Raw genomic sequence first — 48930 nt, 5'->3', positions numbered from 1 at the left:
CAGTTCCGAGCCGCTCAGCGCTCCGTAGCCACCTGGAGCAAACACGGTTGTGGTCTCGAAAACGGGACGGCCCAACGGCGTAGTGTCGTGCCGGCCAATCAGCCACCAGCCGCCCTGGCCATCGCTGCGCAGATGCCACCAGTCGCCGGCACCCATCAGTACCGTGAAGGGATAGCCCTCGCTGGCCAAGTGGGTATGGAATTTGATTTTGTCGGTACCGGACGCCTGAATCTTCAGACGGTTGCCCGAGTTGTCAATGCGGCGGACGATGATGTCGCGGACACCCAGCAGCGCGTCGCTGGCAGGTAGCGTGGCCGTAAGCGGAGCGCCGCTGGCATCGGCCAGTAGCAGGCCCATCTGAGCGGAGGTCAGCACTGTGCTGGCTGCAATGCTCGTAACTGCCCCGCGCAACGCGTATTGCGCGTGGGGGTTCGCCAAGGCGTTATGCGCCGCAATCAGCCCGTCGCAATAAGCCCGCGTCGCCAGCACCACGCTGGGGTCGATCTTTAGCTGGATGTTGGCCGTGCCGCTGGTGATGACGTGCATGCGCACCACCTGGTTGCGACCGCTGCCCTGGGCCAGCACGGGCTTGTAACTCGGCGGGCACTTGGCGACGGCGGAGAACACACCGTCTTCATCTTCCAGGGCCAGTTCGCGGATCCACCAGCCGCCTACGTTTGGCGGCAACACCAGTTCGGCGATCAGCACGTTGTCATCGGTGGGCGAAACGTACAGCTGATTGAGCTGGGCGCGGTAGACCTGATTAACCAGCGCTGTTTGCCCAGGGCTTGGCGCCGGGTCGGTGCCGTTGGCATCGCCGATGAGCATGTGGGTCAGTTTCCACGGCTCGCCCAGGGCGTTTGCGTTGGCATTCTTGGCGGCGCCGAGGTTGGTCAGGAAGCCGCCGAACTGGGTGTTTACGTCAACCATGTGGGTACACGTCCATTTCGTCGAGGATGTAGTCGCTCACGCCGATGTATCGCTGCACCAGGACATCGATATCGGCGTTTTCCCAGGGGTACACGTCGAGCTCGTCGCCATCGGTGACGGCAACGCCGACGTGGCGTGTGAGGTGGGTTTCGAGGCTGATGTCCAGCCCGATCAAGTGGCGGCTGAGGGGCTTGGCGTCATCGATCAGCAGGGTCAGGGATTCGTAGGTTTCTTCACTGATGCCGGTTTGCAGCACGCCGATTTCCAGCGAGAAGGTGCCGGGCACGCCCTCGGGCACCTGCTGCCACCATTCGGTTACGCGGAGCAGATAGCCCAGCGGCTCGACCACGCGGCGCAGCGCGCCGATGGTGCCCTTGCGCGAATGCACGAAGTACGAGGCCTTGATGACTTCGCGCTTGATGGCCTCGGACCAGGTGGCATCCCAGCGGTCTACGGAGAAGGCCCAGGCCAGGTACGGCAGCAGCTCGACCGGGCAGCGGTCGGGGTTGATCAAATCGCGGATGGGTACCGGTACCCGCTCGATCTGCGCGAGCGCTTCGGCGGCCAGCTGCTCGAGCTGGCTGGCGTTGGGCGGCAGCAGGTGCCGGGCGGTCATGCCTGGGCCCCAACGACGACGCTGAATCCGGTGCAATACGGGGCCTGGTATGCCGTGGCGATGATATCGACCCAGCCGGGGAGCTCGACGCGGCGCACGCCCTCGATGTGCAAGGCGGCGTCCAGGGCGGAGCGGTTCACTTCCAGCCCCAGCCGCCGGCGCTGGCTGACCAGAGCGGCGAGGCGCTGCTCGGCGGCGGCGCGGATCGGTTCGACCTCGGGGCCTACGGTGTTGAGATAAAGCACGGCCTCGACGCTGTATTCCAGCACTTCGGCGGACTGCACGGTAAGGCGGTCACCCACCGGGCGGCGGTCTTCGTCGCTGAGGTAGGCCGCCACGGTGTTGAGCAACTCCTGATCGGCTGCGCCGTTGCCCAGCAGGGACTGGACGGTGACGACTACCACGGCGGGCGATGGGCTTTCCGCTGTGGCATCGGCCACGCGGCCATCGGCGCTGCGGGCATGAAGGATGTAGCTGTTGCGCGGGCCGGCGGTGCTGAGCCCTTCCCAGGACATTTGCGCGCGCTCGCGCAGGCTCTCGAACGATTCCATCACAGCTGGGGTTGGCGGCACGGTGCTGTTGTCCGCCGGGGTGACTTCCAAGCGCTTGACGTTGTAGTTGGCAGCGAGCTGCACCAGGTCGTTGCCCTTGGCCTTGGCCAACATGGTGCCGAGTGCGGCCTCGTTGACGCGCTGGCGCAGCAGGGTTTCGCGGTAGGCGTTTTCCTGAATGAGCTTTGTCAGCGGCTCGGATTCCAGCGCGAGCGTGGCGGCGACCTCGGCCTGCTGTTCGGCGGGCCATAGGCTGATGGCGTAGGCCTTGCGCGCGGCGAGGATCTGCTCGTAGTCGATCTGCTCGACCACGTCGGGGTCAGGCAGCTGGGCCAGGTCGATGGGCGTGAAGGTATTCATGCGCTGGCCCCCAGGCGCAGGGGCACGCTGAGCGAGAGCGCTTCGTTGGTATCCACGCGGGTGCCTTCAAGCTCGAGCACCACCTGCCCGGGGCGCTCGCCCAGAAACAGTTGCACACGGCTCAGGCGGATGCGGGTTTCCCAGCGCATCAGCGCCATGGCGGTGGCTGCATAGGCCTGCAGGCGAGTGGTGTCGTTGGTGGGTGCGTCGATCAGATCCGGCAGCTGGCTGCCGTATTCGCGGCGCATCACGCGCGAGCCGATGGGCGTGGTGAGAATGTCGGCGATGGACTGGGCCAGGTGCGCCGAGTCGCTGACCGTGCGGCCGGTACGGGCGGACATGCCGATCATGGCGTGGGCTCCTGGGAAACACCGGTGCCGGGCGTGACGCCCTTGGTGCGGTGATTGACCAGGCTGATGTCGCCGGCGATCACGTCTTCAGTGACGTTCACGGTGCCGGTGACGTTCTGGTTGCCGATCTGGGTGTAGTCACCCTCGTGGGTGATGGGACCAACGACATGCAGCCCACCGGTGGCGGTGAGCTTGGCCTTGCCGCCTTCGGGCAGCGTGGCGGTGAGCGTGCTGGTGACGTGGTCGTAATCGATCACAGCCCCGTCCGGGTAGGTCCGTCGGCGCAGGTTTGCGCTGTTCGACGGCGCCGGGCGTTGCTGTGAGTAGAGCCCGACCAGGACGATGCCCTGAGCCGGTTCGCCGCTAGGGCTGAATAAGATGCACTGCTCGCCGACCGTGGGCGGGTCCCAGTCGCTGCTGCTGCCGGCGCGCTGGGCGAGCCAGGGCAGATTGGGGATGCTGAGCCCGCCACTTTTGACCGTGCAGCGCGCAGCCTGATGGTCCACTGCGGCGATAGTGCCGAGGCGGATCAGGTTTTCGAGGCGGCGCAGGAGGTCGGTGATGTTCATGCCGCCATGCTCGCCTTCGCGGGCGCGTGGCGCATTGGTTGGGCTGTGTAGCGGAGGCCGTTACAGGGTCAGGGCACGAGGTGCGCGACGAGCTGGTCGCGGATCATCTCCAGCTCGGCATCGCTGAAGCCCAGCAGCTGCCGGCGTTGGTACTGGATATCGGGCGAGTTGCGGCCGGGTTTGTCGCGCAGGCCGTACTGGTGGATGCGGGCCAGGCGCGACACGCGACCGGCAAAACCAATGGCGATTGAGCTGGCGTCGCTCTGCAGGCGCAGGTACCGGGCGGTGCGCAGCTTAGCGAACATCTTGCGCTGTTTGATGCGCCCGGCTTTGGCGCGCAGCTGCTGGCGAGGCTTGCGCGGGGCGTAGGGGGTGCCGTCCGGGTTGCGCTGCGCGCCGATGCGTTGCTGCTGGCTGCGGCGCAGTTCGCGGGCAATGGCCTGTGTGACCTTGCGCCGCTCGGCGGGCTGCACCTGGTTGAGCAGTGCGCCGGCCCAATCTTCCAGGGCGCGCAGGTCGTCAGCCATGGTCAGCCCAGTCCGGAACCGGCTCGGCCGGGTGAGTGATCTGGAGGCTGCCATCGTCCTGGCGATGGACGATAACGCGCTCGGTGAGCGGCAGGGTAATGGACAGGTCGACCTTGCTGTTGTCGAGGATGTCGGCCTCGAACTTGATGGCGTCGCGGCCCTTCTCCTGGTTCTCCATCAGCTCGCGCTGGTTGACCAGCACCCAGGCGAACAGCGGGATGGCGACGGCATCCGGGCTGCCGGAGAAGTCGGTGAGGATCAGGTTGAGGGTGTAGCTGTATTCAAACGAAAGCCCCGGCGCGGCGGTGCTGCGCATGCTGCCGGCGTCAACGAAGACCAGCAGGCGGTCGGGGTTGCGCTTGAGCTCGGGGATGGCGGCCTGCAGGTGGGCGCGCAGGGATTCGGGCTTTTTCATTGGGTGCCCCGCTCGTTGTGCTCGACCACTAGGTCGACCGTGGCGGCGCATTCGGCCCAGGCGGTTTCGAGCGCCTCGGCATCAGCCAGCAGGTCGCCGTTACTGCTCGGCGCCGCCGGCGGCAGTTGGCAGGGCGTCACGACGGGACAGCCAATGCTGATAATCAGCGGCTCCGGTGATTGCGGGGCGCTGGCGCAGCCGGCGAGCAGCAGCAGGCAGCAGCTGGTCAGCCCAATCGCGTAGTTCGGCATTTTCACGGCGTAGCTCCTGGATGGTCAGTTGGCGGGCGGCGAGCGCTTGGCGCAGTTGGCCGTGCTGTTCGTGCAGGCTGGCCTGGGCAGCGCGCTCGGTGCCGAGCGCATGCTCCTGCGAGACGATGACGGCAGCCTGCCGGGTGTTGCGTTGTTCGGCCTGCTGCTGGCGTTCGGTGGCGAGATCCGCGCGGGCGGTTTGCGCGTCGATGCGTTGATCCTGGAAATTCAGGACCACCAGCAGCGCGATGAATACGCCTGCGACAACGAGCCAGAGGCGTGGCGTGCTCATGCGGCCTGCTCCTGCTCACCAGCGAACTGCGCATAGGCGCGGGCGAGCTTTACGTCGTAGAGGTTACGGGCGTAGTTCGGGCCGTTGTAGATCCGGGCGAACTGCTTCCAGCTGCGAGTCTTGAGCGACTTGTGCAGCGCCGGGTCGGCTTCGATAAAGCTGACGAAGGCGTCGAGCTGGGCGGCCTCGCTGAGCGACATCGTGTCGGCGAAGTGCTGGGCGTCCATGTAGCCAAGGCGCTGCCAGTGGTGGCCCATGATCTGGAACAGACCCCAGCTGGCGGACTCAACCGCCGCTTCGTCATGGATCTGCTTGGCCTGGGCCAGGCGCTGATGCTCGGCGGTGCCGCCGATGTAGCCGCCGGGTTTGCGGTTGACCAGCGCCGGGTACTGCTGGGCGAGGTTGTCTGCGGTGCGTTCGGTGATGCCGTGGGCCTGCAGGCGATCATGCATCACGTGCCGCTCGAAGAGGATCACCGGGCGGCAATTGGACAGGAACCCTTCTCCCCTGCTCTCCACCTGGTTGACCGCTTTGACGCTGGCCAGTGGCACGCCGAGGCGGTCAGCGGCCTGCTGCAGGTCGATTTCCTTGAGCAGGCGACGGCAGTCCTTGCCGGCCAGTGATGCAAGCGTTTTCGGACCGGCTACGCCATCTACAACGAGGCCGACCTTGCGCTGGTAGGCGAGCACGGCGCGTTCGGTGTTATCGCCGAAATCGCCATCGACGGTGACGGCGTGGCCTGCCAGCACCAGCGCGGCTTGCAGTTGACGCACGGCCAAGCCGCGCGAGCCGTTGGTCAGGAGGTCACTCATAGTTGCTCCGCCTTGCGATCAAAGAGGCGCTTGGCAGCGGCGCGAACGCCTTCAGCTCCCACCAGGCCGATGATGCCGCCGAAGAACGGCGCGGCTTCTACCGCGATGCCGAACAGCGGCAGCCCGTTGCTGAATGCCAGAGTGATGAGGCCGCAGACGAACGCCTCGACAGCTATGCGGCGCAGCTCGCCACCGCCAAGCATGAGACGGGAGCCGGCGATGGCAGCCGACAATGCGGCGGCGTATAGGACGGGGTAGTTTTCCTGCGCCCACGTGGCGAGCCACGCCCAGGTTTCGGCTCTGTCAGGCATGTGCTTCATCCTGTTGCCCTGCGGTTGTGATGGCATGAACGCGCTGCACGACTTCACCCAGCAGCGCGGGGCTGTAGCGCTGCGCCATGGGGAAGCCCAGGGCGGCGGCACAGAACTCGCTGCAGAACATGCGGCGGCGGTTGTCGATGGTCAGGGGTAGCAGCTGGCTACCGAACAGGCCGAGCCAGTCGTAGCCTTCCCCCTGGTGCTGCTCGTATAGCTGCTGGATCAGGCGAGCATCAGCCCAGGGCACCGGGATCAGGTACCAGTGTTCAAGATCGAGCACGATGCGTTTGGCACGCACGCCGCCGTCCATCGCCGAGGCGGACAGCCAGCGACCATCAGCCAGGATCAGCTCGCAGTGGCTGTATTTGGAGCGCGTCCAGAGGCGCACCAGGCGGTTGAACAGCGTGCCGCGACCCTTGTAGAGGGCGAGGTAGATCAGTCCCATAGGTTCACCATTTGGCGTTGTTCGGCGCGCACGGCCTGGTCGGGCAGTTGGATCAGGGTGCCGTGGGGGATGATCGGGCCGAGGTCGGCCAGGCCGGGGTTGGCGTCGAGCACCTGCTCAACCACGCCGGCGGTGCGCCCGTAGTGGCGCCAGCAGAGGGCGTCGAGGGTGTCGCCCTGTTGGGCGCGCAGGCTGGCCATCAGATCAGCTCCACGGTGGTATGCACGCGGCCGAGAATGCTGCGGATGGCCCAGCGGACATCGCGGCGGTACTCGTCGGCGGTTGGGGTGAGTGCATCGGCGCGCTCGGCACCGTCGCCGGTGGCGCTGTAGTCGCGGTAGCGTTCGGCCAGCTCGGCGCCGGCGCTGCAGTAGATGGCGCGGCGGTAAAGGTGCTGCAGCTCGGACTCGCCCTGGATCTGATCAGCTGGCACATCGGCCAGGCTTTCGTACCCGGCGGCGTGCTGCCGGAATTTCCAGGCTTTAAGCTCGCGGTTGATCTCGATCACGGCGTTGACGGCTGCGACTTCGAGGCGCGCATCGCTGATGCTGCCGTCGAGGCGCAGCGACTCGCGCATGTGCACGCCGTCCAGGTCAGGAAACCAGCCGTCGTTGGTGATCGGGTAAGGCTCGGCGCTGCCGCCAGTTGCGATGAATGCGCTCATGTTCTTGCCCTAGTTCGGCGGTGGTCGGGGCGTCACAACTGGGCAGGAGAAACCCCGTTGATCAGCCCCGAGCCGCCGAGTGCGTGGGGGACGCTCAGTTAGCGGGTGGCGCGCCGGTACCGGAGTCGGTGCCCTGCTCGCCTGGGTCGGTTTGATCGCCTGCGCCCTGGTCGGGGTTGGCGGTCTCGTCGACCGGTGGCTTGCCGGTACCGGTTTCGGTTGGCTTGCTTTCCGCGTGTTTCTTCAGGAGTCGATCAACGCGCTCCAGATCTTTTTTGCCGCCGCAGTTGCTGTGCAGGTCGATGGCGCGGGCCAGATTGGCGCGGGCTTCTTCCAGGCCCTCGGCATTCGGTGCGGCCTCGTCCAGTTCGGCCAGGTAGGCCTTGCCCAGGGCAAGGTGCAACTTGGCTCGGGCCTGGTCGGGCATGTCGTGCTCGGCAGTGATGTCCGCTGCCAGCGTCAAAACGAAGCGGTCGAACAGCTCGCCGGCCTTTTGCTGCTTGAGTGCGGCGTTGGCCACTTCCTCGGCCAGCAGGCAGCCAGTGGTGCGTGCGAAACGGTCGGGCATTTTCAGGTTGTGCTGGAGCACGTAACGGCCAATGTTCAGCGCGCTGACGAAGTCGCCGGCATCGATGCTCCAGACCATGAGGGTGGTGAGCACGTCATCCTGGGCGCCGTTGCCGGCGGACAGCACGCCTTCGATGTAGGGCGCGTAGGCCGGAATCAGCAGGCGCTTGAGCTCGGCCTTGCCCTGCTCCGACTGCACCTGCTTGAGGCGCAGCCGGTCCTGGTTGAGTTGCAGCAGCTGCTGTTCATAGGCAGTGGCGCCAGCCATGGACCGCTCTGGCGCTGCCTCAGCGGCCTGCAGGGCTGCGCGTTTGCGCAGCTGGGTGCGTTGGGCGAGAGTCAGGGCCATGGCTTATGCCTCAGTCGGTGACGGGTAGGTCATGGCCTCGATGTTTTCCACCAGGGCAACCAGCTGGAAATCCTCGATGACATAGGCATCGTTGCTGGACTGGTAGTCGGCGATGCGGTCGAGCTTGGGCTCGTCCATCAGGTGACGACGCCGGGCGCCGTTCTGGTAATAAATCGACAGGTTGCTGAGGGTTGTGACCAGCACGGTGCCATCGGGGAAGAACGGAGCATCCACCACGGGCAGGCCGCCCAGGCGGGCACGGCTGACGATCTCTTGGGCCGCGTTTTCCTCGACGTTCGAGGCGGCACCTTTTTCTACCGCCTTGAGCAGTTTTTCGTGCATCAGGTTGCGTGCCACGATGACAACCAGGTCCGGACGGCTGCGGTGGTGCGGGGCCAGCATTTGAATGGCATCGAAGACCAGACCATCCAGGGTCTGATAGTCGCCGCCGATTTCGGTGTCTACACCGGCCACTTTGATGACCTTGGTGCCGCCTACGGTGACCTTTCCGGAGTCCTCGACGCCTTCGTCGATGACCTGAGCTGCGGCCTTGGTGCGGATCTTGGCCAGCCAACCGACGTTGACATCCTGCAGCAGCGGACTGGTGGCGAGGTTGGTGGCGGCGGCGGCACTGGTACCGTTCCAGCCGATCATGATGCGGTCCAGCGCCTGGCGGTGGGCGATGGCATTGCTCAGACGGACCTGGAAATCAGGGAATTTCGCCCAGGCGTCAATCAGCGCATAGGGGAATGCGGAATCGAAGTTGGTCTGCTTGCACGCGTAGTCATCTTTGGTGAGGTTGGCGTGGTTTTTCGGGTTGCGCTCGTTGCCGGCAGCAGTGTTGGTGCGGCTGGCGATAGGGCCGTTGACACCCAGCAGCAGCGATTCGCCGGTCTGCTCGTCGACGCCAATGATGTTGATGGCTTTCAGGAACGCGCTGGATTCCTGAACGGCGGTTTCCAGGGTTTGTTGCACGGACGGTGCAACGGTGAATTTCTCGGCAGCGCTGGCGACGCCGTTGAGCAGTGCGATTTGCACAGCCAGGGCGGTGAAGACAAGACGAGTTTCGTTACGCATGGTGGATCTCCGGGGCTAATTGGGTGTGAGGCGCGGCTCAGAACGAGGTCTTTATCTGGCCGTTGCTGCCCGACACCGCCGGGCGCTGCTGTTGGCTGTGGTCTTGGGTGCTGCCGAGCTTTGCGGTCAGCTCGGTGACGGTTGCTTCGAGCTGGGTGACCTTTTCGCTCAGGGCAGTGGCGTCGGCGCTGTGCTTCTCCAGGCTGGTCTGCTGCTTTTCGGCAAACTCCACCAGGGCGGTGACGGCTTCGCCGATCTCGGCGAACTGGCCGTCGACCTCCTTGCCCTTGGTGAAGAGGGCCTTGACGCGGTTGGCCAGATCCCCGAAGGCGCCGGGCTTCTCGGTGACCTCCTCGAATTCGAGCTCGGCCTCTTCGGCTGCGGTGAACAGGTTGTCCGGGTGCTGTTTGCGGTGGGCCAGGGTGCCGTGCTTGGCGCTGAATTCCAGCGCATCGGTGCCCAGGCTGGCGGGGCTGTCGGTGATGGCCAGGCCGATCAGGTAGGCCTTGCCGGTGTCGGCGAACTTGGGCTGGACCTCGATCGAGGTGTAGACCTTCTGGCCTTTTTTGTTCAGGGCCAGCAGCGCCTCGTTGGGCTCGATCTGGGCGTAGAGGGCAAGCTTCTTCTCGCCGGCGATCTCGACTTCCTCTGCCTTGAGCGCCAGCACGTCGCCGTAGGCACCGAACTCGCCGCCCGGCCAGTAGCCTTTGATGTGCTCGCAGTTGAGGCGTGCACCGTAGGTGTTGGGGCTGTACTGGGCGGCCATGTCCTCAATCCAGCTGCGTTCGATGGTGCGGCCATCGGTGGTCGCGCCTTCGACTGCGATGCGGAACATCTTGGAGCGGAATTTCTTCTCGGGCTTGGTGGCGTTGGCGGCCATGCGGTTTGTCCTCGGTAGCTGCTGGGTGCAGGTGCTTTGAGGGGCATGGTCGGCACGCCGCGCGATGCGGGCAATGTGCCTGCTGTGGATGGGAGGCAGGTACAGGGTGAGGCGCTAACAGGCTACGCGCGCGGGCGACACCATCTGCGCCATGAATGCACCTGCCGAACTCCCCGCCCAACGTGATAACCGCCGCCAGGCCAAGTTTTTGTACTGGACGGGCTGGCGCATCACGGATATCGCCGACTACCTGGACGAGAAGGAAAAAACCGTCCACAGCTGGAAAACCCGCGACGAGTGGGACCGGGCCGACAACGTCGAGCGGATTGGCGGTGCGCTGGAGGCGCGGCTGGTTCAGCTGATCCTGAAAGACGGCAAGAGCGGCGGCGACTTCAAGGAAATCGACCTGCTGCACCGGCAACTGGAGCGGCAGGCGCGCATCGAGCGGTTCAAGGGTGGCGGTACCGAAACGGACCTTAACCCGAACCTGGCCAAGCGCAACGAGGGGCCGAAGAAGGCGCCGAAGCGAAACGAGTTCAGCGAAGAGGACATCGAAAAGCTTGAGGAAGCGTTCCGTGATGGGTGCTTTGGCTATCAGCTGGACTGGTACCGGGCGGGCAATCAGCGCACGCGGGCGATTCTCAAGAGCCGGCAGATCGGCGCGACCTACTACTTCGCACGCGAGGCGTTGCTCGATGCACTGATCACCGGGCGCAATCAGATCTTCCTCTCCGCCTCGAAGAATCAGGCACACATTTTCAAAGCGTATATCCAGGCGTTCGCCCGTGAGGTGTGCCAGATCGAGCTGACCGGCGATCCGATCATTCTGGCCAACGGCGCCGAGCTGCACTTCCTGGGTACCAACGCGCGCACGGCGCAGGGCTACCACGGCAACTTTTACTTCGATGAATTCTTCTGGACGTTCAAGTTCCGCGAGCTGAACAAGGTGGCCAGCGGCATGGCGATGCAGAAGCAGTACCGCCGCACCTACTTCTCGACGCCCTCTTCCATGGCCCATGAGGCCTATTCGTTCTGGACCGGCGAGCGGTTCAACAAGGGCAAGCCGGCGGCGCAGCGGATCAATATCGACGTGTCGCACGACGCGCTGCAGCAGGGCCGGCTGTGTGAAGACAAGGTCTGGCGACAGATCGTGACCATCCTTGATGCAGAGGCGCGCGGCTGTGACCTGTTCGACCTGGAAGAGCTGCGCCAGGAGTACGACGCGGAGGCCTTCCAGAACCTGTTGATGTGTCAGTTCGTGGATGACGGCGCTTCGATCTTCCCGCTGGCCGTGCTGCAGCCATGCATGGTGGATAGCTGGATTGAGTGGGATGAGGACTACAAGCCGTTTGCAGACCGGCCCTTTGGCGATCGCCAGGTGTGGGTGGGTTATGACCCTGCCGAAACCGGCGACAGCGCCGGCCTGGTGGTTGTCGCGCCGCCGCTGGTACCGGGTGGCAAGTTCCGAGTGCTGGAGCGCCATCAGTTCCGCGGGATGGATTTCGCCGCCCAGGCCGAGGCGATCCACCGGGTGACGCTGCGCTATTGGGTGACCTACATCGGTATCGACATGACGGGCTTGGGCTCGGGCGTGGCGCAGCTAGTGAAATCGTTCTTCCCTGGACTGACGACCTTCTCATATAGCCCCGAGGTGAAGACCCGCCTGGTGCTGAAAGCCTACGACGTGATCCACAAGGGCCGGCTGGAGTTCGATGCCGGCTGGACGGACCTCGCCAGCTCGCTGATGGCCATCCGCAAAACCACCACTGCCAGCGGCCGGCAGATGACGTACACCGCCGGGCGCACCGACGAAACCGGCCACGCCGATCTGGCCTGGGCGCTGTTCCATGCCCTGCACAACGAACCGCTCGAGGGCATGACCGCCCAGAACACCAGCTTTATGGAGAGATTCTGATGACTACTGACATTGCCGCCGCACCTGCCCAGGGCATCGAGGCTTTCACCTTCGGCGATCCGATGCCGGTGTTGGATGGCCGCGAGCTGCTCGACTATCTGGAGTGCTGGCTGAATGGCCGCTGGTACGAGCCGCCGCTGTCGCTGGATGGGCTGGCGAAGTCGACCCGGGCGAGCGTGTTTCTCCAGAGCGGGCTGAACTTCAAGCGCAACATGCTCGAGCGGACCTTTATTCCGCACCGATTGCTGAGCCGGCAGGCGTTCGGCCAGTTCGCCCTGGATTGGTTGTGGTGCGGCAATGCCTACTTGGAGCGCCGACGCAACATGCTCGGGCAAACCCTGAGTCTTCAGCCAACGCTGGCCAAGTACATGCGCCGCGGCGCGGATCTGGAAACTTACTACCAGGTGCGCGGCTGGCGGGACGAACATGAATTTGCCCCGGGCACGATCTGCCATCTGCGCGAAGCGGATATCAACCAGGAGGTGTACGGCATGCCGGAATGGCTGTCTGCACTGCAAAGCGCGTTGCTCAACGAGTCGGCCACCCTCTTCCGCCGGCGCTACTACCAGAACGGCAGTCACGCGGGCTTCATCATGTACATGACCGACGCGGCACAGAAAGAGGAAGACATCGATGAGCTGCGCACCGCGCTGAAATCGGCCAAGGGCCCGGGCAACTTTCGCAACCTGTTCGTCTACGCGCCTGGCGGTAAGAAGGAAGGCATTCAGCTGATACCCGTGAGCGAGGTCGCGGCGAAGGATGAATTTGGTTCGATCAAGAACATCAGCCGCGACGACCTGCTGGCCGCACTGCGCATCCCGCCCCAGCTGATGGGCATCGTGCCGCAGAACGCCGGCGGCTTCGGCTCACTGCGCGAGGCCGCCGAGGTGTGGGCCGTCAACGAGCTGGAGCCGATTCAGGCAAGGCTGCAGCAGGTGAACGAGTGGGTTGGGGATGAGGTGATTAGGTTCCGGCCTTTCGAGTTGCCCGCCAAGAATTGACCAAGTTCGGCCTCAGGGCAGCGATATCAAGTTCGATTGTGGTGATCAGAACAGCCAACTCCTCACGCGACAGCGTTATGCCGCACGGGATGCCTGTCAGGACCAGCGAGTCGCCGGTCTGAAGGTTCAGCAGCATGGCATGTATGGTTCCTGGGGAATCCATTTCGGCAATGAACCGCAGTGGCCGGAAGTGTTCTTGTACGAGGGCCATCGCCTCGGGCTGCCGTATCCGTTTCATCATGACAAATCCTTTGTCCAAGATGTGAAGCATAGGAGCGTTCGTCGATTTGGCTAATGCAACCGTAGCCGCTCCTGCTGCCGCTCGACCGGAGCGGTAGTAGCCAGCACAAAACTCTAGCTACAAACAAAGCCGCTCCCGTGCGGTTTTTTTGTGCCTGTGCGCGAGACGTTTTCGCCGGCCTCTAAGCAAGCAAGGCCCCAGCAAACCATACCAAAAAGAGCCTTTCGAGTCCATCTTTAAAGGGCCGAAACCCAGCATTCATGCGGCCTGCAGCCATACCAGCACCAACGTGATAGGTCGGCGCCCGCTGACCGGCCGCCGAGCACCACCCATGTCACCAGCAGCCAACCGCGACCGGTCGGCCAGCGCACCCAGACCCAGCCACCACCCGGCGCGCGCCGTTGTCCCCCCACCTCACCTGCGGGCTAAAGAGGTCCCTTTCACTGCAGCCCTGCACCCTGCCCCAGGCGGCCCAGCGCCTGCGATGGCGGGATGATCGGCATGGAGGAAATACCTGCGGAACCCTGCGAGGGTACGCCTCACACGCAAGCGCCCACGGCCTCAGAATTCAGAACCGATTCCGTAAATGGGTAATTTTGGTAAGCGCCGGGATTTTCACGGCTGTAAGCCACGTATTTGCTGGGCTTGAGCGATTACCTGGAAAGGTAATTTGAGGTAAGGCAAAAGGTAATTTTTCTGTAAGTGCCTGATTTCAAAGGGCTCTGCTTTTCAAGCTGCTGACCGGTGATTTAGGTAATTCGATTACTAATTTATTACCCTATTCTTACCTTTAACAAATCTCTTCAAGGCATTGATTTTAAAGGACTTACAGCCGTTTCAGAATGGCGATTACCTAAATTACCCGTTTTCGATGGGTCAACCAAAATCGCGACCATCACCTCGGGGCGGGCTTTTTGCACCCGCCGCACACTCTCTCTTGGGAACAGTATGGGAACACTCTCTCGCTAATTTCCCATGCCCTGAAACGCCGAAGGCCCCGGAATACGGGGCCTTCAGTTCGCGATATGGCGGAGGAGGTGAGATTCGAACTCACGGAAGAGTTTCCCCTTCGACGGTTTTCAAGACCGTTGCATTCAACCGCTCTGCCACTCCTCCGCAGAGAGCGGGCGCAATAGTACCGGAACGAAACACACTGTCAAACTCTGTTGTCAGCTGGTAACAAAAGCTCTGCTATGATCCGGGACAATTCACCTCGGGCTGAATACATTTACAGGAGTGTCGCAATGCTCAAGCAACAGTACGCATCTACGCACACGCAGGTCGAACAACGGGAAGTCAGCCGTGTCTTGCGCAATACCTATGGCCTGCTGGCCCTTACGCTGGGCTTCAGCGCACTGGTCGCCTACATGGCCATGCAGGCCAATGCCGCTTATCCGAACATCTTCGTTGTGCTGATCGGTTTCTACGGTCTGTTTTTCCTCACCGCGAAGCTGCGCAATTCGGTCTGGGGCCTGGTTTCAACGTTCGCCCTGACCGGCTTCATGGGCTACACGCTCGGTCCCATCCTGAACATGTACCTGGGCATGGCCAGCGGCGGCGAGCTTATCGCCTCGGCCCTGTCAATGACGGCGCTGGTGTTCTTCGGTCTGTCTGCATTCGTACTGATCACCCGCAAGGACATGAGTTTTCTCAGCGGCTTCATCACCGCCGGCTTCTTCGTCCTGCTGGGCGCCATGATCGCCAGCTTTTTCTTCCAGATCAGCGGTCTGCAACTGGCGATCAGCGCCGGCTTCGTGCTGTTCTCCTCGGTCTGCATCCTCTACCAGACCAGCGCCATCATTCACGGCGGCGAGCGCAACTACATCATGGCCACCATCGGCCTGTACGTTTCGCTGTACAACCTGTTCATCAGCCTGCTGCAGTTGATGGGCATCATGGGTGGCGACGACTGATAGTTGCCTGGCAGGGAAGAGCCCGCTTCGGCGGGCTTTTCCGTTTCTGTAGCTGGCGTATCATGTCGGCCAGCTTTCAAGGTGCCCCATGAAATTCGTAATCGCCCTTTATGCCCCAGCCCACTCTCCCGCTTCGCGGCGCGCCTTGCGCTTTGCCGAAGCGGTGCTTGCCGGTGGGCATGAGATCGTCCGGCTGTTCTTGTACCAGGATGGCGTCCACAGCGCGTCGGGCAATATCGTGGCCGCGCAGGATGAATTCGATGTCGCCGGGCAATGGAGTCAGTTCGTCCAGACTCACAGCCTCGATGGCGTTGTCTGTATCGCAGCCGGCCTGCGCCGCGGCGTGCTGAATGAGCAGGAGGCCAGACGCCACGGGAAGCCTGCCGCCAATCTCGCTCCGGGCTGGGAGCTTTCCGGACTGGGTCAGCTGCACGAAGCGGCCCAGCAAGCCGACCGCCTTGTCTGCTTCGGAGGTCAATGATGGCCCGTTCGATGTTGATCATCAGCCGCCAGTCGCCCTGGGCCGGCCCCTCGGCCCGTGAGGCTTTGGATATCGCGCTGGCCGGTGGCGCCTTCGAGCTGCCGCTGGGCCTGCTGTTTCTCGATGATGGTGTGTTGCAGTTGGCCCCGATGCAGCAGGCAGCCGCCGTGCAACAGAAAGATCTGACCGCCAACCTGCAAGCCCTGCCGCTGTTCGGAATCGAAGCGCTGTACGCAGCCAGACGCAGCCTCGACGAACGCGGCCTGGCCGAAGCCAGCCTGAGCCTTCCCGTTGAGGTGCTGGGCGACGACGCCCTCAGCGCCCTGATCAATCGCTATGACCATGTGATCACACTCTGATGGCCACCCTGCACCTGCTTTCGCATTCCCCCTTTGCCGACAGTCGCCTCTCCAGCTGTCTGCGCCTGCTGTCAGCCGGTGATGGACTGCTGCTCAGCGGCGACGCTGTCTACGCGCTACAGCGCGGCACCGCCCAGCGCCAAGCGCTAGAGCTGCTGCCGGAGGGCATCGCCCTCTTCGCGCTGGACGAGGACATCGTCGTGCGTGGGCTGGAGGATTTACCTGAGCATTTACACCAGGTCGATTACCCCGCCTTCGTCGAACTCTGCTGCCGCTACGCGCGGACCAATACCTGGCTATGAGTGCACTCGTCGTGGGTGACGCAGAGATTGCCGTCGATCAGGAAGGCTACCTGGTGGACTTGGCCGATTGGAGCGAGCCTGTTGCGCTGGTAATGGCGCAAGCAGAAGGTCTGGAACTGCAAAATGAGCACTGGGAAATCCTGCTGCTGTTGCGCGAGTTCTACCAGGAATTCCAGCTCTCGCCGGCGACACGCCCACTGATCCGGTATGTCGCACTCAAGCTCGGCCCCGACAAGGGCAACAGCATGCACCTGAACCGACTATTTCTAGGCACGCCCGCCAAGCTTGCAGCCAAACTGGCAGGCCTGCCCAAACCGAGCAATTGCATATGAATATCGTCACGCCTGCCGAACATCCCTTTGCCGTTTTCGTGCGCATTCTCGGCAAGGGCAAGCGCGGCGCCCGCGACCTGACCCGCGAAGAGGCACGTGAAGCCATGGGCATGCTGCTCGACGGCAAGGCCGAGGACACCCAGCTCGGTGCCTTCCTGATGCTGCTGCGACACAAGGAAGAAAGCGCCGCAGAGCTTGCCGGCTTCACCGAGGCCGTACGCGAGCGACTGCACGCGCCAGTAATCGCGGCGGACATTGACTGGCCGACCTATGCCGGCAAGAAGCGCCATCTGCCCTGGTATCTGCTGGCAGCCAAATGCCTGGCGCAGAATGGTGTTCGGATTCTGATGCACGGCGGCGGCGCGCATACCGCCGGGCGCCTGTATACCGAGCAGCTTCTCGGCCTACTGGATATCGCCCGCTGCGACAACTGGGCTGCTGTTAATGCGGCTCTGGACAGCAGCAACCTGGCATTCATGCCACTGGGTGCCTGGATGCCCCGTCTGCAGCATATGATCGACCAGCGCAACATCCTCGGTCTGCGTTCGCCGATTCACTCGCTGGCACGCATCCTCAATCCACTGGGTGCGCGCTGCGGCCTGCAAAGCATTTTCCACCCCGGTTATCAGGCCAACCATCGCGAAGCCAGTCGTCTGCTCGGCGATACCAGCATCGTCATCAAGGGCGAAGGTGGTGAAATCGAAGTCAACCCGGACGGCATCGCCCACCTCTACGGCACTGAAGCCGGCACCAACTGGGACGAAGACTGGCCTGCTCTCTCTGCGCAACGCCATGTAAAACCCGCACAACTCGATCCTCAACACCTGCTTGCTGTATGGCGCGGCGCCGAAGATGCCTATGGCGAACTGGCCGTCGTAGCGACCATGGCGTTGGCCCTTCGCGGTCTCGGGCAGCCCCGCGAGGCAGCTTTCGAGCAGGCCCGGCACTACTGGGAAAAGCGAAACCCATCGGCTTGATCGATGGGTTTGATCCGCCATTAAGCCCCTTTGCTCGAACCTTGCCCCCTAAACTGTCTCCAAGATTCGAATTGAGGAGGCAATCATGGGACTTCTGGTTGAAGGGCAATGGCACGACCGCTGGTATGAAAGCAGCGATGGTGGAGAATTCCAGCGAGAACAGGCCCAGCGCCGCGACTGGGTAAGCGCTGACGGCTCGCCCGGACCGAACGGTCAACGGGCGGTCAAGGCAGAAGCCGGGCGCTATCACCTTTATGTATCGCTCGCCTGCCCTTGGGCGCACCGCACCCTGATCTACCGAAAACTCAAAAAGCTCGACTCACTGATCGAGGTCTCGGTGGTCAGCTGGCTGATGGCTGAGCACGGCTGGACGTTCGACAAAAGCACCGGCTCCAGCGGTGATGCCCTCGACGGTCTGGAGTTGCTGCACCAGCGCTACACCGCCGATGATGAGAACTACACGGGTCGGGTAACCGTCCCTGTGCTTTGGGACCGACAAGAGCGACGCATCATCAACAATGAGTCTTCCGAGCTGATCCGCATCTTCAACGGTGCCTTCGACGAGCTGACCGGCTCGAAGCTGGATCTGTATCCCGAGCCGCTGCGTGCCGAGATCGACAGCCTCAACGAGCGGATTTATCCAGCGGTCAACAACGGCGTCTACCGCGCAGGCTTTGCCACTACTCAAAAGGCCTATGAAACCGCCTTCGATGAGCTGTTCAGCGAGCTGGACTGGCTGGAGCAGCGCCTCGGGCAACAACGCTATCTGGCCGGCGAATTCCTGACCGAGGCGGACTGGCGGCTATTTACCACGATCGTGCGCTTCGACGCGGTCTACCACGGCCATTTCAAGTGCAACCTGCGGCGTATCGAGGACTACCCGAACCTGTCTAACTGGCTACGCGAGCTGTATCAGTGGCCAGGCATCGCACAAACCGTCGACTTCACCCACATCAAGAGCCATTACTACGCAAGCCATCGGCAGATCAACGCCAACGGCATCGTCCCCAGGGGCCCGCAGCTTGAGCTGGAACGCGCTCATGATCGTGATCGGCTGCCGGGCAAGGGTATCTGGACGCGCTGAATAGCTTAGAGCCTGCTTCCGTTTCACAACGATCCGGAAACAGGCGCTGGCAGCGCCACGTTATTCGGCGTCTTTCCTGCCCTCAAACCAGGCAAGCTTGTCACGCAACTGCACCACCTCGCCCACGATGATCAGCGTCGGCGCCTGAACCTGCTGGCTCGCAACACGCTCGGGAAGATCACCTAACGTGCCGGTAAACACCCGCTGGTTACTGGTGGTGCCCTGTTGAATCAGGGCGACAGGCGTGTCGGCGGCGCGGCCATGAGCAATCAGCTGCTGGCAGATCAACGGTAAACCCACCAAGCCCATGTAGAACACCAGCGTCTGGCTTGAGGCAACCAGCTCCGGCCAGGGCAGATCACAACTGCCATCCTTGAGGTGTCCGGTGACGAAGCGCACCGATTGCGCATGGTCACGATGGGTCAGGGGAATGCCTGCATAGGCGGCACAGCCACTGGCAGCGGTAATGCCAGGCACTACCTGGAAGGGAATACCGTGGGCGGCCAGCTCTTCGATTTCCTCACCGCCACGACCAAAGATGAACGGATCACCACCCTTGAGGCGCAGCACCCGCTTGCCCTCTTTGGCCAACGACACCAGTCGCTGGTTGATCTGGTCCTGGGGCACGGCATGCTCGGCGCGCTGTTTGCCAACATAGATGCGGTCAGCATCGCGGCGGCACAGGTCGAGAATAGCCGGTGCCACCAGGCGGTCGTAGAGCACCACATCGGCCTGCTGCATCAGACGCAGTGCACGAAAGGTCAGCAGATCGGGATCACCCGGCCCGGCACCCACCAGATAGACCTCGCCCAGAGCCTTTGGCGCCGCGCCGGAGAGTTTTTCCGCCAGCAGCCGCTCAGCCTCGGCAGCACGTCCAGCCAGCGCCTGTTCGGCGATGGTGCCCTGGAAGACTTCCTCCCAGAACACCCGCCGTTGCTGGACATTGGAAAATTTCGTTTTGACCTGGGCGCGAAACGTCTTGGCCAGTCCGGCCAGTTGACCGTAAGCGGAAGGAATCCAGGTTTCGATTCGAGCACGAATCAGCCGTGCCAGCACCGGCGCATCACCACCACTGGACACCGCAATCATGAGTGGCGAACGATCAACGATGGCCGGGAAGATCACCGTACACAGCTCTGGCGAATCCACCACGTTGACCGGAATGCCGAGCGCTCGGGCGTCATCCGAGACGCGGGCATTCAAGGGCTCATCATCGGTGGCGGCAATGGCCAGCACGCAGCCGGCAAGGTCACCGCCGGCATAACCGCGCAGCAGCGTCTGCCCACCGCCCTGCTCCACCAGTTCGGTCAGTTGCGGCTCGATCTCTGGAGCGACCACACGCAGCACCGCACCGGCCTCGGACAGCAGCCGGGCCTTGCGCAGGGCAATATCGCCACCGCCCACGACCAGCACCAGGCGGCCCTTGAGGTTGTGAAACAGGGGAAGGTATTCCATGCGGCTTGATCCTGACTTCAACAAGAAATGACAGGGGCATCACAGCCGATCAGCGTCGGCCTGCCCCTGTCGAAAATCAAGGATGGGCCTTTTGCCGCAACGTCGAGTATGACATCCGCTTCCCATCACTCTTGCAGCTGGCCTTAACCGATGACTTCGATACCGCCCATATAGGGCTTGAGGACTTCAGGCACTCGAACGCTTCCATCGGCTTGCTGGTAGTTCTCCAGCACCGCCACCAGGGTACGCCCCACCGCCAGGCCGGAGCCGTTGAGAGTATGCACCAGTTCCGGCTTGCCGGTTTCGGGGTTGCGGTAACGCGCCTGCATGCGACGCGCCTGGAAGTCACCGCAGTTGGAGCAGGAAGAAATCTCGCGGTATTTCTCCTGACTCGGCACCCAGACTTCCAGGTCGTAGGTCTTGGTTGCACTGAAGCCCATGTCGCCGGTACACAGCGCCAGTAGTCGATACGGCAGCTCCAGCAGTTGCAGCACTTTCTCGGCATTGGCCGTCAGGCTTTCCAGCGCCTCGAACGACTGGTTTGGCTCAACGATCTGCACCATTTCGACCTTGTCGAATTGATGCTGACGAATCATGCCGCGGGTATCGCGACCGGATGCACCGGCCTCGCTGCGAAAACACGGTGTGTGTGCCACGAATTTCAGCGGCAGTTGTTTGGCATCGAGAATTTCACCGGCGACGATATTGGTCAGGGAAACTTCGGCAGTGGGGATCAGGTAGAAATCGGCCTCACCTTCGCGGCTGATCTTGAACAGGTCTTCCTCGAACTTGGGCAACTGGCCGGTGCCCTGCAGGGCCGGCGCCTGGACCAGATACGGCGTGTAAGCCTCTTCGTAGCCGTGTTCGCGGGTGTGCAGGTCAATCATGAACTGCGCCAGCGCACGATGCAGGCGGGCAATCGGCCCGCGCATCAGGGCGAAACGCGCCCCGGAGAGCTTGGCAGCCGTCTCGAAATCCAGCCAGCCATGCTGTTCACCCAGTGCCACATGATCCTGCACCGGGAAATCAAAGGTCTTCGGCGTGCCCCAGCGACGCACTTCGACGTTCTCGTCCTCATCCTTGCCCACCGGCACCGATTCATGCGGCAGGTTCGGCAAATTCAGCATCAGTTGATCCAGCTCTGCCTGAATGCCCTCAAGTTCCTGCTTGCCGGCGTCCAGCTCGGAAGCCATGCGATCGACATCGGCCAGCAGCGGCGCGATGTCCTCACCGCGCTGCTTGGCTTGGCCAATGGATTTGGAGCGTGCGTTGCGCTCGGCCTGCAATTGCTCGGTGCGGGTCTGCACGGTCTTGCGCTGGGCTTCCAGCGCCTCGATACGCGCCACGTCCAGCTGGTAGCCGCGGGTAGCCAGGCGATCTGCCACATCCTGCAGCTGTGTGCGTACCAGTTTTGAATCAAGCATGGTGGGTCTCGTCTGTGAAAGCCTGGATAAAGGGCAAAGAAGTGAAGTTTACTGTGAACGGGCGGCGGTTCATAACCTGGCAAGCGTCAATCCCACCCAGGTTGCCAGCAGCCCGCCCAGTACGCTGCTGCCGATATAACCGAAAGCCGTTGCGGCCTGGCCGCTCTCCAGCAGCCGCAGGGCGTCCAGGGAAAAGCTGGAAAAGGTCGTCAGAGCACCGAGAAAACCGATAATCAGAGCTCCGCGCAGTTCTGGAGAGATATCGGGACGTGTGAGGAATGTCGCATATAGATAGCCGATCAGCAGACAACCGAGCAGGTTCACCGTCAGCGTGGCCAGATAGAAATGCCGAGGCCATTGCGTACCGACCCAGGTGGCGACAGCGAAGCGCAGCAGGGTTCCGATCACACCGCCACAGGTGACGGCAAGCATCATACGGATCATTCCTTTCTCCGTTGAATGGGGCTTTCACGATCGAGTCGGGCAAGATGGTCGAGCTTGTCGCGAATCTTGCTTTCCAGGCCGCGCGGTACGGGGCGATAGTACTGGCGCGGCGTCATGGCTTCTGGAAAATAGTCCTCGCCGGCGGCATAAGCATCAGGCTCATCGTGGGCATAACGGTACTGGTTACCGTAACCCAGCTCCTTCATCAGCTTCGTCGGCGCGTTGCGCAGATGCAGCGGCACTTCCTGCGAGCCATTCTCCGCCACATCACGCCTGGCTGCATTGAAGGCGCTGTAGACGGCATTACTTTTCGGCGCACAGGCCAGATAGACGATGGCCTGGGCAACGGCCAGCTCACCCTCGGGGCTACCCAGCCGTTCCTGCACATCCCACGCATTGAGGCATAGCGTCAGCGCACGTGGATCGGCGTTGCCCACCTCCTCGCTCGCCATGCGCACCACACGCCGGGCGATATACAGCGGATCGCAGCCACCATCGAGCATCCGCGCGAACCAGTAAAGCGAAGCATCCGGATTGGAACCACGAACGGATTTGTGCAGTGCCGATATCTGGTCGTAGAAGGCTTCACCGCCCTTGTCGAAACGACGCCGACCATCGCCTAGCAGGTCCTGCAGCAACTCGACAGCGAGTTCGCCACCCTCTTCAGCCAGGTCCGCAGCGTTCTCCAGCAAATTGAGCAGGCGTCGGCCATCACCATCGGCTGCGGCCAGCAGCATCTGAAAACTCTCTTCGGGCAGTGTGAGATGCAGATCACCCAGCCCACGAGGTTCGTTCAGCGCGCGGGTGACCAGCTTACGCAGCGCTGCCTCATCCAGGCTTTTCAGCACATAGACGCGCGCCCGCGAGAGCAGTGCATTGTTGAGTTCGAACGAAGGATTTTCAGTGGTCGCGCCGATAAAGATCAGCGTGCCGTCCTCGACATAAGGCAGGAAGGCGTCCTGTTGGGACTTGTTGAAGCGATGCACCTCATCGACGAACAGGATAGTACGCCGCCCATACTGGGCCACCTGCTGTTTGGCGATCTCCACGGCCTGGCGTATTTCCTTGACACCGGCCAGCACTGCCGAAACCGTCTCGAAATGAGCATCGGATACCTTGGCCAGCAGCCGCGCCAGGGTGGTCTTGCCTACTCCTGGCGGACCCCAGAAGATCATCGAGTGCAGCGCGCCCTGCTCCAGCGCCTCGCGTAGCGGCTTGCCGCGCGCCAGCAGATGCTCCTGCCCAACGTACTCGTCCAGGCTGGCAGCACGCAGGCGCGCAGCTAGCGGTTGAGCAACGGGATCGCGACTGAACAGGTCCATCGTGGCTGCAAAACCCTCATGCAGACGGCCTGCGGGAAAGCAGGCCGTATCGGTTGACTAACTGCAGGCCGGGTCATTCGGAAATGACGTCGGTCCCTTCGGGAATCTCGAAACTGAACAGCCCGGCGGCCAACGGCTCGTTCACCCGAACGTCATGAAACAGGATGTTGGTGCGCTGGCCGACGCCATCGATCATCTGCATGTCGTTGATCACACCACTGCGAAAGGACAGGCGCAGATTGTCGAACAGAGTGTCTTTGGCTTTCGGCCTGAGGGTGAAATCAATCACCTCACCTGCTTCCTTGTGGGACACCTCGAAGTTCTCGCTGATGGACGAGACATCGCCGGAAAGTAGCAGCGCCGGCGTATGGGTCAGACGCTGGTCCAGGGTCTGGATGGTCGCCTGCTCAAGGTCCGGGTCGTACAGCCAGACTTTCTTGCCATCGGATACCAGCAACTGCTCCATCGGCTCATCGGTGTGCCAGCGGAACTGCCCCGGACGTTTTAGAGCCAGTTCGCCGGACGTTTCCTGTAGCTGGGTGCCGGTGCCGTCGAGTGACAGCTGGGAAAAGCGCCCGGTCAGCGTTTCGGCTTTTTGCAGCAAGCCGGTCAGACGCTGCACGGAGGCGGTCTGATCGGCCTGAACCGGCACCAGCGTAAACAGCAGAGCAGACGCAAACAGCAAGCGAATCAATTGCATAGTTCCTCGGTGCGACTCAGTCGCGCATGGGTGGCGGCGCGAGCACTTCGCGCGAGCCATTGGTATTCATGGAAGTGACGACACCGGCCATTTCCATCGCCTCGATCATCCGGGCGGCACGGTTGTAGCCAATTTTCAGTTTACGCTGCACGGAGGAAATCGATGCGCGGCGGGTTTCGGTGACGAAGCGCACGGCCTCGTCGTACAGCGGATCTTCTTCGCTGTCCTCACTGCCACCCTCGCCACCGCCACCGTCGAAGCCGCTACCGGAATCCTCGACGCCAACCAGAATTTCCTCAATGTAATCGGGTGCGCCACGCGCCTTCCAGGCCTCGACCACACGGTGTACTTCTTCATCAGACACGAAGGCACCATGCACACGGATCGGCAGCCCGGTACCCGGCGGCAGATAAAGCATGTCGCCGTGGCCTAGCAGTTGCTCGGCACCGCCCTGATCGAGAATGGTACGCGAGTCGATCTTGCTCGACACCTGAAACGCCATACGGGTCGGAATGTTGGCCTTGATCAGGCCGGTGATCACGTCCACCGAAGGCCGCTGAGTGGCCAGGATCAGGTGAATACCCGCCGCACGGGCCTTCTGAGCGATTCGCGCGATCAGCTCTTCGACCTTTTTGCCGACGATCATCATCATGTCGGCAAACTCATCCACTACGACGACGATGGTCGGCAGCTTTTTCAGCAGCGGTGCTTCGTCCTCCATGCTCTCGCGGCGGTACAGCGGGTCGGTCAGCGGTGTGCCGGCCTCCTCCGCTTCTTTCACCTTGCGGTTGAAGCCTGCCAGATTGCGCACACCCATCGCCGCCATCAGCTTGTAGCGCCGCTCCATCTCGGCGACGCTCCAGCGCAGGGCGTTGGCGGCTTCCTTCATGTCTGTGACGACCGGACACAGCAGGTGTGGAATACCTTCATAGATGGACAGTTCGAGCATCTTCGGGTCAATCATGATCAGGCGCGCGTCTTCCGGCGGCGACTTGAACAGAATCGACAGGATCATCGCGTTGACACCCACCGATTTGCCCGAACCGGTGGTGCCTGCGACCAGCAGATGAGGCATCTTGGCCAGATCCGCGATCACCGGCTTGCCGCCGATATCGTGGCCCAGGGCGATGGTCACTGGCGACTTTGCATCATCATAAGGTGCCGACGAGAGCACCTCGGAGAAACGCACGATCTGGCGATCCTCATTGGGAATTTCGATGCCTACGGTGGTCTTGCCGGGAATCACTTCGACCACCCGAACGCTGATTACCGCCAGCGAGCGAGCCAGGTCCTTGGCCAGATTGGAAATGCGGCTGACCTTGACGCCGGCTGCCGGCTGGATTTCGAAACGGGTAATCACCGGGCCCGGATGTACGGACTCGACGATCACCTCGACACCGAATTCCTTGAGCTTGATCTCCAGCAACCGCGACATGGCTTCCAGGGATTCAGGTGAATACTGCTTTTGTTGCTTCTCGGCAGCGTCCAGCAGGGATATCGGCGGCAGGCTGCCTTCGATCAGAGGATCGACGAACAGATTGGTCTGTTTTTCCTTCAGTACACGCTTGCTTTGTTCCGCCGCCTTCTGCGGTGCGGGCGGCGTGATCACCGGCGCCACGCGTTTTTCGCGCTCGCTCATATGTTTGCTCAGCGAACCTTCGCGCTCCAGCAGGCGCTCCTTGACCTTCGCTCGTTCCCGACGATCTGGCAGCGATCCCGCCACTTCGTTGACCACCTCATCGGCTTCGCGCAGCTGAGCGACCATCTGTCTGCGCTCGGCGCGACTTTGCCACCAGCGGCTGAAGAAGCTCTGAATCAACTCGATCAGATCAAGCGTGATCTTGCCGGTCAGGTCCATCACCTTGAACCAGGAAAGGTCGGTGAACACGGTCAAACCGAACAGGAAAAGAGCAATGCACATGAGCGTGCTGCCCTGCACGCCCAGAACACTTTCGGTCCACTGCCCGAGAACGGCACCGAGCATGCCGCCACCGGATTGCTGCATGCCCTCCTGCGCCGCAAAATGGATATCGGCCAGTACTGTCCCGGCAGCAATCAGACACATCAGCCCCGTCAGATGCCAAACGAACAGCCAGCCATTCCATTGCCATTGCCATTGCTGATTTCTGTTGCGAAAGATTCGCCAGGCACGAATGCCGAGCAGCAGCGGGAAGAGATAAGCGAAATAACCCAAGCCTCCCAGCAGAATGCTGGACAGCCAGGCACCGATCATGCCGCCGGCGTTATCAATAGAATGGACCTGGACACTGTTGTCCCATGCCGGATCGCTGCTGCTGTAGCTGACCAGCGTCATCAGCAAGAACAGGCACGCGGCAACCGCCGCGATCAGGGCACCTTCTTTGAGTCGGTACTGTAACTGCTGTCGCCAGACGGAAGCCGGCGCGATAGAGGAGGTATTCTTCAAAACGCTTTATTTCCTGCGCCAGCGGCGCGCTCTGTGAACCGTAATCAGCCAGAACCTCGGCATTGTACGGCTTTGTCGACTCGATGGCATGCCGGTTCCATTCCGGCTTGGGTTTTTCCCGATGCTTCGGTGTAGCATAAACGCCAGTTTTTGCAGCGTTGCTCGACTGAAGCACGCTTTTCTTTTCGCAACAACGGCTTATGAGGGCTCTTTATGAGCGAAGTCAAGCATTCACGTCTGATCATTCTCGGCTCTGGCCCGGCTGGTTATACCGCTGCGGTATATGCCGCTCGCGCCAACCTGAAACCGCTGATGATCACCGGCATCCAGCCCGGCGGCCAGCTGACCACCACTACCGAAGTGGACAATTGGCCCGGCGACGTCGAGGGTCTTACCGGCCCCGCACTGATGGAGCGTATGCAACGGCACGCCGAGCGTTTCGATACTCAGGTGGTGTTCGACCATATCCATACGGCCGAACTGCAGCAGCGCCCCTTCATTCTCAAGGGCGATAGCGCTACCTACAGCTGCGATGCACTGATCATCGCCACCGGCGCTTCCGCGCAATACCTCGGCCTGCCTTCCGAAGATGCCTTCGCCGGACGTGGCGTCTCGGCCTGCGCCACCTGCGACGGCTTCTTCTATCGCAACCAGGTGGTCGCCGTGATCGGCGGCGGCAACACTGCGGTCGAGGAAGCGCTGTACCTGTCCAATATCGCCAAGGAAGTCCACCTGATCCATCGTCGCGACAAGCTGCGCTCGGAGAAGATCCTGCAGGACAAGATCATGGACAAGGCCACCAACGGCAATATCCGCCTGCACTGGAACCATACCCTCGAAGAAGTGTTGGGCGATGCCAGCGGTGTCACCGGCGTGCGCCTGAAAAGCACCCTCTCCGGTGATGAGCAGAAGCTTGACCTGGCCGGCGTTTTCATCGCCATTGGCCACAAGCCCAATACCGATCTGTTCCAGGGACAGCTGGAAATGAAGGACGGCTACCTCACGATCAAGGGTGGCAGCGAGGGCGATGCCACCTGCACCAGCATCCCCGGTGTGTTCGCCGCTGGCGATGTGGCCGATCACGTCTATCGCCAAGCTATTACCTCGGCAGGCGCTGGCTGCATGGCCGCACTGGACGCTGAAAAATACCTCGATCAGTAATCCCTTTTCGGCGGTTGTCTGCAACCGCCGACTTTTCGGCCTATCGATATGCTGACCTGGCTGCAGCGCGACAACCTCTCGTTTCCTCCTCTCGACAAGGCCATGCGCGAGCCAAACGGCCTGCTGGCCGCTGGCGGTGATCTGTCCCCCGAACGCCTGCTTGCAGCCTACCGACATGGCTGCTTTCCCTGGTATCAGGAGGGGCAACCATTGCTCTGGTGGTCGCCGGACCCGCGCACTGTGCTGTATCCCGAAGAGCTACATATCTCACGCAGCCTGCGCAAAACCCTGCGCCAGGGGGTCTTCCAGATAACCTTCGACCAGGCTTTCAAGGCAGTCATCGAGGGATGCGCCGCACCGCGCAGCTACGCCGATGGCACCTGGATCACGCCCTCCATGCAGGACGCCTACCTGCAACTGCATCGAATGGGTATCGCACACTCTGTGGAAGTGTGGCAGGACGAGCGCTTGGTCGGCGGCCTGTACGGCCTGGCCATGGGGCAGCTGTTCTTCGGCGAATCCATGTTCAGCCGGGTCACCAATGCTTCCAAAGCGGGGTTCGTCACGTGGGTGGAACATCTGCGAGAGCGAGACTTCAAACTGATTGATTGCCAGATGCCAACTCAGCATCTGGCCAGTCTCGGCGCCCGAACAATATCCCGCAAAACCTTTGCCGAAGCGCTTGCCAGGTATCTTGGTGAACCTGACACAACCCGATGGGAGTCCTAGTCGACCAAGCCAGGCTGACCTACACTGACTTCATGATTTGCGAGAGTTGACCATGACTTCACTGGCTCGTCTCAAGTTCTACGCCACACAGCCTCATGCGTGCAGTTATCTGCCCGAAGAGCAGGCGACCACGCTGTTTCTGGATCCCAGCCAGCCGATGGATGTACAGGTGTATGCCGAGCTGTCGGAAATGGGATTTCGTCGCAGTGGCGATCATCTTTATCGACCCCATTGCCAACGCTGCAACGCCTGTATTCCCGCACGCATTCCAGCCGAAAGGCTGCAACTCAACCGGCAGCAGAAGCGCATTCTCAAGCGCAACGCCGATCTGACGGTCACTGATGTGCGCCCGGCCTTTACCGAGGAATACTACGGCCTGTATGCAAACTATATAGAGCAGCGTCACGCTGACGGCGACATGTATCCGCCGAGCCGTGACCAATTCCATACCTTTCTGGTGCGCGACCTGCCTTTCTCCCGCTTCTACGAGTTTCGCCTCGATGGCCGCCTGCTCGCCCTGGCCGTAACCGACGTACTGCCCAATGGCCTGTCGGCGGTGTATACCTTCTACGACCCAGCCGAAGAACGTCGCAGCCTTGGCCGCTTCGCAATCCTCTGGCAGGCAGGTGAGGTCGCGCGGCTGGGACTCAAGGGCCTGTATCTGGGTTACTGGATCAAGAATTGCCGCAAGATGAACTACAAGACCGAATACCGTCCCATCGAGCTGTTGGTCAATCAGCGCTGGATCAGCCTCAGCTAGGGGCTCCCTGATTCGCACACAGATTGCGTACGAATCAGGAACAGCCCCTAACCCCTTGGCTCTCGTAGCCCTTTCAGGCACAATGCTTGCCGCTTTTACCCGCGCATTTTTGCGCAGGGTCAATCATTGGATACCGAGGGTTTTACTGAATGTCGAAAGAAGACAGCTTCGAAATGGAAGGTACTGTCGTCGACACCCTGCCCAACACCATGTTTCGCGTGGAGTTGGAAAATGGGCACGTCGTTACTGCGCACATCTCCGGAAAGATGCGCAAGAACTACATCCGGATTCTGACCGGTGACAAGGTTCGTGTAGAGCTGACGCCGTACGATTTGAGCAAAGGTCGCATCACCTACCGCGCTCGTTGATACGAGACGCGAGAAAGAATGCCCGGCCAGAGCCGGGCTTTTTTGTATATGTCCGCCACGCTTCCGGGCACCCGACCTGCGCATAGAAAACAGATAACAAAACGCCCGGCAGCTGCCGGGCGTTCTGATTAGCTGGACAACACATTTAGCCGCCCATCAGGCAAGCTCAACGCTGGTCTCGAACTCGAAGACCAGCTCTCCGTCACGAACATCAACGTGAACCACGCCACCATGCTCGGCCAGTTCGCCGAAGAGTATCTCTTCGGCCAAGGGTCGTTTGATCTTGTCCTGAATCAGCCGCGCCATTGGCCGAGCCCCCATCTGCACATCGTAGCCCCCTTCGGCCAGCCAGCCGCGAGCCGTATCCGAGACCTCCAGCGTGACGTGTTTGTCCTCAAGCTGCGCCTGCAATTCGATGAGGAACTTATCGACAATGCTCTTGATCACTTCATGGCTCAGGCGACCGAACTGGATGATGGTATCCAGCCGGTTACGGAATTCGGGCGTGAAGCTCTTCTTGATCACTTCCATCGCGTCGGACGCATGGTCCTGATGCGTGAAGCCAATCGACGCCCTGGCCGCCGTTTCCGCCCCGGCGTTGGTGGTCATGATGAGAATGACATTACGGAAATCTGCCTTGCGTCCGTTATTGTCCGTCAAGGTGCCATGGTCCATGACCTGCAACAGCAAATTGAAGACCTCGGGATGCGCCTTCTCGATCTCGTCAAGCAGCAACACGCAATGTGGCTGCTTGGTGATTGCCTCGGTCAGCAGGCCGCCCTGATCGAACCCCACATAACCGGGAGGTGCACCAATCAGGCGTGACACCGTATGCCGCTCCATGTACTCGGACATATCGAAGCGCACAAGCTCGATACCCAGCGCACGCGCCAGCTGCCTGGCGGCCTCGGTCTTGCCGACACCCGTGGGGCCGGCAAAAAGGAACGACCCTACCGGCTTGTCCGGCGCTTTCAGCCCGGCACGCGAAAGCTTGATGGCGGTAGACAGCGAGTCGATTGCATCATCCTGACCAAAGACTGTCAGCTTCAGATCGCGCTCCAGATTGCGCAACAGTTCCTTGTCGGACGTGCTGACATGCTTTGGCGGAATCCGCGCGATCTTGGCCACAATGTCCTCGACCTGCTCCACATCAATACGCTTGGCCCGCTTTTCTTCCGGCTGCAGGCGCTGAAAGGCACCCGCCTCGTCGATCACGTCAATGGCCTTGTCGGGCATATGGCGGTCGTTGATATAGCGCGACGCCAACTCGGCCGCGGCCCGCAGCGATTCGTCACTGTACTCGATACTGTGATGCTGCTCGAAACGTCCTTTCAGGCCACGCAGAATGCCAATGGTGTCCTCGACGGAGGGCTCGCTGACATCGACTTTCTGGAAGCGCCGCGCCAGCGCCCTGTCCTTCTCGAAGATTCCACGAAACTCCTGAAAGGTCGTCGAACCAATGCAGCGGATCTCACCCGAGGACAACAGGGGCTTGAGCAGATTGGAAGCGTCCATCACTCCGCCCGATGCAGCCCCAGCACCAATGATGGTATGAATTTCGTCAATGAACAGAACCGCCTGCGGCCGCTTGCGCAGCTCGTTCAACAGCGCCTTGAAGCGCTTCTCGAAATCGCCCCGGTACTTGGTGCCTGCTAGCAGAGCGCCCAGATCCAGCGAATAGACGACGCTGTCGGCCAGCAGCTCAGGCACCTGGTTATCGACAATACGCTTGGCCAGGCCTTCGGCGATCGCTGTCTTGCCTACGCCTGCCTCACCCACCAGCAATGGATTGTTCTTGCGACGGCGCGCCAGTATCTGCGCGACGCGCTCAACTTCGTGTTCGCGCCCGACCAGCGGATCGATTCGCCCCTGCCGCGCCAGTTCGTTGAGATTGCTGGCATAGGCGTCCAGCGGATTACCGGAGGCTGCGGTTTCCCCACCCTCCTCATCCTGCATATCCGAATCACTTTCGGCATTGCCACTGCCCGGCACCTTGGAAATGCCATGCGCAATGAAGTTGACGACATCAATACGCGCAACATTCTGCTGTTTGAGCAGGTATACGGCTTGGCTTTCCTGCTCGCTGAAGATGGCCACCAACACATTGGCACCTGTCACCTCGCGCTTGCCGGAGCTCTGCACATGAAAAACGGCGCGCTGCAGCACTCGCTGGAAGCCCAGAGTTGGCTGAGTTTCACGTTCTTCATCATGCTGGGGAATCAGCGGGGTGGTGGAGTCGATAAATTCCTGCAGATCATGCCGCAGCTTGTCGAGACTGGCTCCGCAGGCGCGCAAAACGGTTGCGGCGGCCTCATTATCCAAAAGCGCTAGCAGGAGATGCTCTACCGTCATGAATTCATGACGCTTGGTGCGAGCCTCCTTGAAGGCCAGATTCAGAGTGACTTCGAGCTCACGGTTCAACATAGCTTTCACCTCTTACCCAGCAATCGGGATTAACCGTCCTTCTCGATCTCACAAAGCAACGGATGCTGGCACTCCCTTGCATATTGATTGACCTGCATCGCTTTGGTTTCAGCGACATCCCGCGTGTAAACACCACAAACGGCCCGCCCTTCAGTATGAACGGTCAGCATGATCTTGGTGGAAAGCTCCCGGTTGTGATTGAAAATCCCTTCCAGTACCTCCACGACAAAATCCATCGGCGTGTAGTCATCATTGAACATGACAACTTTGAACATGGGTGGTGCCTTCAGTTGCGGCCTGGCTTCTTCGATCGCCACCCCGGACGCATCATCGCCCTCGCTCTCTGGACGATCCTGATTGAATATTAGACGAATCATTGGGGATGCACGCATGCGAATAAACGGTCTACGTCGGGGCACCATGGCCGGGTAAATTGAAGGGCTTCACAGCCACCTGACGAGTCGCCTTGACTATCGGCAAAACGATGATACAAACAGTATGTGCCACAAAGGCAACAGGTTGCGCGCAAGGTGTCATGCAGTGTTGCACTCGCGCGGAATGAAATGGATGTTACTCCAGTGATGGACTACTTTGCAGAGGGATAAGAGCATGCTAAGCGGTAAGGTCAAGTGGTTCAACAACGCCAAGGGCTATGGTTTCATCGTAGCAGACGGCGACGATGAGGACCTGTTCGCCCACTACTCTGCCATTCAGATGGAAGGGTATAGGACTCTCAAGGCTGGGCAGGCGGTCAGGTTTGATATTCTGCAAGGACCCAAGGGTCTGCATGCGACCAATATCAGGTCATTGCAGGCAACCGAGGATGCAGTTGTGCCCATCTCCCAACATTCGGCTGCAGAAGCCTGATCCAGCAACAGAAAAGGCCGGTCAATGATCGGCCTTTTCTGTTCTTACCCACTTTACATGTGGGAGATCATGGCGTCGCCGAAGCCGGAGCAAGACACCAGCTTCGCGCCCTCCATTTGGCGCTCGAAGTCATAGGTCACCGTCTTGGCGGCGATGGCGTCTTCGGTTGACTTGATCAGCAGATCGGCTGCTTCAACCCAGCCCATGTGGCGCAGCATCATCTCGGCCGAGAGAATCAGTGATCCCGGATTGACCTTGTCCTGGCCGGCATATTTCGGTGCTGTACCGTGGGTCGCCTCGAACATGGCCACCGTATCGGACAGGTTGGCACCCGGTGCAATACCGATACCGCCAACCTCGGCTGCCAACGCGTCGGAAAGGTAGTCGCCATTGAGGTTCAGGGTGGCGATAACGTCGTATTCCTCAGGACGCAGCAGAATCTGCTGCAGCATGGCATCGGCAATGGCGTCCTTGACGACAATGGTTTTGCCGCTGGCGGGATTCTTGAACTGCATCCAGGGGCCGCCATCCAGCAGTTCCGCGCCGAATTCGTCGCGCGCCACCTCATACCCCCATTCCTTGAAGGCACCCTCAGTGAACTTCATGATGTTGCCCTTATGCACAAGGGTCACTGAGCTGCGATCATTGTCCACCGCGTATTGCAGCGCCTTGCGCACCAGACGCTTGGTGCCTTCAAGGGACACCGGCTTGATGCCAATGCCGCAGTTTTCGGTGAAACGAATCTTCGTGACGCCCATTTCTTCAGTGAGAAACTTGATGACCTTCTCGGCCTCAGGGCTGCCAGCCTTCCACTCGACGCCGGCGTAGATGTCTTCGGAGTTCTCGCGAAAGATCACCATATCCACGTCGCCAGGCCTCTTCACCGGGCTGGGCACACCAGTGAACCAGCGAACCGGGCGCTGGCAGACGTACAGATCCAGCTCCTGGCGCAGCGCCACGTTCAACGAGCGAATACCACCCCCCACTGGCGTGGTTAGCGGCCCCTTGATGGAGACTACATAGTCGCGCACGACGTCCAGCGTTTCTTTCGGCAACCAGGTGTCTTGATCATAGATCTGGGTTGCCTTTTCACCGGCGTAGATTTCCATCCAGGCAATCTTGCGCTCACCACCGTAGGCCTTTTCCACGGCGGCATCGACGACCTTGATCATTACCGGGCTGATATCGACACCAATTCCGTCACCCTCTATATAAGGAATGATCGGGTTGTTCGGGACATTCAGAGTGTTGTCGGCATTGACGGTGATTTTGTCACCGCTGGCTGGCACCTGGATCTTTTGGTATCCCATGCTGGACTCCGTTTTGGTGGTTAAAAACAGTGGTCATCCTTGAGAGTACCCCAGTTGATTCGTCCGAAACCATCTCTGCCATCGTCTTATGGTCTAGGCATTCTGGGAAAGTGACGTGCGGTGATATACTACTTAGGTGACTAACGAGTCATGAGGAGCCAGCCGGTCTCTAACGAGTCCTCCTCTCCTGAAACCATCCGACTGCCAACCGCAGCCGTATGGAGCCAACACTCTAGTGGTGTACCCAACATCATCGCGGCGAACCTCGATTTCTGGCTCAACAAACTGCAGCCAGAGCGTCTACCCACGCACTTCGAGATTCTGTGCACGCACAGCAAGAGAGAGCCAACACCAATGTCCACCCGCTCGAAGATCATCTACACCTTCACCGACGAAGCCCCCGCGCTGGCCACTTATTCGCTTCTGCCTATCGTGGAAACCTTTGCGGCCTCAGCCGACATAGCCGTCGAAACCAGCGACATCTCTCTTGCAGGGCGCATTCTTGCAAGCTTTTCCGACCGACTGGACGCCGACAAGCGAATCGAGGATGACCTCGCCAAATTGGCGGTCCTGGCTACCAATCCAGAAGCCAATATCATCAAGCTGCCCAACATCAGCGCATCGATTCCCCAGCTGCGCAATGCCATCGCCGAACTGCAGGCACTGGGCTACAACCTTCCAGACTTCCCGGAAGAACCGCAGACCGACGCTGAAAAAGACGCACGCGCCCGTTACAGCAAGGTGCTGGGAAGCGCAGTAAACCCTGTCCTGCGTGAAGGCAATTCGGATCGCCGCGCACCTGCAGCCGTCAAGGCATTCGCACGCAAGCACCCCCACTCCATGGGCAAGTGGAGCAAGGCCTCGCAATCCCATGCCGATTACATGCGCGGCGGCGATTTCTTCTCCAGCGAACAGTCCGTCACCATGGAGAAGGCCGGTGACGTGCGCATCGAATTCGTCGGCAAGGATGGCCAGATCGAGGTCAAGAAGCAGCTTTCCCTGCTGGAAGGTGAAGTACTCGACGGCATGTTCATGAGCTGCAAGAAGCTCCGAGCGTTCTTCGAGGACACCCTGCAGGACTGCAAGGAAACCGGCGTAATGTGGTCCCTGCACGTCAAGGCCACCATGATGAAGATCTCCCACCCGATCGTCTTCGGCCATGCCGTCAGCGTTTACTACAAGGAAGTATTCGACAAGTACGGCAAGCTGTTCGAAGAGCTGGGCGTCAACCCGAACAACGGCATCAGCAGCGTTTACGACAAGATCAAGTCCCTTCCCGCCTCACAGCAGGAAGAAATCCTCGACGACATTCATGCCTGCTACAGCCATCGTCCCGAAATGGCCATGGTCGACTCGGTCAAGGGCATTACCAACCTGCACATTCCCAGCGACGTCATCGTCGATGCCTCGATGCCTGCGATGATTCGCAGCTCCGGACAGATGTGGGGCAAGGACGGCAAGCTCAAGGACACCAAGGCGGTGATGCCGGAAAGCACCTACGCCCGCATCTACCAGGAGATGATCAACTTCTGCAAAACCAATGGCGCCTTTGACCCAGTCACCATGGGCAGCGTACCGAACGTCGGTCTGATGGCGCAGAAAGCAGAAGAATACGGCTCCCACGACAAGACCTTCGAGATGAACGCCGATGGCACCATGCGCGTCGTGCTCGCCGATGGCACCGTACTGATGCAGCATGAAGTCGAGAAAGGCGATATCTGGCGCGCCTGCCAGACCAAGGACGCGCCGATCCGCGACTGGGTCAAGCTGGCCGTCACCCGTGCCCGCCAGTCCGACACCCCGGCAATCTTCTGGCTTGACCCGGAGCGCGCCCACGATCGCGAACTGCAGAAGAAGGTCGAGACCTATCTGCAGGAACATGATCTGAGCGGCCTGGACATCCGCATCATGGGCTATAACGAAGCCATCCGCGTCAGCATGGAACGCATGAAGCGTGGCCAGGACACCATTTCGGTGACAGGCAACGTGCTGCGCGACTACCTGACTGACCTGTTCCCGATCATGGAACTGGGCACATCAGCCAAGATGCTGTCCATTGTCCCGCTGATGGCTGGTGGTGGTATGTACGAAACCGGCGCCGGTGGCTCGGCTCCCAAACATGTCCAGCAGCTGACCGAAGAGAACCACCTGCGCTGGGATTCGCTCGGCGAGTTCCTGGCTCTGGCCGTTTCTCTCGAAGAGACCGGAATCAAGACGAACAACCCCAAGGCCAAGCTGCTCGGCAAAACCCTGGATGCCGCCACCGGCAAGCTGCTCGACAATAACAAGTCGCCTTCGCGCCGTACCGGTGAGCTGGACAACCGCGGCAGCCACTTCTACCTGGCGCTCTACTGGGCACAGGAACTGGCGAACCAGACTGAAGACCTTGAGCTGCAGGCGCATTTTGCTCCTCTGGCGAAAACGCTCGCGGAAAACGAGCAAACCATTGTCGCCGAGCTCGCCGCCGTACAGGGCAAGCCAGTGGATATCGGCGGCTACTACCGCTCCAACCCAAAACTGACCAGTGAAGTCATGCGCCCCAGCGCAACCTTCAATGCCGCACTCGCTGCATTGGTCTAAACCGTCGTCCGACGCCTGACGGCGTTACGGCAAACGAAACCCCAGCCCTGCGCTGGGGTTTCGCGTTTCAGGCAGACTTCATTGCTAGCATTCCATTACTCAATGACCAACAGGCACCTCCATGACCTGGCATCCACACATCACAGTCGCCACCATCGTCGAGCATAACGGCCGCTTTCTCCTGGTAGAAGAATCCCAGGCGGGCCAGCCGGTACTGAACCAGCCCGCCGGACACTTGGAGCCCGATGAAACCCTTCGACAGGCAGCAATACGCGAAACCCTTGAAGAAACAGGCTGGGAGGTGGAGCTGAGCGCTGTGGTCGGCATCTACCTCTATACTGCTCCCAGCAACGGTGTGACCTATCAGCGCGTCTGTTTCGCCGCCCGCCCCGTCCTTCATCATCCACAGCGCCCACTGGACAGCGACATCCTTGCCACCCATTGGCTGAGCCGAGACGAGCTAGCCACCCAGCCGGAGCGCTGGCGCAGCGAGCTGGTGCCGCGCTGTATTGACGACTATCTTGCCGGTCCGCTGCACAGCCTGGATGTGGTACGTGAGCAGCGACCTTAGCCTTTGCCTTCGTCAAGCTGTAGAATTTCGTGTTTTTGGCAGCCAGCTACCGAGATCCCATGTCTGATCCAGCTCTCCAAGCCCCCGAAACCCTGCGCGTCATAGTCGGCATGTCCGGCGGCGTCGATTCCTCGGTTTCCGCCCTGCTCCTGCTCGAACAGGGTTACCAGGTCGAAGGCCTGTTCATGAAGAACTGGGAAGAGGACGACGGCACCGAGTACTGCACCGCCCGAGAAGACCTCGCGGACGCCCAGGCCGTCTGCGACAGGATCGGAATCAAACTGCACACGGCCAACTTTGCAGCCGAGTATTGGGATAACGTATTCGAGCATTTCCTCGCCGAATACAAGGCAGGCCGAACGCCGAACCCGGACATCCTCTGCAACCGTGAAATCAAGTTCAAGGCATTCCTCGACTATGCCCTATCTCTCGGCGCCGACCTGATCGCAACGGGGCACTATGTTCGCCGCCGCGATATCGACGGACGCTGCGAACTGCTCAAGGGCCTGGACCCGAACAAGGACCAGAGCTACTTCCTCCATGCCGTAGGCGGCGAGCAGCTGAGCAAGACCCTGTTTCCCGTTGGCGAGCTGGAAAAACCGGAGGTACGAGCCATCGCCGAAAAATACGGCCTGGCCACAGCGAAGAAGAAGGACTCCACCGGCATCTGTTTTATCGGCGAGCGTCGTTTCAGTGACTTTCTCAAGCAGTACCTGCCGGCCCAGCCCGGCGCCATCGAGACCATTGATGGCGAGGTCATAGGACGCCATCACGGCCTGATGTACCACACCATCGGGCAGCGTCAGGGCCTGGGTATCGGCGGCTTGAAAGATGCTGGCGACGAGCCCTGGTACGTCTTGAGCAAGGATCTGGAGCGCAACGTACTGATGGTCGGCCAGGGCAATGACCATCCCTGGTTGTTCGCACGCGCCCTGTTTGTATCAAACATCTACTGGGTCAACCCTGTCGAAACGACTGTACCGCTACGCGTCGCGGCCAAGGTGCGCTACCGCCAGACTGATCAGGCCTGCCGGCTGGAAAAGACCAATACAGACTATCGGGTCGAGTTCGATGAGCCTCAGCGTGCCGTGACGCCCGGTCAATCGGTAGTGTTCTATGACGGTGAAATCTGCCTCGGTGGCGGGGTGATCGAAAGCGCTGAACCCTGGTTTGACGGAGTTCGCTCATGACCCCCTTGCAGGAGCAACTGATTGCACTCGGCGCGGTATTCGAGGCTGCAACCCTGGTTGACCGGATCGCGCGAACTGGCCAGGTCCCCAATGCCTCTCTGGCCTGCATGTTCGAGAGCCTGCTGGTACGTGAGAACAAGCCGGTAGTGGAAATTTACGGCGGCGATGACCTCAATCTGCGCGACGGTTATCGCGCGCTCGCCAGCGCACTGGAGCGCGACACCAACAGCCTGCAGCGTGAACCCCTACGCTATGCGCTGGCGATGATTGGGCTGGAGCGGCAACTGGACAAGCGTGGCGACCTGTTGCAGGTAATCGGCAGTCGCCTAGACCAGATCCAGCAGCAGGTCGAACATTTCGGGCTGACCCATGAAAATGTCGTCGCCTCCTTTGGCGGCCTGTACCAGGACACCATCAGCACCTTTCGTCAGCGCATTCAGGTGCAGGGCGACATGCGTCATCTCCAGCAGACCGACAACGCTGCGAAAATCCGCGCACTGCTGCTCGCCGGTATCCGCTCGGCGCGGCTCTGGCGCCAGCTTGGCGGGCATCGCTGGCAACTGGTTTTCAGCCGCCGCAAGATGCTTGACGCGCTCTACCCGATGTTACGGCCCGAATAGCCACGAGCATTCGAGCCGACCGCCTTCGGTCGGTCGAGTTGCTTTCGTGTATAATCTGCGCCCTCTTTTCGTTGCTCGACTGCCTGAGAATGCCTTCTATGCAGCTTTCCTCGCTCACCGCGGTTTCCCCCGTCGATGGCCGCTATGCCGGCAAAACCAGCGCCCTGCGCCCGATTTTTAGCGAATTCGGCCTGATTCGCTGCCGTGTTCAGGTCGAGGTGCGCTGGCTGCAGCGCCTCGCTGCCCACAGCGGCATTCCGGAGGTTGCATCTTTCTCTGACGAAGCCAACGCGCTGCTCGACCAGCTCGCCGAGCACTTTCAGCTTGAACATGCCGAGCGCGTCAAAGAGTTCGAGCGCACCACCAACCACGACGTCAAAGCCGTGGAATACCTGCTCAAGGAACAGGCCAAACAGCTGCCTGAACTGGCGAAGGTCAACGAATTCATCCACTTCGCCTGCACCAGCGAGGACATCAACAACCTCTCGCACGCACTGATGCTGCGCGAAGGCCGGGACAGCGTACTGCTTCCGCTGATGCGCCAACTGGCCGAAGCCATTCGTACCCTGGCTGTGCAATTCGCCGACGTGCCCATGCTGTCGCGTACCCACGGTCAGCCCGCCTCGCCCACCACCCTGGGCAAGGAACTCGCCAACGTTGTTTATCGCCTCGAACGGCAGATCGCCCAGGTCGCCGCCGTGCCGCTGCTCGGCAAGATCAACGGCGCCGTGGGCAACTACAACGCCCACCTGTCCGCCTACCCGGACGTCGACTGGGAAGCCAACGCCCGCGAATTCATCGAGAACGACCTGGGCCTGGCGTTCAATCCCTACACCACCCAGATCGAGCCGCATGACTACATCGCCGAGCTGTTCGATGCAGTGGCGCGTTTCAACACGATCCTGATCGATTTCGACCGCGACATCTGGGGCTACATCTCCCTCGGCTATTTCAAGCAGAAAACCGTCGCTGGTGAAATTGGCTCCTCGACCATGCCGCACAAGGTCAACCCGATCGACTTCGAGAACTCCGAAGGCAACCTTGGGATTGCCAATGCAATCCTGCAGCACCTGGCCAGCAAACTGCCGATCTCTCGCTGGCAACGTGACCTGACCGACTCCACCGTATTGCGCAATCTCGGCGTCGGTTTTGCACATAGCGTCATTGCCTACGAAGCCAGTCTCAAGGGCATCAGCAAGCTGGAGCTCAATGCGGCACGCATTGCTGACGATCTCGACAATTGCTGGGAAGTACTGGCCGAGCCAATTCAAACCGTCATGCGCCGCTACGCCATCGAAAACCCCTATGAAAAGCTCAAGGAGCTGACGCGCGGCAAAGGCATCAGCCCGGAAGCGCTGCAGACGTTCATCGCCAGTCTCGATATGCCCGAAGCGGCCAAGAAAGAACTGCGCGCACTCACCCCAGCGAGCTACATCGGCAACGCTGCGGCCCAGGCCAAGCGGGTCTGAGCGACACCCCTTCTTGCACGCCCGGCTGTGCCGGGCGTTTTTTATTACGGCTCTGTTCCGCAGAGCAAGGTACCCGGCATGACTTCCGATATACCCCTGCAAATCCTTGGCGGTATCAGCGCGCGCGAATTTTTGCGTGATTACTGGCAAAAGAAACCGCTGCTTATCCGTCAAGCCATCCCCTCCTTCGAAAGCCCGATTTCGCCCGATGAACTGGCAGGGCTATCCTTGGAAGAAGAGGTGGAATCTCGTCTGGTCCTGGAGCATGGTGACAGCCCCTGGGAGCTTCGCCGCGGTCCGTTCACGGAAGACACCTACCAGAGCCTACCCGAACGAGACTGGACGCTGCTGGTTCAGGCAGTGGATCAGCTGGTTCCGGAAGTATCCGAACTCACCGAACATTTTCGCTTTCTGCCTAACTGGCGCATTGATGACGTGATGGTCAGCTTCGCTGCACCCGGCGGTGGTGTTGGTCCCCATTTCGACAACTATGACGTCTTCCTGCTACAGGCCCACGGTCAGCGTCGCTGGCGTATCGGTCAGATGTGTGACAGCGAAAGTCCGCTGCTTGAGCATGGGGACCTGCGCATTCTCGCCAACTTCCAGGGCACCGATGAATGGGTGCTGGAACCCGGTGACATGCTCTACCTGCCACCACGCCTGGCCCATTTCGGCACCGCCGAAGATGCCTGCATGACTTACTCGGTAGGCTTCCGGGCGCCCAGCGCGGCGGAAGTACTGACGCATTTCACCGATTTTCTGGCGCAGTTCCTGCCCGACGAAGAACGCTACGGCGATGCAGACCAGCTGCCCGTCGAGGATCCTCACCAGATCCAGAGCGACGCACTGAATCGCCTGCGAGCCATGCTCAACGAACATATGGGCGACGAGCGCCTGCTGCTAACCTGGTTCGGCCAGTTCATGACCGAACCCCGCTACCCTGAACGCGTGCAGGGTCCGGATATTGATGAGCAGCAGTTATTCGATACTCTGGCCGAGGGCGCCGTACTGGTACGCAACCTAAGCGCCCGCCTGGCCTGGAGCGAAATTGACCTTGGCCTTCTTCTGTTTGCCAGCGGCCAGAGTCGTCTGCTTCCGGCCCACCTGAAAGAACTGTTGAAGCTGCTCTGCTCCGCCGATGCACTGCACAGCGAAAATCTCGGTCAATGGCTGAACGATGAAGATGGGCGTAATCTTGTGCTGCAACTGGTAAAACAGGGAAGTCTGGAGTTTGCTGATGAGTGAAATAACCGTTCGAATCGCTGACTGGCAACAGGACAATGCAGACCTGCGCCGAATCAGGGAAGCCGTTTTCATTGCCGAGCAGTCGGTCCCCCCTGAACTCGAATGGGACGGTGACGATGAACAAGCCATCCACTTCCTCGCACTGGAAAATGGCTACCCGATCGGCACCGCACGCCTGCTGACCGATGGTCAAATCGGTCGCGTTTCAGTGCTTCGCGATTGGCGTGGCATGAACATCGGCGATGCCCTGATGCGTGCAGTCATTGCCGAAGCCGAACGTCGCGGCCTCAGGGAACAGAGACTGACCGCCCAGGTTCACGCTACAAGATTCTACGAGCGACTCGGCTTCGAAGTCGTAAGCGAGGAATTTCTGGAAGCCGGCCTGCCCCACGTCGACATGCTGCGAAAGAGCAGCTGACCCCGGCATGAGCACGGATGACTCGCTCCCCTCGATGGCAACCGAACTGGCGGCCATCGACTTCAAGTCACCCGGGCGTTACCTCATCAACAATCCACAGCAAGAGCGGGAAACACGCCCCGAGGCCCCCGCAGTAGATGGCAGCGGAACTTTCCAGACGTTCGAGTCACTGCAAGAAGCACAGCTGCATACGCTGGCACTGTTGGCGCAAGCACGGCGTTCAATATGTCTGTACAGCCCCGACCTGGAGCCCTGGCTCTACAACCAGAGCGATATAGTGCAGACATGCGCAAGCTTTCTCCTGGCGCATCCACGCAATCGCTTGCGTATTCTGCTTGCAGATCCAACTCCCGCTGTCAGACAGGGACACAGATTACTGACGCTGGCGCGCCGATTGACCAGCAACATGCAGATCCGCACACTCAATCCCGACCATCCTGCGCACACCTCTGCCTTTCTGGTCGTTGATGAGCGCGGGTTGCTGATACGTCCCGAGCCGGAGCGCGTCGCAGGCTATGCGCTGTACCAGAATCCCGGCCGAGCTCGCGCCCTGCGGCGCCAATTCGATACCGCCTGGGAGTACAGCCTGTCCCATCCGGATCTGCGGGGTTTTCTGCTATGACTTGTCGCCTTCTTGCTCTCGCATCGCTTTTGGTCAGCATGAGCCTCCACGCCGCGACCGAAGTGATTCCACTCAATTTCCGCATGGCTCAGGACATGCTGCCCATCGCACAGTCGGTAGTCGGCGATCAGGGCAAGGTAAACGCATACGGCAATCAGCTGATCGTCAATGCGCCGACCGCGGTGATCACCGAGCTGCGGGAGGTCCTGTCGCAGCTGGACAGCGAGCCCAAGCGCCTGCTCATCAGTGTGGACACACAGGATTCGGCGGCGAGCACAGATAGCGGCTACCGTATCGATGGCTCCGTTATCATCGGCGACACCGAAGTTCGCACGGGGCGTGGTGAAACAGGAGGTCGCGATCAGGTTCGCATCATTCGCCGCAACACCAACAGCCAAGGCAATGGCATTCAGCAGGTGCAGACAACCGAGGGCTACCCTGCCCTCATACAGGTCGGACAAAGCGTGCCTCTCACCACCAACGCCACCGACGAGTACGGTCGTTTCTACCAGCAGACCCAGTATCGCAACGTCACTCGAGGCTTTTACGCCACAGCAACGGTTCACGGGGATCTCGTGCAGATCACCATCAGCAGCCAGCAGGATCGAATGAGCACTTCCAGAGCAGATGTCATCGATATCCAGGAAACCGATACCCGTGTCAGCGGTCGCCTCGGTGAGTGGATTTCAGTCGGTGGAATCGACGAAAGCGCAAACTCCAACCAGAGCGGAATCTTGCGTCGTTATTCAACACAAGGACATCAGGATCTTTCTCTACGACTGAAAGTAGATCGACTGGAATAGCCTGGACAAGTCAGCTAGCTGTCAATCGTCAAAAAATGTAGTGCCGTAAAAAAAGCACTACAAAAGATTTGACGAACACACTTCGACAGAGCATCATTGCCCCGCTCCCGCTAACCAGAGGCCTCGCAAGGGCTTCCGGATCAGACTCAGCCAACCAGCAGAGACGATCCGTGACTGTACTGCCCACAAGGCGGACTGACGAGGTTGCGACTGGAACGAGTCGTCCCGAGGGACGGGGAAGCAATGAACGCATCAGCTCGAAGATGTCAGCCTCTAGACGCAACGACCACCACCGCTGCGTATCGGAATGCCACGATCATTCCACGGTTGCACGCCTTTTCTGATGAGCGTAACTGCACACCCCTCCTCTTGGTTCAATCCTCGCTTCGGTCGGTATTTCGACACTCTGCCGCGTGTTGCCTCGCATGATCAGCGTAAGCACGCAGGTTTCGGTGGGAAAAGTCGGTGCTCAACCAAACACGAATTTCTTTTGAAGGATTGACCATGTCCGCTTATCAAAACGACATCAAGGCAGTTGCCGCTCTGAAAGAAGTAGCTGGAAGCAGCTGGAGCGCTATCAACCCTGAGTCCGTCGCTCGCATGCGTGCTCAGAACCGCTTCAAAACTGGCCTTGAAATTGCTCAGTACACCGCCGACATCATGCGCAAGGACATGGCCGAGTACGATGCTGACTCGTCCGTTTACACCCAGTCGCTGGGTTGCTGGCACGGTTTCATCGGCCAGCAGAAGCTGATCTCCATCAAGAAGCACCTGAAGACCACCAACAAGCGTTACCTCTACCTGTCCGGCTGGATGGTTGCAGCCCTGCGTTCCGACTTCGGCCCGCTTCCGGACCAGTCGATGCACGAGAAGACAGCCGTCTCCGACCTGATCGAAGAGCTGTACACCTTCCTGCGTCAGGCTGACAGCCGCGAACTGGACCTGCTGTTCACTGCCCTGGATGCCGCTCGCGAAGCTGGCGACAACGCCAAGGCGGCTGAAATCCAGAACCAGATCGACAACTACGAGACCCACATCGTACCGATCATCGCCGACATCGACGCCGGTTTCGGCAACCCGGAAGCCACCTACCTGCTGGCCAAGCGCATGATCGAAGCAGGCGCTTGCTGCATCCAGATCGAGAACCAGGTTTCCGACGAGAAGCAGTGCGGCCACCAGGACGGTAAAGTGACCGTTCCTCACGCCGACTTCCTCGCCAAGATTGCTGCCGTTCGCTACGCCTTCCTCGAGCTGGGCATCGACAACGGCGTGATCGTTGCACGTACCGACTCCCTGGGTGCCGGCCTGACCAAGCAGATCGCCGTGACCAAAGAGCCGGGCGACCTGGGCGACCTGTACAACTCCTTCCTGGACTGCGAAGAAATCACCGAAGCCGAACTGGGCAACGGCGATGTCGTGATCAAGCGCGAAGGCAAGCTGCTGCGTCCCAAGCGTCTGCCATCCAACCTGTTCCAGTTCCGTGCTGGCACCGGTGAAGCGCGCTGCGTACTGGACTGCATCACTTCGTTGCAGAACGGTGCCGACCTGCTATGGATCGAAACCGAGAAGCCACACGTTGGCCAGATCGCTGCCATGGTCAACGAAATTCGCAAAACCATCCCCGACGCCAAGCTGGTCTACAACAACAGCCCGTCCTTCAACTGGACGCTGAACTTCCGTCAGCAGGTGTTCGACGCCATGGTTGCCGAAGGCAAGGACGTTTCCGCCTACGACCGCGCCAAGCTGATGAGCGTCGAGTACGACGAGACCGAACTGGCCCAGATCGCCGACGAGAAGATTCGCACCTTCCAGCGCGACGGTTCGGCCCACGCCGGCATCTTCCACCACCTGATCACCCTGCCGACCTACCACACTGCCGCGCTGTCCACCGACAACCTGGCCAAGGGCTACTTCGCCGACCAGGGCATGCTGGCCTACGTGAAGGGCGTTCAGCGTCAGGAACTGCGTCAGGGTATCGCCTGCGTCAAGCACCAGAACATGGCTGGCTCCGACATCGGCGACAACCATAAGGAGTACTTCGCTGGCGAAGCTGCTCTGAAGGCGAGCGGTAAAGACAACACCATGAACCAGTTCCACTAAGGACGGTTTACGGCCTGGCCTTGCGGCCAGGTCTGGTGGTGACCCGAAAGCCCCGGCAAATGCCGGGGCTTTCTGCTTTCAGGGTTCTAGTGTGATCAATCCGTTTCAGGGGAAGTGAACAGTCCCCATGACGATATAAACAAGGCTGCAATCAGTGGCCCGATAACGAATCCATTCAGCCCAAACAGACTCAACCCACCCAATGTAGAAATCAGCACGACGTAATCCGGCATTTTGGTGTCCTTTCCGACCAGGATGGGCCGCAAGATATTGTCGACCAGACCGATCACCAGTACACCGTACAGGGTAAGAATCACGCCCTGCATGATGAGGCCTTTCATCAGGAAGTAGATCGCCACGGGCACCCAGATCACGCCGGCGCCCACCGCAGGCAGTAACGAAAGAAAGGACATCAAGACGCCCCACAACACGGCACTGGGGATCCCGAGTATCGCAAAGATAATCCCGCCTAATGCACCCTGAGTCACTGCCACGACAATATTGCCTTTCACGGTAGCACGCACGACACGGGTGAACTTGCTGAACAAGCGTCTCTTCTGTGTGTCGCTCAGCGGTATCGCGAGCCTGATGCGAATTACCAGTTCACGTCCGTCCCTGATCAAAAAGAAGAGAAGATAGAGCATCAGAAAGAAGCTCAGGACGAACTGGAAGGTTCCCTGTCCAAAGCTGAAGGCCTTGGTCGCCAGAAACTGGCTGCCCTGCAGTGCACCGGAAGAAAGACGTTCCCGAATCTGCTCCCAATCATCAAAACCGAAGCGTTGCAGCTGCGTCTGTAGCGCAGGGGGCAACAGATCTTTCACTCCACTTACAAAGCTTCCAATATCAAGTTCACCGCTCTCTATCTGCTCATATAGCGTCGACCCTTCCTGCACGAGCATCCCCGTGATGAAGATCACCGGCAGCACGGCAACAAGCAGACAAATACTCAATGTGATCAGCGCCGCCAAATTTTGACGATGACCAACGCGGTTATAAAGGCGCCTCTGCACCGGTGCAAAGATGATTGCCAGGATGACGGCCCAAAACACCGCTCCATAGAAGGGAAGCAGTATCCAGCCGAAGGCTATCGACACGACAAGCAACAGAGCGAGAAATACTTTCTGTTCGAGCGTCGAATTGATCATCATGCATCCTGTCGAGGTAGTTGTACCTTTTAGTCAACGAATGCAGGAAGGAGTGCAGGTGAGAGCCGGATGTTGCCGTATGAAGCAACATCCCTGCATCTCACAGAACGACACAAACTAGAGCAGCAACAGGGTCAGAGCACCATGGCTGCGACCCAGCCGAATACGAGCAAGGGCAAGTTGTAGTGGAGAAAGGTTGGCACCACCGTATCCCAGATATGATTATGCTGGCCGTCCACGTTCAATCCCGCCGTCGGACCCAGTGTCGAGTCAGACGCCGGCGAGCCGGCGTCGCCCAATGCCCCGGCGGTGCCAACCAGACTAACGATTGCCAGAGTACTAAAGCCTAGTTCCAGGCCGAGGGGCACGAAAATCGCCGCGATGATCGGAACTGTCGAAAAGGACGAGCCTATGCCCATGGTGACAATCAAGCCGACCAGGAGCATCAACAGCGCACCTACCGCCTTGCTGTTACCAATCCATTGTGCCGACGCATCAACCAACGTCTTAACCTGGCCAGTTTCGCGCATTACTTCAGCAAAACCCGAAGCGGCGATCATGATAAACCCTATCATCGCCATCATTTTCATGCCCTCGGTAAACAGGTCGTCAGCCTCGCGCCAACGCACCACCCCGGAAACCGAAAAAATCACGAAACCCGCCAGCGCTCCGATAATCATCGAATCAAGCCACAATTGAATAGCGAAAGCCGCCACAATTGCCGCACCGGCTACGACCAGAGTCAAGGGACTGTATTGAATGCCAGCCTGCACCGACTCATCGACTTTCTGTAGCCCATAGGCACGCGGCTTACGATAACTGAACACAGCAATCAGTAGGCCACCAACCATTCCCAGCGCGGGAATCAGCATAGCTTGGGTAACTGCAACCCCCGCCACGTCTACCCCACTCTTGGCGACATTGGCAAGCAGGATTTCCTTAAGGAAAATATTTCCAAATCCGACCGGCAGAAACATATAAGGTGTAATCAGACCAAAAGCGAGGACGCAGGCAATCAACCGACGGTCGATCTGAAGCTTGTTCAGAACATACAGCAGAGGTGGAACCAGCAACGGAATGAATGCGATATGTATCGGTAAAATGTTTTGGGAGGAAATAGCCACAGCAAGCAACAAGGCAATCAGCAGCCATTTGATTGCGCCGACACCTTGAGCCTCTCGCTTTCCCAACAAAGTTAGAATTTTGTCTGCCAGCGCGTGAGCCAAGCCACTTTTCCCTATCGCAACAGCAAAAGCACCCAACAGGGCGTACGAGAGTGCAACGGTCGCACCGCCACCCAAGCCTTTGTTAAAAGCTTCCATACTGCCTTCAATTCCTAGGCCTCCCAAGAGTCCACCCGCAATTGCGCCCGCAATCAACGCCACCACCACGTGGACTCTGCACAAGCTGAGAACCAGCATGATCGCCACGGCTGCAACTACAGCATTCATATCATCCCCTTTCGCCACATGGCAGCACTGTTAAAAAGCTGCGTACTGTGCATTACGAAGACGAGAGAGTCAAAGGACACGGACGAGTCACTAGCAGCACAAACGTTATCTCCAGTCTGCACCTGCATTGTAGAAAAAAAGATAAAATGAGTACCTTCGGCCTTGAGGCCTGCCTAAGCAAGTGAGCCAGCAACGTGGAAATATTCAAAGAGTTTACCTTCGAATCGGCACATCATTTACCGCACGTACCTGCGGGACACAAATGTGGACGCCTTCACGGCCACTCATTCCGAGTAGCACTCTACATCGAAGGACAAGTTGACCCGCACACGGGCTGGATACGCGATTTTGGCGAAATCAAAAGTATCTTCAAGCCAATTCTTGAGCGGCTTGATCATAACTACCTGAACGATCTACCCGGCCTGGAGAATCCGACCAGTGAGAACCTCGCAAAGTGGATCTGGCAAGAACTGAAGCCGTTACTACCCGAACTGTCCCGCATTCGTATTCATGAAACCTGCACAAGCGGCTGCGAATATCGCGGAGATTGAGAAAAGCCCGAGCCACCTTCACGCAAACCCACTACCGACTCGCGCGGTACACTGCCGTGCACTCTTTGCAGCAGTTCATTGGCATCTTGCCTAATTAAGCCCCCTATTATTCGAATAAAGAGCTAGCAATCGGCCTACTCCAGGGCCGATATTTCTCTTCAGCAAGTAGAATGAGACCGCAAGGAAAAGCAAACAGTAA

The 48930-nt window shown here is 60.1% G+C and carries 52 protein-coding genes, 1 tRNA gene and 2 pseudogenes; 25 read left to right on the top strand and 30 right to left on the bottom strand.

Annotation, left to right across the window (positions count from 1 at the left end; translation table 11 throughout):
• From NAV32_RS14800 to NAV32_RS14720, 17 genes and pseudogenes are all read right to left on the bottom strand, one after another.
• Positions 1-930, bottom strand: a 930-nt coding sequence (locus NAV32_RS14800; protein WP_256053562.1) for a phage tail protein, incomplete at its 3' end; no start/stop codon positions are given.
• Positions 923-1546, bottom strand: a complete 624-nt coding sequence (locus NAV32_RS14795) for a phage tail protein I (protein ID WP_256053561.1) — start codon at positions 1544-1546, stop codon at positions 923-925. The genes NAV32_RS14795 and NAV32_RS14800, both read right to left, overlap by 8 nt.
• Entirely contained in the window at positions 1543-2457 is a 915-nt protein-coding gene (locus tag NAV32_RS14790) for a baseplate J/gp47 family protein (RefSeq protein ID WP_256053560.1), read from the bottom strand. Before NAV32_RS14790 ends, NAV32_RS14795 begins: the two co-directional genes overlap by 4 nt.
• Positions 2454-2807, bottom strand: coding sequence for a GPW/gp25 family protein (locus NAV32_RS14785; RefSeq protein WP_256053559.1), 354 nt, complete (start codon positions 2805-2807; stop codon positions 2454-2456). Before NAV32_RS14785 ends, NAV32_RS14790 begins: the two co-directional genes overlap by 4 nt.
• Complete coding sequence (locus NAV32_RS14780; protein ID WP_256053558.1) at positions 2804-3376, bottom strand: phage baseplate assembly protein V; 573 nt, start codon at positions 3374-3376, stop codon at positions 2804-2806. Before NAV32_RS14780 ends, NAV32_RS14785 begins: the two co-directional genes overlap by 4 nt.
• A gap of 68 nt (positions 3377-3444) precedes the next feature.
• Entirely contained in the window at positions 3445-3903 is a 459-nt protein-coding gene (locus tag NAV32_RS14775) for a phage virion morphogenesis protein (RefSeq protein WP_256053557.1), read from the bottom strand.
• Positions 3896-4318 (bottom strand): phage tail protein, encoded by a 423-nt coding sequence (locus NAV32_RS14770; protein WP_256053556.1) that lies wholly within the window; start codon positions 4316-4318, stop codon positions 3896-3898. Before NAV32_RS14770 ends, NAV32_RS14775 begins: the two co-directional genes overlap by 8 nt.
• Positions 4315-4569, bottom strand: coding sequence for an Rz1-like lysis system protein LysC (gene lysC, locus NAV32_RS14765; RefSeq protein WP_336604870.1), 255 nt, complete (start codon positions 4567-4569; stop codon positions 4315-4317). Before lysC ends, NAV32_RS14770 begins: the two co-directional genes overlap by 4 nt.
• A pseudogene (locus NAV32_RS14760) lies at positions 4499-4861 on the bottom strand (hypothetical protein); the annotation flags it as partial. The gene lysC and the pseudogene NAV32_RS14760, both read right to left, overlap by 71 nt.
• Positions 4858-5673, bottom strand: coding sequence for an N-acetylmuramidase domain-containing protein (locus tag NAV32_RS14755; RefSeq protein WP_256053555.1), 816 nt, complete (start codon positions 5671-5673; stop codon positions 4858-4860). The gene NAV32_RS14755 and the pseudogene NAV32_RS14760, both read right to left, overlap by 4 nt.
• Positions 5670-5993 carry a phage holin, lambda family gene (locus NAV32_RS14750; protein ID WP_256053554.1) on the bottom strand — a complete coding sequence of 108 codons (324 nt, stop codon included), beginning with the start codon at positions 5991-5993 and terminating at the stop codon, positions 5670-5672. Before NAV32_RS14750 ends, NAV32_RS14755 begins: the two co-directional genes overlap by 4 nt.
• Positions 5977-6435 carry a hypothetical protein gene (locus tag NAV32_RS14745; protein ID WP_256053553.1) on the bottom strand — a complete coding sequence of 153 codons (459 nt, stop codon included), beginning with the start codon at positions 6433-6435 and terminating at the stop codon, positions 5977-5979. Before NAV32_RS14745 ends, NAV32_RS14750 begins: the two co-directional genes overlap by 17 nt.
• The gene (locus NAV32_RS14740; protein ID WP_256053552.1) at positions 6426-6635 is read right to left on the bottom strand and encodes a tail protein X; all 210 of its coding nucleotides are present in this window, start codon (positions 6633-6635) and stop codon (positions 6426-6428) included. Before NAV32_RS14740 ends, NAV32_RS14745 begins: the two co-directional genes overlap by 10 nt.
• Positions 6635-7099, bottom strand: a complete 465-nt coding sequence (locus NAV32_RS14735) for a head completion/stabilization protein (RefSeq protein WP_256053551.1) — start codon at positions 7097-7099, stop codon at positions 6635-6637. Before NAV32_RS14735 ends, NAV32_RS14740 begins: the two co-directional genes overlap by 1 nt.
• A 232-nt stretch (positions 7100-7331) precedes the next feature.
• Positions 7332-8015 (bottom strand): annotated as a pseudogene (gene gpM, locus NAV32_RS14730) (phage terminase small subunit); the annotation flags it as partial.
• A 3-nt stretch (positions 8016-8018) separates the two neighbouring features.
• A complete protein-coding gene (locus tag NAV32_RS14725; RefSeq protein WP_256053549.1) occupies positions 8019-9092 on the bottom strand; it encodes a phage major capsid protein, P2 family in 1074 nt (357 codons plus the stop codon).
• Positions 9093-9129: 37 nt separating this feature from the next.
• Positions 9130-9972 carry a GPO family capsid scaffolding protein gene (locus NAV32_RS14720; RefSeq protein ID WP_256053548.1) on the bottom strand — a complete coding sequence of 281 codons (843 nt, stop codon included), beginning with the start codon at positions 9970-9972 and terminating at the stop codon, positions 9130-9132.
• A 151-nt stretch (positions 9973-10123) separates the two neighbouring features.
• On the opposite strand from NAV32_RS14720, the gene NAV32_RS14715 reads away from it, so the two are divergent.
• Positions 10124-11887 carry a terminase ATPase subunit family protein gene (locus NAV32_RS14715; RefSeq protein WP_256053547.1) on the top strand — a complete coding sequence of 588 codons (1764 nt, stop codon included), beginning with the start codon at positions 10124-10126 and terminating at the stop codon, positions 11885-11887.
• Positions 11887-12888 (top strand): phage portal protein, encoded by a 1002-nt coding sequence (locus NAV32_RS14710; RefSeq protein ID WP_256053546.1) that lies wholly within the window; start codon positions 11887-11889, stop codon positions 12886-12888. The genes NAV32_RS14715 and NAV32_RS14710 overlap by 1 nt, the downstream gene beginning before the upstream one ends.
• Here NAV32_RS14710 and NAV32_RS14705 read toward each other — a convergent pair.
• On the bottom strand, positions 12851-13129 hold the full coding sequence (locus NAV32_RS14705; RefSeq protein WP_423836439.1) for a DUF1652 domain-containing protein: 279 nt from the start codon (positions 13127-13129) through the stop codon (positions 12851-12853). The genes NAV32_RS14710 and NAV32_RS14705 overlap by 38 nt on opposite strands.
• Before the next feature lie 1026 nt (positions 13130-14155).
• A tRNA-Ser gene (locus NAV32_RS14700) sits at positions 14156-14245 on the bottom strand.
• 128 nt (positions 14246-14373) lie between these two features.
• On the opposite strand from NAV32_RS14700, the gene NAV32_RS14695 reads away from it, so the two are divergent.
• From NAV32_RS14695 to NAV32_RS14665, 7 genes are all read left to right on the top strand, one after another.
• Positions 14374-15042: a Bax inhibitor-1/YccA family protein gene (locus NAV32_RS14695; RefSeq protein WP_256053545.1), complete on the top strand. Its 669-nt coding sequence runs from the start codon at positions 14374-14376 to the stop codon at positions 15040-15042.
• Between the two features lie 88 nt (positions 15043-15130).
• The gene (tusD, locus tag NAV32_RS14690) at positions 15131-15523 is read left to right on the top strand and encodes a sulfurtransferase complex subunit TusD (protein ID WP_256053544.1); all 393 of its coding nucleotides are present in this window, start codon (positions 15131-15133) and stop codon (positions 15521-15523) included.
• Complete coding sequence (gene tusC, locus NAV32_RS14685) at positions 15523-15882, top strand: sulfurtransferase complex subunit TusC (protein WP_256053543.1); 360 nt, start codon at positions 15523-15525, stop codon at positions 15880-15882. Before tusD ends, tusC begins: the two co-directional genes overlap by 1 nt.
• On the top strand, positions 15882-16184 hold the full coding sequence (tusB, locus tag NAV32_RS14680; RefSeq protein WP_256053542.1) for a sulfurtransferase complex subunit TusB: 303 nt from the start codon (positions 15882-15884) through the stop codon (positions 16182-16184). The genes tusC and tusB overlap by 1 nt, the downstream gene beginning before the upstream one ends.
• On the top strand, positions 16181-16516 hold the full coding sequence (locus NAV32_RS14675) for a TusE/DsrC/DsvC family sulfur relay protein (RefSeq protein WP_256053541.1): 336 nt from the start codon (positions 16181-16183) through the stop codon (positions 16514-16516). Before tusB ends, NAV32_RS14675 begins: the two co-directional genes overlap by 4 nt.
• The gene (locus NAV32_RS14670) at positions 16513-17493 is read left to right on the top strand and encodes a glycosyl transferase family protein (protein WP_256053539.1); all 981 of its coding nucleotides are present in this window, start codon (positions 16513-16515) and stop codon (positions 17491-17493) included. Before NAV32_RS14675 ends, NAV32_RS14670 begins: the two co-directional genes overlap by 4 nt.
• Positions 17494-17578: 85 nt before the next feature.
• Positions 17579-18577, top strand: coding sequence for a glutathione S-transferase family protein (locus tag NAV32_RS14665; protein WP_256053538.1), 999 nt, complete (start codon positions 17579-17581; stop codon positions 18575-18577).
• 60 nt (positions 18578-18637) lie between these two features.
• Here NAV32_RS14665 and cysG read toward each other — a convergent pair whose 3' ends face one another.
• From cysG to NAV32_RS14635, 6 genes are all read right to left on the bottom strand, one after another.
• Positions 18638-20032 carry a siroheme synthase CysG gene (cysG, locus tag NAV32_RS14660; protein ID WP_256053537.1) on the bottom strand — a complete coding sequence of 465 codons (1395 nt, stop codon included), beginning with the start codon at positions 20030-20032 and terminating at the stop codon, positions 18638-18640.
• A gap of 143 nt (positions 20033-20175) precedes the next feature.
• Positions 20176-21456, bottom strand: coding sequence for a serine--tRNA ligase (serS, locus tag NAV32_RS14655; protein WP_256053536.1), 1281 nt, complete (start codon positions 21454-21456; stop codon positions 20176-20178).
• A gap of 69 nt (positions 21457-21525) precedes the next feature.
• A complete protein-coding gene (gene crcB / locus NAV32_RS14650) occupies positions 21526-21900 on the bottom strand; it encodes a fluoride efflux transporter CrcB (RefSeq protein WP_256053535.1) in 375 nt (124 codons plus the stop codon).
• The gene (locus NAV32_RS14645; RefSeq protein WP_256053534.1) at positions 21897-23222 is read right to left on the bottom strand and encodes a replication-associated recombination protein A; all 1326 of its coding nucleotides are present in this window, start codon (positions 23220-23222) and stop codon (positions 21897-21899) included. The genes crcB and NAV32_RS14645 overlap by 4 nt, the downstream gene beginning before the upstream one ends.
• 73 nt (positions 23223-23295) lie before the next feature.
• Positions 23296-23922: an outer membrane lipoprotein chaperone LolA gene (gene lolA, locus NAV32_RS14640; RefSeq protein WP_256053533.1), complete on the bottom strand. Its 627-nt coding sequence runs from the start codon at positions 23920-23922 to the stop codon at positions 23296-23298.
• Between the two features lie 16 nt (positions 23923-23938).
• A complete protein-coding gene (locus NAV32_RS14635; RefSeq protein WP_256053532.1) occupies positions 23939-26347 on the bottom strand; it encodes a DNA translocase FtsK in 2409 nt (802 codons plus the stop codon).
• A 213-nt stretch (positions 26348-26560) separates the two neighbouring features.
• Between NAV32_RS14635 and trxB the strand changes: the two genes are divergently transcribed.
• The 4 genes from trxB to infA all read left to right on the top strand — a co-directional run bounded on the left by trxB (position 26561) and on the right by infA (position 29365).
• The gene (trxB, locus tag NAV32_RS14630) at positions 26561-27508 is read left to right on the top strand and encodes a thioredoxin-disulfide reductase (RefSeq protein ID WP_256053531.1); all 948 of its coding nucleotides are present in this window, start codon (positions 26561-26563) and stop codon (positions 27506-27508) included.
• A gap of 48 nt (positions 27509-27556) precedes the next feature.
• Positions 27557-28237, top strand: a complete 681-nt coding sequence (aat, locus tag NAV32_RS14625; RefSeq protein ID WP_256053530.1) for a leucyl/phenylalanyl-tRNA--protein transferase — start codon at positions 27557-27559, stop codon at positions 28235-28237.
• A gap of 52 nt (positions 28238-28289) precedes the next feature.
• The gene (locus NAV32_RS14620) at positions 28290-28997 is read left to right on the top strand and encodes an arginyltransferase (protein WP_256053529.1); all 708 of its coding nucleotides are present in this window, start codon (positions 28290-28292) and stop codon (positions 28995-28997) included.
• A 149-nt stretch (positions 28998-29146) separates the two neighbouring features.
• The gene (gene infA / locus NAV32_RS14615) at positions 29147-29365 is read left to right on the top strand and encodes a translation initiation factor IF-1 (protein WP_002553999.1); all 219 of its coding nucleotides are present in this window, start codon (positions 29147-29149) and stop codon (positions 29363-29365) included.
• A 156-nt stretch (positions 29366-29521) separates the two neighbouring features.
• On the opposite strand, the gene clpA is transcribed toward infA, so the two are convergent.
• Together clpA and clpS are read right to left on the bottom strand one after the other, a co-directional pair.
• A complete protein-coding gene (gene clpA, locus NAV32_RS14610; RefSeq protein ID WP_256053528.1) occupies positions 29522-31789 on the bottom strand; it encodes an ATP-dependent Clp protease ATP-binding subunit ClpA in 2268 nt (755 codons plus the stop codon).
• A gap of 29 nt (positions 31790-31818) precedes the next feature.
• Complete coding sequence (clpS, locus tag NAV32_RS14605; RefSeq protein WP_256053527.1) at positions 31819-32181, bottom strand: ATP-dependent Clp protease adapter ClpS; 363 nt, start codon at positions 32179-32181, stop codon at positions 31819-31821.
• 217 nt (positions 32182-32398) lie between these two features.
• Between clpS and cspD the strand changes: the two genes are divergently transcribed.
• Positions 32399-32656 carry a cold shock domain-containing protein CspD gene (gene cspD, locus NAV32_RS14600; RefSeq protein WP_256053526.1) on the top strand — a complete coding sequence of 86 codons (258 nt, stop codon included), beginning with the start codon at positions 32399-32401 and terminating at the stop codon, positions 32654-32656.
• Between the two features lie 53 nt (positions 32657-32709).
• On the opposite strand, the gene icd is transcribed toward cspD, so the two are convergent.
• Positions 32710-33966, bottom strand: coding sequence for an NADP-dependent isocitrate dehydrogenase (gene icd, locus NAV32_RS14595; RefSeq protein WP_256053525.1), 1257 nt, complete (start codon positions 33964-33966; stop codon positions 32710-32712).
• A gap of 354 nt (positions 33967-34320) precedes the next feature.
• On the opposite strand from icd, the gene NAV32_RS14590 reads away from it, so the two are divergent.
• The 10 genes from NAV32_RS14590 (at position 34321) to NAV32_RS14545 (ending at position 45584) form a co-directional block, all read left to right on the top strand.
• Complete coding sequence (locus NAV32_RS14590) at positions 34321-36546, top strand: NADP-dependent isocitrate dehydrogenase (protein ID WP_256053524.1); 2226 nt, start codon at positions 34321-34323, stop codon at positions 36544-36546.
• 121 nt (positions 36547-36667) lie between these two features.
• Entirely contained in the window at positions 36668-37117 is a 450-nt protein-coding gene (locus tag NAV32_RS14585; RefSeq protein WP_256053523.1) for an NUDIX hydrolase, read from the top strand.
• A gap of 59 nt (positions 37118-37176) precedes the next feature.
• Positions 37177-38307 (top strand): tRNA 2-thiouridine(34) synthase MnmA, encoded by a 1131-nt coding sequence (gene mnmA, locus NAV32_RS14580; protein ID WP_256053522.1) that lies wholly within the window; start codon positions 37177-37179, stop codon positions 38305-38307.
• Positions 38304-38927, top strand: a complete 624-nt coding sequence (gene hflD, locus NAV32_RS14575; RefSeq protein ID WP_256053521.1) for a high frequency lysogenization protein HflD — start codon at positions 38304-38306, stop codon at positions 38925-38927. Before mnmA ends, hflD begins: the two co-directional genes overlap by 4 nt.
• Positions 38928-39025: 98 nt before the next feature.
• A complete protein-coding gene (gene purB, locus NAV32_RS14570; protein ID WP_256053520.1) occupies positions 39026-40396 on the top strand; it encodes an adenylosuccinate lyase in 1371 nt (456 codons plus the stop codon).
• Between the two features lie 78 nt (positions 40397-40474).
• Entirely contained in the window at positions 40475-41641 is a 1167-nt protein-coding gene (locus NAV32_RS14565; protein WP_256053519.1) for a cupin domain-containing protein, read from the top strand.
• Positions 41634-42059, top strand: coding sequence for a GNAT family N-acetyltransferase (locus NAV32_RS14560; RefSeq protein ID WP_256053518.1), 426 nt, complete (start codon positions 41634-41636; stop codon positions 42057-42059). Before NAV32_RS14565 ends, NAV32_RS14560 begins: the two co-directional genes overlap by 8 nt.
• Before the next feature lie 7 nt (positions 42060-42066).
• Positions 42067-42681 carry a histone acetyltransferase HPA2 gene (locus tag NAV32_RS14555; RefSeq protein ID WP_256053517.1) on the top strand — a complete coding sequence of 205 codons (615 nt, stop codon included), beginning with the start codon at positions 42067-42069 and terminating at the stop codon, positions 42679-42681.
• Positions 42678-43484 (top strand): secretin N-terminal domain-containing protein, encoded by an 807-nt coding sequence (locus tag NAV32_RS14550; RefSeq protein ID WP_256053516.1) that lies wholly within the window; start codon positions 42678-42680, stop codon positions 43482-43484. Before NAV32_RS14555 ends, NAV32_RS14550 begins: the two co-directional genes overlap by 4 nt.
• A 504-nt stretch (positions 43485-43988) precedes the next feature.
• A complete protein-coding gene (locus NAV32_RS14545; protein WP_256053515.1) occupies positions 43989-45584 on the top strand; it encodes an isocitrate lyase in 1596 nt (531 codons plus the stop codon).
• A 95-nt stretch (positions 45585-45679) separates the two neighbouring features.
• On the opposite strand, the gene NAV32_RS14540 is transcribed toward NAV32_RS14545, so the two are convergent.
• Both NAV32_RS14540 and NAV32_RS14535 read right to left on the bottom strand, forming a co-directional pair.
• Positions 45680-46729 carry an AI-2E family transporter gene (locus NAV32_RS14540; protein ID WP_256053514.1) on the bottom strand — a complete coding sequence of 350 codons (1050 nt, stop codon included), beginning with the start codon at positions 46727-46729 and terminating at the stop codon, positions 45680-45682.
• Positions 46730-46863: 134 nt separating this feature from the next.
• On the bottom strand, positions 46864-48180 hold the full coding sequence (locus tag NAV32_RS14535; protein ID WP_256053513.1) for a Na+/H+ antiporter family protein: 1317 nt from the start codon (positions 48178-48180) through the stop codon (positions 46864-46866).
• A 194-nt stretch (positions 48181-48374) separates the two neighbouring features.
• Between NAV32_RS14535 and queD the strand changes: the two genes are divergently transcribed.
• Positions 48375-48731: a 6-carboxytetrahydropterin synthase QueD gene (gene queD, locus NAV32_RS14530; protein ID WP_256053512.1), complete on the top strand. Its 357-nt coding sequence runs from the start codon at positions 48375-48377 to the stop codon at positions 48729-48731.
• Positions 48732-48930: the final 199 nt, after the last annotated feature.

This window comes from Stutzerimonas stutzeri (genome assembly GCF_024448695.1).
Classification (GTDB): domain Bacteria; phylum Pseudomonadota; class Gammaproteobacteria; order Pseudomonadales; family Pseudomonadaceae; genus Stutzerimonas; species Stutzerimonas stutzeri_T.
This window is presented reverse-complemented; position numbering and strand designations above follow the sequence as displayed.

What these genes read in the sequence shown, in the direction of transcription:
- NAV32_RS14670 (WP_256053539.1), top strand. Translation starts at nt 16,513, where the DNA reads ATGAATATCGTCACGCCTGCCGAACATCCCTTTGCCGTTTTCGTGCGC.
- crcB (WP_256053535.1), bottom strand. Translation starts at nt 21,900, where the DNA reads ATGATCCGTATGATGCTTGCCGTCACCTGTGGCGGTGTGATCGGAACC.
- aat (WP_256053530.1), top strand. Translation starts at nt 27,557, where the DNA reads ATGCTGACCTGGCTGCAGCGCGACAACCTCTCGTTTCCTCCTCTCGAC.
- NAV32_RS14740 (WP_256053552.1), bottom strand. Translation starts at nt 6,635, where the DNA reads ATGGCCAGCCTGCGCGCCCAACAGGGCGACACCCTCGACGCCCTCTGC.
- NAV32_RS14735 (WP_256053551.1), bottom strand. Translation starts at nt 7,099, where the DNA reads ATGAGCGCATTCATCGCAACTGGCGGCAGCGCCGAGCCTTACCCGATC.
- NAV32_RS14565 (WP_256053519.1), top strand. Translation starts at nt 40,475, where the DNA reads ATGACTTCCGATATACCCCTGCAAATCCTTGGCGGTATCAGCGCGCGC.
- NAV32_RS14590 (WP_256053524.1), top strand. Translation starts at nt 34,321, where the DNA reads ATGTCCACCCGCTCGAAGATCATCTACACCTTCACCGACGAAGCCCCC.
- NAV32_RS14535 (WP_256053513.1), bottom strand. Translation starts at nt 48,180, where the DNA reads ATGAATGCTGTAGTTGCAGCCGTGGCGATCATGCTGGTTCTCAGCTTG.
- lolA (WP_256053533.1), bottom strand. Translation starts at nt 23,922, where the DNA reads ATGCAATTGATTCGCTTGCTGTTTGCGTCTGCTCTGCTGTTTACGCTG.
- NAV32_RS14780 (WP_256053558.1), bottom strand. Translation starts at nt 3,376, where the DNA reads ATGAACATCACCGACCTCCTGCGCCGCCTCGAAAACCTGATCCGCCTC.
- hflD (WP_256053521.1), top strand. Translation starts at nt 38,304, where the DNA reads ATGACCCCCTTGCAGGAGCAACTGATTGCACTCGGCGCGGTATTCGAG.
- NAV32_RS14545 (WP_256053515.1), top strand. Translation starts at nt 43,989, where the DNA reads ATGTCCGCTTATCAAAACGACATCAAGGCAGTTGCCGCTCTGAAAGAA.
- NAV32_RS14795 (WP_256053561.1), bottom strand. Translation starts at nt 1,546, where the DNA reads ATGACCGCCCGGCACCTGCTGCCGCCCAACGCCAGCCAGCTCGAGCAG.
- NAV32_RS14560 (WP_256053518.1), top strand. Translation starts at nt 41,634, where the DNA reads ATGAGTGAAATAACCGTTCGAATCGCTGACTGGCAACAGGACAATGCA.
- tusB (WP_256053542.1), top strand. Translation starts at nt 15,882, where the DNA reads ATGGCCACCCTGCACCTGCTTTCGCATTCCCCCTTTGCCGACAGTCGC.
- NAV32_RS14550 (WP_256053516.1), top strand. Translation starts at nt 42,678, where the DNA reads ATGACTTGTCGCCTTCTTGCTCTCGCATCGCTTTTGGTCAGCATGAGC.
- tusD (WP_256053544.1), top strand. Translation starts at nt 15,131, where the DNA reads ATGAAATTCGTAATCGCCCTTTATGCCCCAGCCCACTCTCCCGCTTCG.
- NAV32_RS14755 (WP_256053555.1), bottom strand. Translation starts at nt 5,673, where the DNA reads ATGAGTGACCTCCTGACCAACGGCTCGCGCGGCTTGGCCGTGCGTCAA.
- NAV32_RS14705 (WP_423836439.1), bottom strand. Translation starts at nt 13,129, where the DNA reads ATGATGAAACGGATACGGCAGCCCGAGGCGATGGCCCTCGTACAAGAA.
- trxB (WP_256053531.1), top strand. Translation starts at nt 26,561, where the DNA reads ATGAGCGAAGTCAAGCATTCACGTCTGATCATTCTCGGCTCTGGCCCG.
- clpA (WP_256053528.1), bottom strand. Translation starts at nt 31,789, where the DNA reads ATGTTGAACCGTGAGCTCGAAGTCACTCTGAATCTGGCCTTCAAGGAG.
- mnmA (WP_256053522.1), top strand. Translation starts at nt 37,177, where the DNA reads ATGTCTGATCCAGCTCTCCAAGCCCCCGAAACCCTGCGCGTCATAGTC.
- NAV32_RS14790 (WP_256053560.1), bottom strand. Translation starts at nt 2,457, where the DNA reads ATGAATACCTTCACGCCCATCGACCTGGCCCAGCTGCCTGACCCCGAC.
- cspD (WP_256053526.1), top strand. Translation starts at nt 32,399, where the DNA reads ATGCTAAGCGGTAAGGTCAAGTGGTTCAACAACGCCAAGGGCTATGGT.
- tusC (WP_256053543.1), top strand. Translation starts at nt 15,523, where the DNA reads ATGGCCCGTTCGATGTTGATCATCAGCCGCCAGTCGCCCTGGGCCGGC.
- NAV32_RS14725 (WP_256053549.1), bottom strand. Translation starts at nt 9,092, where the DNA reads ATGCGTAACGAAACTCGTCTTGTCTTCACCGCCCTGGCTGTGCAAATC.
- NAV32_RS14785 (WP_256053559.1), bottom strand. Translation starts at nt 2,807, where the DNA reads ATGATCGGCATGTCCGCCCGTACCGGCCGCACGGTCAGCGACTCGGCG.
- clpS (WP_256053527.1), bottom strand. Translation starts at nt 32,181, where the DNA reads ATGCGTGCATCCCCAATGATTCGTCTAATATTCAATCAGGATCGTCCA.
- NAV32_RS14750 (WP_256053554.1), bottom strand. Translation starts at nt 5,993, where the DNA reads ATGAAGCACATGCCTGACAGAGCCGAAACCTGGGCGTGGCTCGCCACG.
- infA (WP_002553999.1), top strand. Translation starts at nt 29,147, where the DNA reads ATGTCGAAAGAAGACAGCTTCGAAATGGAAGGTACTGTCGTCGACACC.
- NAV32_RS14555 (WP_256053517.1), top strand. Translation starts at nt 42,067, where the DNA reads ATGAGCACGGATGACTCGCTCCCCTCGATGGCAACCGAACTGGCGGCC.
- icd (WP_256053525.1), bottom strand. Translation starts at nt 33,966, where the DNA reads ATGGGATACCAAAAGATCCAGGTGCCAGCCAGCGGTGACAAAATCACC.
- NAV32_RS14645 (WP_256053534.1), bottom strand. Translation starts at nt 23,222, where the DNA reads ATGGACCTGTTCAGTCGCGATCCCGTTGCTCAACCGCTAGCTGCGCGC.
- NAV32_RS14585 (WP_256053523.1), top strand. Translation starts at nt 36,668, where the DNA reads ATGACCTGGCATCCACACATCACAGTCGCCACCATCGTCGAGCATAAC.
- NAV32_RS14710 (WP_256053546.1), top strand. Translation starts at nt 11,887, where the DNA reads ATGACTACTGACATTGCCGCCGCACCTGCCCAGGGCATCGAGGCTTTC.
- cysG (WP_256053537.1), bottom strand. Translation starts at nt 20,032, where the DNA reads ATGGAATACCTTCCCCTGTTTCACAACCTCAAGGGCCGCCTGGTGCTG.
- NAV32_RS14620 (WP_256053529.1), top strand. Translation starts at nt 28,290, where the DNA reads ATGACTTCACTGGCTCGTCTCAAGTTCTACGCCACACAGCCTCATGCG.
- lysC (WP_336604870.1), bottom strand. Translation starts at nt 4,569, where the DNA reads ATGCCGAACTACGCGATTGGGCTGACCAGCTGCTGCCTGCTGCTGCTC.
- purB (WP_256053520.1), top strand. Translation starts at nt 39,026, where the DNA reads ATGCAGCTTTCCTCGCTCACCGCGGTTTCCCCCGTCGATGGCCGCTAT.
- serS (WP_256053536.1), bottom strand. Translation starts at nt 21,456, where the DNA reads ATGCTTGATTCAAAACTGGTACGCACACAGCTGCAGGATGTGGCAGAT.
- NAV32_RS14745 (WP_256053553.1), bottom strand. Translation starts at nt 6,435, where the DNA reads ATGGGACTGATCTACCTCGCCCTCTACAAGGGTCGCGGCACGCTGTTC.
- NAV32_RS14540 (WP_256053514.1), bottom strand. Translation starts at nt 46,729, where the DNA reads ATGATCAATTCGACGCTCGAACAGAAAGTATTTCTCGCTCTGTTGCTT.
- NAV32_RS14775 (WP_256053557.1), bottom strand. Translation starts at nt 3,903, where the DNA reads ATGGCTGACGACCTGCGCGCCCTGGAAGATTGGGCCGGCGCACTGCTC.
- NAV32_RS14715 (WP_256053547.1), top strand. Translation starts at nt 10,124, where the DNA reads ATGAATGCACCTGCCGAACTCCCCGCCCAACGTGATAACCGCCGCCAG.
- NAV32_RS14675 (WP_256053541.1), top strand. Translation starts at nt 16,181, where the DNA reads ATGAGTGCACTCGTCGTGGGTGACGCAGAGATTGCCGTCGATCAGGAA.
- NAV32_RS14695 (WP_256053545.1), top strand. Translation starts at nt 14,374, where the DNA reads ATGCTCAAGCAACAGTACGCATCTACGCACACGCAGGTCGAACAACGG.
- NAV32_RS14720 (WP_256053548.1), bottom strand. Translation starts at nt 9,972, where the DNA reads ATGGCCGCCAACGCCACCAAGCCCGAGAAGAAATTCCGCTCCAAGATG.
- NAV32_RS14665 (WP_256053538.1), top strand. Translation starts at nt 17,579, where the DNA reads ATGGGACTTCTGGTTGAAGGGCAATGGCACGACCGCTGGTATGAAAGC.
- NAV32_RS14770 (WP_256053556.1), bottom strand. Translation starts at nt 4,318, where the DNA reads ATGAAAAAGCCCGAATCCCTGCGCGCCCACCTGCAGGCCGCCATCCCC.